General features: G+C 70.3%; 50 protein-coding genes and 1 pseudogene (1 of these 51 cut by a window edge). 21 read left to right on the top strand and 30 right to left on the bottom strand.

Annotated elements, in window-relative coordinates:
* On the bottom strand, positions 1-78 hold the 5' portion of the coding sequence (locus ACQKM2_RS09040) for an alpha/beta fold hydrolase (RefSeq protein WP_427707895.1). It extends 2,010 nt beyond the left edge of the window; the window shows 78 of its 2,088 coding nt (coding positions 1-78); the start codon lies at positions 76-78; the stop codon falls past the left edge of the window.
* Positions 79-160: 82 nt separating this feature from the next.
* On the opposite strand from ACQKM2_RS09040, the gene ACQKM2_RS09035 reads away from it, so the two are divergent.
* Positions 161-1,726 carry an MFS transporter gene (locus ACQKM2_RS09035; RefSeq protein WP_427707893.1) on the top strand — a complete coding sequence of 522 codons (1,566 nt, stop codon included), beginning with the start codon at positions 161-163 and terminating at the stop codon, positions 1,724-1,726.
* Positions 1,727-1,762: 36 nt separating this feature from the next.
* Complete coding sequence (locus ACQKM2_RS09030; RefSeq protein WP_427707891.1) at positions 1,763-2,335, top strand: hypothetical protein; 573 nt, start codon at positions 1,763-1,765, stop codon at positions 2,333-2,335.
* A gap of 12 nt (positions 2,336-2,347) precedes the next feature.
* Here the strand turns inward: ACQKM2_RS09030 and ACQKM2_RS09025 are convergent, their stop codons facing one another.
* On the bottom strand, positions 2,348-3,718 hold the full coding sequence (locus tag ACQKM2_RS09025; protein WP_427707889.1) for a cytochrome P450: 1,371 nt from the start codon (positions 3,716-3,718) through the stop codon (positions 2,348-2,350).
* Positions 3,719-3,966: 248 nt separating this feature from the next.
* On the opposite strand from ACQKM2_RS09025, the gene ACQKM2_RS09020 reads away from it, so the two are divergent.
* On the top strand, positions 3,967-4,884 hold the full coding sequence (locus tag ACQKM2_RS09020) for a tyrosine-protein phosphatase (RefSeq protein WP_427707887.1): 918 nt from the start codon (positions 3,967-3,969) through the stop codon (positions 4,882-4,884).
* Between the two features lie 100 nt (positions 4,885-4,984).
* Entirely contained in the window at positions 4,985-5,368 is a 384-nt protein-coding gene (locus tag ACQKM2_RS09015; protein WP_427707885.1) for a hypothetical protein, read from the top strand.
* A gap of 126 nt (positions 5,369-5,494) precedes the next feature.
* On the opposite strand, the gene ACQKM2_RS09010 is transcribed toward ACQKM2_RS09015, so the two are convergent.
* The 6 genes from ACQKM2_RS09010 to ACQKM2_RS08985 form a co-directional block, all read right to left on the bottom strand.
* The gene (locus ACQKM2_RS09010; RefSeq protein WP_427707883.1) at positions 5,495-5,716 is read right to left on the bottom strand and encodes a DUF6087 family protein; all 222 of its coding nucleotides are present in this window, start codon (positions 5,714-5,716) and stop codon (positions 5,495-5,497) included.
* 46 nt (positions 5,717-5,762) lie between these two features.
* Positions 5,763-6,854: a tetratricopeptide repeat protein gene (locus ACQKM2_RS09005; RefSeq protein WP_427707881.1), complete on the bottom strand. Its 1,092-nt coding sequence runs from the start codon at positions 6,852-6,854 to the stop codon at positions 5,763-5,765.
* Positions 6,855-6,865: 11 nt separating this feature from the next.
* Positions 6,866-7,786, bottom strand: a complete 921-nt coding sequence (locus tag ACQKM2_RS09000) for a hypothetical protein (RefSeq protein WP_427707878.1) — start codon at positions 7,784-7,786, stop codon at positions 6,866-6,868.
* A gap of 111 nt (positions 7,787-7,897) precedes the next feature.
* A complete protein-coding gene (locus tag ACQKM2_RS08995) occupies positions 7,898-8,056 on the bottom strand; it encodes a hypothetical protein (protein ID WP_427707876.1) in 159 nt (52 codons plus the stop codon).
* A 106-nt stretch (positions 8,057-8,162) separates the two neighbouring features.
* The gene (locus ACQKM2_RS08990) at positions 8,163-8,390 is read right to left on the bottom strand and encodes a hypothetical protein (RefSeq protein WP_361940286.1); all 228 of its coding nucleotides are present in this window, start codon (positions 8,388-8,390) and stop codon (positions 8,163-8,165) included.
* Positions 8,371-8,550 (bottom strand): hypothetical protein, encoded by a 180-nt coding sequence (locus ACQKM2_RS08985; RefSeq protein WP_427707873.1) that lies wholly within the window; start codon positions 8,548-8,550, stop codon positions 8,371-8,373. The genes ACQKM2_RS08990 and ACQKM2_RS08985 overlap by 20 nt, the downstream gene beginning before the upstream one ends.
* 307 nt (positions 8,551-8,857) lie before the next feature.
* Here ACQKM2_RS08985 and ACQKM2_RS08980 point away from each other — a divergent pair, with 307 nt between their 5' ends.
* Together ACQKM2_RS08980 and ACQKM2_RS08975 are read left to right on the top strand one after the other, a co-directional pair.
* The gene (locus ACQKM2_RS08980; protein ID WP_427707870.1) at positions 8,858-9,856 is read left to right on the top strand and encodes an XRE family transcriptional regulator; all 999 of its coding nucleotides are present in this window, start codon (positions 8,858-8,860) and stop codon (positions 9,854-9,856) included.
* A 16-nt stretch (positions 9,857-9,872) separates the two neighbouring features.
* Positions 9,873-10,454: an HD domain-containing protein gene (locus ACQKM2_RS08975; RefSeq protein WP_427707868.1), complete on the top strand. Its 582-nt coding sequence runs from the start codon at positions 9,873-9,875 to the stop codon at positions 10,452-10,454.
* 402 nt (positions 10,455-10,856) lie between these two features.
* Here the strand turns inward: ACQKM2_RS08975 and ACQKM2_RS08970 are convergent, their stop codons facing one another.
* From ACQKM2_RS08970 to ACQKM2_RS08930, 9 genes are all read right to left on the bottom strand, one after another.
* Positions 10,857-11,036, bottom strand: a complete 180-nt coding sequence (locus ACQKM2_RS08970; RefSeq protein ID WP_427707865.1) for a hypothetical protein — start codon at positions 11,034-11,036, stop codon at positions 10,857-10,859.
* 364 nt (positions 11,037-11,400) lie between these two features.
* Positions 11,401-11,793, bottom strand: a complete 393-nt coding sequence (locus ACQKM2_RS08965; RefSeq protein ID WP_427707862.1) for a hypothetical protein — start codon at positions 11,791-11,793, stop codon at positions 11,401-11,403.
* A gap of 96 nt (positions 11,794-11,889) precedes the next feature.
* Positions 11,890-12,366, bottom strand: a complete 477-nt coding sequence (locus tag ACQKM2_RS08960; RefSeq protein WP_427707861.1) for a hypothetical protein — start codon at positions 12,364-12,366, stop codon at positions 11,890-11,892.
* A gap of 417 nt (positions 12,367-12,783) precedes the next feature.
* Positions 12,784-13,260 carry a hypothetical protein gene (locus tag ACQKM2_RS08955; protein WP_427707858.1) on the bottom strand — a complete coding sequence of 159 codons (477 nt, stop codon included), beginning with the start codon at positions 13,258-13,260 and terminating at the stop codon, positions 12,784-12,786.
* A 195-nt stretch (positions 13,261-13,455) separates the two neighbouring features.
* Positions 13,456-14,421, bottom strand: coding sequence for a hypothetical protein (locus tag ACQKM2_RS08950; RefSeq protein ID WP_427707857.1), 966 nt, complete (start codon positions 14,419-14,421; stop codon positions 13,456-13,458).
* Positions 14,418-14,930: a hypothetical protein gene (locus tag ACQKM2_RS08945; RefSeq protein ID WP_427707855.1), complete on the bottom strand. Its 513-nt coding sequence runs from the start codon at positions 14,928-14,930 to the stop codon at positions 14,418-14,420. The genes ACQKM2_RS08950 and ACQKM2_RS08945 overlap by 4 nt, the downstream gene beginning before the upstream one ends.
* 1 nt (position 14,931) lies before the next feature.
* Positions 14,932-15,153, bottom strand: a complete 222-nt coding sequence (locus ACQKM2_RS08940; RefSeq protein WP_427707853.1) for a hypothetical protein — start codon at positions 15,151-15,153, stop codon at positions 14,932-14,934.
* Positions 15,143-16,066 carry a hypothetical protein gene (locus ACQKM2_RS08935; protein ID WP_427707851.1) on the bottom strand — a complete coding sequence of 308 codons (924 nt, stop codon included), beginning with the start codon at positions 16,064-16,066 and terminating at the stop codon, positions 15,143-15,145. Before ACQKM2_RS08935 ends, ACQKM2_RS08940 begins: the two co-directional genes overlap by 11 nt.
* A gap of 633 nt (positions 16,067-16,699) precedes the next feature.
* Positions 16,700-18,229, bottom strand: a complete 1,530-nt coding sequence (locus ACQKM2_RS08930; RefSeq protein ID WP_427707849.1) for a helix-turn-helix domain-containing protein — start codon at positions 18,227-18,229, stop codon at positions 16,700-16,702.
* Between the two features lie 494 nt (positions 18,230-18,723).
* Between ACQKM2_RS08930 and acnA the strand changes: the two genes are divergently transcribed.
* The 4 genes from acnA to ACQKM2_RS08910 all read left to right on the top strand — a co-directional run bounded on the left by acnA (position 18,724) and on the right by ACQKM2_RS08910 (position 25,112).
* Positions 18,724-21,438, top strand: coding sequence for an aconitate hydratase AcnA (acnA, locus tag ACQKM2_RS08925; protein WP_427707846.1), 2,715 nt, complete (start codon positions 18,724-18,726; stop codon positions 21,436-21,438).
* A gap of 321 nt (positions 21,439-21,759) precedes the next feature.
* Entirely contained in the window at positions 21,760-23,184 is a 1,425-nt protein-coding gene (ngcE, locus tag ACQKM2_RS08920) for an N-acetylglucosamine/diacetylchitobiose ABC transporter substrate-binding protein (protein WP_427707843.1), read from the top strand.
* A 37-nt stretch (positions 23,185-23,221) separates the two neighbouring features.
* Positions 23,222-24,169 (top strand): carbohydrate ABC transporter permease, encoded by a 948-nt coding sequence (locus ACQKM2_RS08915; RefSeq protein WP_427707841.1) that lies wholly within the window; start codon positions 23,222-23,224, stop codon positions 24,167-24,169.
* Between the two features lie 13 nt (positions 24,170-24,182).
* Positions 24,183-25,112, top strand: coding sequence for a carbohydrate ABC transporter permease (locus ACQKM2_RS08910; protein WP_427707839.1), 930 nt, complete (start codon positions 24,183-24,185; stop codon positions 25,110-25,112).
* On the opposite strand, the gene ACQKM2_RS08905 is transcribed toward ACQKM2_RS08910, so the two are convergent.
* The 3 genes from ACQKM2_RS08905 to mgtA are packed head-to-tail and all read right to left on the bottom strand — an operon-like array spanning position 25,090 to position 29,510.
* Positions 25,090-25,971 (bottom strand): hypothetical protein, encoded by an 882-nt coding sequence (locus tag ACQKM2_RS08905; protein ID WP_427707837.1) that lies wholly within the window; start codon positions 25,969-25,971, stop codon positions 25,090-25,092. The genes ACQKM2_RS08910 and ACQKM2_RS08905 overlap by 23 nt on opposite strands.
* A gap of 59 nt (positions 25,972-26,030) precedes the next feature.
* Positions 26,031-26,750 (bottom strand): MgtC/SapB family protein, encoded by a 720-nt coding sequence (locus ACQKM2_RS08900; protein ID WP_427707836.1) that lies wholly within the window; start codon positions 26,748-26,750, stop codon positions 26,031-26,033.
* A gap of 39 nt (positions 26,751-26,789) precedes the next feature.
* Entirely contained in the window at positions 26,790-29,510 is a 2,721-nt protein-coding gene (mgtA, locus tag ACQKM2_RS08895) for a magnesium-translocating P-type ATPase (RefSeq protein ID WP_427707833.1), read from the bottom strand.
* 611 nt (positions 29,511-30,121) lie between these two features.
* Here mgtA and ACQKM2_RS08890 point away from each other — a divergent pair.
* The 6 genes from ACQKM2_RS08890 to ACQKM2_RS08865 all read left to right on the top strand — a co-directional run bounded on the left by ACQKM2_RS08890 (position 30,122) and on the right by ACQKM2_RS08865 (position 38,604).
* Complete coding sequence (locus ACQKM2_RS08890) at positions 30,122-31,336, top strand: ROK family transcriptional regulator (RefSeq protein ID WP_427707831.1); 1,215 nt, start codon at positions 30,122-30,124, stop codon at positions 31,334-31,336.
* Between the two features lie 117 nt (positions 31,337-31,453).
* A complete protein-coding gene (locus ACQKM2_RS08885; RefSeq protein WP_427707829.1) occupies positions 31,454-32,569 on the top strand; it encodes a sugar ABC transporter substrate-binding protein in 1,116 nt (371 codons plus the stop codon).
* Positions 32,570-32,758: 189 nt separating this feature from the next.
* Positions 32,759-33,547, top strand: coding sequence for an ATP-binding cassette domain-containing protein (locus ACQKM2_RS08880; RefSeq protein ID WP_361596304.1), 789 nt, complete (start codon positions 32,759-32,761; stop codon positions 33,545-33,547).
* Positions 33,544-34,836 (top strand): sugar ABC transporter permease, encoded by a 1,293-nt coding sequence (locus tag ACQKM2_RS08875; RefSeq protein WP_427707826.1) that lies wholly within the window; start codon positions 33,544-33,546, stop codon positions 34,834-34,836. Before ACQKM2_RS08880 ends, ACQKM2_RS08875 begins: the two co-directional genes overlap by 4 nt.
* Before the next feature lie 252 nt (positions 34,837-35,088).
* Entirely contained in the window at positions 35,089-37,005 is a 1,917-nt protein-coding gene (gene dxs / locus ACQKM2_RS08870; protein WP_427707824.1) for a 1-deoxy-D-xylulose-5-phosphate synthase, read from the top strand.
* A gap of 102 nt (positions 37,006-37,107) precedes the next feature.
* Entirely contained in the window at positions 37,108-38,604 is a 1,497-nt protein-coding gene (locus ACQKM2_RS08865) for an amino acid permease (protein ID WP_427707822.1), read from the top strand.
* 30 nt (positions 38,605-38,634) lie between these two features.
* On the opposite strand, the gene ACQKM2_RS08860 is transcribed toward ACQKM2_RS08865, so the two are convergent.
* Positions 38,635-39,741: an LCP family protein gene (locus ACQKM2_RS08860; RefSeq protein WP_427707820.1), complete on the bottom strand. Its 1,107-nt coding sequence runs from the start codon at positions 39,739-39,741 to the stop codon at positions 38,635-38,637.
* Between the two features lie 234 nt (positions 39,742-39,975).
* On the opposite strand from ACQKM2_RS08860, the gene ACQKM2_RS08855 reads away from it, so the two are divergent.
* Positions 39,976-41,034: a hypothetical protein gene (locus ACQKM2_RS08855; protein ID WP_427707818.1), complete on the top strand. Its 1,059-nt coding sequence runs from the start codon at positions 39,976-39,978 to the stop codon at positions 41,032-41,034.
* Here ACQKM2_RS08855 and ACQKM2_RS08850 read toward each other — a convergent pair.
* The 4 genes and pseudogenes from ACQKM2_RS08850 to ACQKM2_RS08835 all read right to left on the bottom strand — a co-directional run bounded on the left by ACQKM2_RS08850 (position 41,008) and on the right by ACQKM2_RS08835 (position 45,057).
* Positions 41,008-42,072, bottom strand: coding sequence for a hypothetical protein (locus ACQKM2_RS08850; protein ID WP_427707816.1), 1,065 nt, complete (start codon positions 42,070-42,072; stop codon positions 41,008-41,010). The genes ACQKM2_RS08855 and ACQKM2_RS08850 overlap by 27 nt on opposite strands.
* Positions 42,069-42,986 (bottom strand): N-acetylneuraminate synthase family protein, encoded by a 918-nt coding sequence (locus tag ACQKM2_RS08845; RefSeq protein ID WP_427707813.1) that lies wholly within the window; start codon positions 42,984-42,986, stop codon positions 42,069-42,071. Before ACQKM2_RS08845 ends, ACQKM2_RS08850 begins: the two co-directional genes overlap by 4 nt.
* Before the next feature lie 60 nt (positions 42,987-43,046).
* Positions 43,047-43,742 (bottom strand): annotated as a pseudogene (locus ACQKM2_RS08840) (cytidylyltransferase domain-containing protein); the annotation flags it as partial.
* A gap of 37 nt (positions 43,743-43,779) precedes the next feature.
* Positions 43,780-45,057 (bottom strand): DUF6716 putative glycosyltransferase, encoded by a 1,278-nt coding sequence (locus ACQKM2_RS08835; protein ID WP_427707811.1) that lies wholly within the window; start codon positions 45,055-45,057, stop codon positions 43,780-43,782.
* A 288-nt stretch (positions 45,058-45,345) separates the two neighbouring features.
* Between ACQKM2_RS08835 and ACQKM2_RS08830 the strand changes: the two genes are divergently transcribed.
* Both ACQKM2_RS08830 and ACQKM2_RS08825 read left to right on the top strand, forming a co-directional pair.
* On the top strand, positions 45,346-46,320 hold the full coding sequence (locus ACQKM2_RS08830) for a glycosyltransferase family 2 protein (RefSeq protein WP_427707809.1): 975 nt from the start codon (positions 45,346-45,348) through the stop codon (positions 46,318-46,320).
* A complete protein-coding gene (locus ACQKM2_RS08825; RefSeq protein WP_427707807.1) occupies positions 46,317-48,056 on the top strand; it encodes a polysialyltransferase family glycosyltransferase in 1,740 nt (579 codons plus the stop codon). Before ACQKM2_RS08830 ends, ACQKM2_RS08825 begins: the two co-directional genes overlap by 4 nt.
* A gap of 66 nt (positions 48,057-48,122) precedes the next feature.
* Here ACQKM2_RS08825 and ACQKM2_RS08820 read toward each other — a convergent pair whose 3' ends face one another.
* Together ACQKM2_RS08820 and ACQKM2_RS08815 are read right to left on the bottom strand one after the other, a co-directional pair.
* On the bottom strand, positions 48,123-50,261 hold the full coding sequence (locus tag ACQKM2_RS08820; protein ID WP_427707804.1) for a 3-hydroxyacyl-CoA dehydrogenase NAD-binding domain-containing protein: 2,139 nt from the start codon (positions 50,259-50,261) through the stop codon (positions 48,123-48,125).
* A complete protein-coding gene (locus ACQKM2_RS08815; RefSeq protein WP_125814944.1) occupies positions 50,258-51,484 on the bottom strand; it encodes a thiolase family protein in 1,227 nt (408 codons plus the stop codon). The genes ACQKM2_RS08820 and ACQKM2_RS08815 overlap by 4 nt, the downstream gene beginning before the upstream one ends.
* Before the next feature lie 321 nt (positions 51,485-51,805).
* On the opposite strand from ACQKM2_RS08815, the gene ACQKM2_RS08810 reads away from it, so the two are divergent.
* Positions 51,806-52,972 (top strand): alpha/beta hydrolase, encoded by a 1,167-nt coding sequence (locus tag ACQKM2_RS08810; protein ID WP_427707802.1) that lies wholly within the window; start codon positions 51,806-51,808, stop codon positions 52,970-52,972.
* Positions 52,973-53,036: 64 nt separating this feature from the next.
* On the opposite strand, the gene ACQKM2_RS08805 is transcribed toward ACQKM2_RS08810, so the two are convergent.
* From ACQKM2_RS08805 to ACQKM2_RS08795, 3 genes are all read right to left on the bottom strand, one after another.
* On the bottom strand, positions 53,037-54,323 hold the full coding sequence (locus tag ACQKM2_RS08805; RefSeq protein ID WP_427707800.1) for an HRDC domain-containing protein: 1,287 nt from the start codon (positions 54,321-54,323) through the stop codon (positions 53,037-53,039).
* A gap of 124 nt (positions 54,324-54,447) precedes the next feature.
* Positions 54,448-55,110, bottom strand: a complete 663-nt coding sequence (locus tag ACQKM2_RS08800; RefSeq protein ID WP_007267191.1) for a helix-turn-helix transcriptional regulator — start codon at positions 55,108-55,110, stop codon at positions 54,448-54,450.
* A gap of 308 nt (positions 55,111-55,418) precedes the next feature.
* A complete protein-coding gene (locus ACQKM2_RS08795; RefSeq protein ID WP_427707794.1) occupies positions 55,419-56,075 on the bottom strand; it encodes a DUF3000 domain-containing protein in 657 nt (218 codons plus the stop codon).
* A 91-nt stretch (positions 56,076-56,166) separates the two neighbouring features.
* Here ACQKM2_RS08795 and hemE point away from each other — a divergent pair, with 91 nt between their 5' ends.
* Positions 56,167-57,231, top strand: coding sequence for a uroporphyrinogen decarboxylase (gene hemE, locus ACQKM2_RS08790; protein WP_427707792.1), 1,065 nt, complete (start codon positions 56,167-56,169; stop codon positions 57,229-57,231).
* Positions 57,232-57,367 lie beyond the last annotated feature (136 nt).

The raw sequence follows: 57,367 nt of genomic DNA, 5'->3' as shown, positions 1-57,367 counted from the left end.
GTCGCCGAACGAGAAGGCCCTGGGCGAGCCGTGGGTGAACCGGGCCGTGGCGGCGGAGAGCCTGAGGAATTCATCCATGATCGTATTGTGGCATGTGCAATATCACATAGCATAGGCCATTCGAGTGGTGGCCCATGGTCCACGGGCTTAGCGTCGACTAGTGGACCCGAACGCACTGCCGAACAACAACGGGACCGACGGCAAGGTCCGCGGGAGCGGAAACGGGCTGGCCCTGTTCGTGATTGCCTCCTGCCAGCTCATGGTCGTGCTCGACATCACCATCGTGAACATCGCGCTACCACACATCCAGACCGCCCTCAATTTCTCCACCGAGAGCCTGTCCTGGGTCGTCAACGCCTACACCCTGACCTTCGGCGGACTGCTCCTGCTGGGCGGCCGCACCGGCGACATCCTCGGCCGCAAGCGCGTCTTCATCTTCGGCGTCCTGCTCTTCGGCCTCGCCTCCCTGCTCGGCGGACTCGCCCAGAACGCGGGCCAGCTGATGGCCGCCCGGGCCCTCCAGGGCGTCGGCGGAGCCATCGCCTCACCGACCTCGCTCGCACTGATCACCACGACCTTCCGCGAAGGCCCGGCCCGCAACCGGGCCTTCGGCGTGTTCGCCGCCGTCTCCGCGGGCGGCGGTGCCATCGGGCTCCTCGCGGGCGGGGTGCTGGTCGAGTGGCTCAACTGGCGCTGGGTGCTCTTCGTCAACGTCCCGATCGCCCTGCTGATCGCCCTCCTGGCCGCCCGGGTCCTGCGCGAGTCCGAACGCCACCCCGGACACTTCGACCTGGTCGGCGCGCTGCTGGGTACCTGCGGCATGGTCGCCCTCGTCTACGGCTTCATCCGCGCCTCCCAGGACGGCTGGCGCGACGGGTTCACCCTCGCCTCCTTCGCCGCCGCCGTGGTCCTGCTGGTGCTGTTCGTCCTCAACGAGCGGCGCTCGCCGCAGCCGATCACCCCGCTGCACATGTTCGCCGACCGCAACCGCGCCGGAACCTACGGGATCATGCTCTTCCTCGCCTGCGCGATCTTCGGCATGTTCTTCTTCCTGACCCTGTTCGTGCAGAACGTCCTCGGCTTCAGCCCGCTCCGCGCCGGACTGGCCTTCCTCCCGGTCAGCGTGATGGTCGCGCTCGCCGCCGGGACCGCCTCCCAACTGCTGCCGAAGTACGGGCCCAAGCCCTTCATGGTCACCGGCGCGCTGTGCTGCGCCGCCGGACTGGGCTGGCTGACCCTCGTGGACGTCCACTCCACCTACCCCGGCAGCATCCTCGGCCCGCTCCTGGTGTTCGCCACCGGCATGGGGCTCCAGTTCGTCTCGCTGACCCTGATGGCCCTGTCCGACGTCCCCGACCGGGAGTCCGGAGCCGCCTCCGGACTGCTCAACTCGATGCAGCAGATCGGCGGGTCGCTCGGACTGTCCATCCTGGTCACCGTCTTCGGCACGGCCAGCCGCAACGAGGCAAAGGAGCAGGTGCCGGCCTTCCTCGGCTCGGCGAGCCCCGGACAGAAGGCCCTCTTCGCCCGCACCGGGCAGCTCCCCAAGCCCTGGTCCGACCAGGTGCTGACCTCGGGGGTCAGCGCGGCCTTCGTGGCGGCCTCGCTCTTCACCCTCGTCGGGGCGGCCATCGCGCTGTTCGCGATCCAGGTCCGGCCCTCCGACCTGGAACGACTCCAGGGGAACCACACCCCGGCGGCCGTCCCGGGCGAGGGAGCCGGGTAGGCTCTGCCGGTCATCGAAAACCGGGGGGAAACACCGATGTACCGATCCGCTCTGCGCGGCGCCGCCGCGGCAGCCCTGACCGTCACCCTGGCGGCACTCACCGTCTCCTGCGGGAACGACGCCGAGCCCAAGACCAAGGCCTCGCCGCCGGCCGCCTCCGCCTCGCCCACCTCCTCCGCGCCGGCCCCCGGCGCCGCGTCCCCGAGCGCCGCCACCGGCGGTACGGGCACGCCCGGTCCGGCCGCGACGCCCACGGCCAAGCCCACGGCCCAGGCCTCCGACGGCGGCCTGCCCACCACCTCGCCCGAACTCGTCCGCGACGCCTTCGCCGGACTCCAGGCGACCCTGAACGACTCCTGCACCCCGGGCAACTGCGCGTACTTCCTCGGCCGGGTGTACGACGAACTCCACCGCCTGGACCGCGCGATGAAGGCCGACCGGAAGGGCCCCGGCCACTTCCCCGAGCCGATCGCCCTCATCGTCAAGCTCGACAAGGAACTCGGCGGCGACCGCACCTTCGAGAACCTGAAGAAGCACCAGGACGCACTCATCGGCACCCGGGACCAGATCAACACCTGGATGCAGGACCACCCCGACGACTACCGCTGACGCGGGACGGGACTAGCCCTCCAGGCGGCGGATCCGGCAGCGCGCCGGACCCTCCGCCCGCAGGGTGATCCCGGCGCTCACCGGCACCTCCCGGTCCACGGCCTCGAACTCGTACGCCCGCAGCAGCATCGCCAGGGCGATCACGGACTCCAGCATCGAGAAGTGCTGCCCGATGCAGGCGCGCGGCCCGCCGCCGAACGGGAACCACGCGTACCGGTGCCGGCCCGCCTCGGCCTCCGGCGCGAAGCGGTCGGGGTCGAAGCGCTCGGGGTCGTTCCAGTACCGGGGGTGGCGGTGCGTGACCCAGGGGGCCACGATCACATCGGCCCCCGCCGGGACGGTGTGGCCCTCGATCTCGGTGGCGGCGACCGCCTTGCGCCCGATGACCGGGGCCGCCGGGTAGAGCCGCATCGCCTCCTTGAGCACCTGGGTGAGGTACGGGAGGCGCTCCAGGTCACCCGCCCCGGGCACCCGCTCGCCCAGCACGCTCCGCACCTCCTCGCGGGCCCGGGCCTGCTCCTCGGGGTGGCGGCCGAGCAGGTGCAGGGCGAAGGCCAGCGAGGTGGCGGTCGTCTCGTGCCCGGCGAGCAGGAAGACGAGCACCTGGTCGCGGAGCTCGGCGGGGTCGAACGTGGCGTCGTCCTCGCCCCGCGCACCGGCCAGCAGCGTCAGCAGGTCCTCGCCCTCCGCCAGCCCGCCCGGGGCCGTCCCGAGCCGCTGGGCGATGATCTTGTCGCAGACCCCGTACAGCTCGTCCAGCGCGGCGGCCGCCCGCCGGTTGCCGGGGGTCGGCCAGGTGCGCGGGAGGTTGGCGGGGGAGTAGCCCCGGCGCAGCACGTACTCCGTGATGACCGGAAAGCACCGGTCCACGACGTCTACGGTGGCGTCGACGTCGGCACCGAAGAGGATCCGGGAGACGGCGCGCAGGGCCAGGTGCATCATCTCGGTGGAGACGTCGACGATCCCGTCCCGGGCCTCGGCCCACGCCGCGAGCGTGCCCCCGGTCTCGGCGGCGACGGCTTCGGCGTAGCCGTCCACCCGCTTGCGGGTGAACAGCGGCTGGACCAGCCGGCGCTGGCGCATGTAGTCCGCGTCCTGGCTGGTCAGCAGACCGTTGCCGAAGGAGTCGCGGAGCTCCTGGTAGAAGGCGTTGTCCTTGCGGAAGTTCGCCGCGTCGGAGGCCAGCACCCGCTGGGCGCCCTCCGCGGAGAACACGCAGTACAGCTCCGCGCGCAGCCCGGGCGGGCCGGCGCTGATCCGTACGACGTCCCCGTGCCGCTGCCGGGCCCGCTCGTAGGTCCCGAGGGAGTCCGCCTTCAGGTCGAAGAGCGACCCGAGCAGCGGAACCCCTTCCAGTCCCGGAACCCGCACCCCGTCAGCCATTTCCCGCCCCTGCTCCTGGACACCGTCGGACAGGGGGATTCTGCCCGCAGGCCTCCACCCGGATCGACCCCTGACAAGCCATCCGGCCGAATTTCGCCGCTGCCTACCTGTCACTGCGAGCCGACCTGGCGCGGATTGCCATCCCCGCGATGCTGACTGTTCGTCAGTTGATCACCAGGGCAACATCTTCAGATCTGAGGATCCACGCGTTACCGTCCCCGCCTTCGCCCCAAGGAAGGACCACTCGCGTGAGATCCGTTTCCCGTGCCGTCGGCGCGTCCGCCGTCGCCCTGGCCCTCGCCGCCACGCTGGCTCCCGTGGCCGCCCACGCCGCGACCACCGCCCCCGCGCCGGCCGTCGCGTCCCTCTCCGGCGCACCCGGCCGCGTCCTGTCCGTACCCGGGCTCGTCAACGCCCGCGACCTCGGCGGGTACACCACCTACGACGGCAAGACCACCAAGTGGGGCACCGTCTACCGCACCGAGACCCTCTCCAAGCTCACCCCCGACGGCGTCAACGCCGTCGGCGCGCTCGGTCTCGGCAAGGTCGTCGACCTGCGCACCGCCCCGGAGATCTCCGCCGACGGCACCGACAAGCTCCCGGCCGGCGTGACCGCGGTGGCCCGCCCGGTCGACGACACCAGCCTCTTCGCGTTCATCGGCGGTGTGGTCCGCTCCAAGGACCCCGTCTACCAGCAGGCGCAGCTCGGCAACGGGGCGGCGGAAGCGCGCATGACCGCCCTCTACAAGGGCTTCGTGACCAATCCGGGCAACCGGGCCCAGCTCGGTGCCGCGATCAAGGACGTCGCCAACTCCACCAAGCCCATCGCGTTCCACTGCTCGGCGGGCAAGGACCGCACCGGCGTCCTCGCGGACACGATCCTGCGCGCCGTCGGCGTCCCCGCCTCGACCTCGGAGCAGGACTACCTCCTGTCCAACAGCCTGCGGGCCGCCTCGGACAAGGCCCTGCGCGACCAGGTGAAGGCGGCCGGGTACATGCAGAACCCGGACCTGCTGATCCCGCTCCAGGAAGTCCGCAGCGGCTACCTCACCGCGTTCCGCGAGCAGGCCGTGGCCGACTACGGCAGCTTCGGCGACTTCCTCACCCAGGGCCTCGGCCTGAGCCCGTCGGACTTGCTGAAGCTCCGCTCGCGCACCGTCTCCTGACGCGGCGGTCTAGTCTCGGGACGTGAACCCGCGCGACCCGTACCCGTCCGGCTTCCGGTAGCGCGCCCAGGAACGACCTGGGGCGCCGCTGGAGGTCTTCGTGTCCCGCACCGCCCACCACACCCCCGACGGCCGCACCCCGCACGGCCGTCAGCGCCGCGAGGAGTACGACCGGCTGCCCTGGCACCGGATCCGGCACTCCGGCCCGTGGCGCCGGGTCGACGTCCGCACCCTGCGGTACTCCGCCGCCGAACTCCGCACCGCCGAGAAGGAAGGCCGGCGCCCCCGGCCGCAGGAGGTCCGCCGGGCTTTCGACAGCTGGCGGTACTGCTGCGCCTTCGCCGGCTCCCTGTCCGAGGCGGCCAACATGCAGGAGCGCACCGCCAGGGCCCGGCTCCGCACCGCGGCACGGAAGGCGCTGTTCGACCCCGAGACGGTCATCGAGCCCCACCGCACCCGCTACCAGGCGCACTGGGACACCTGACGACACCGCCTCCGCCGCCGGCAGGGGCCCGCGAAGGGACATGACGAAGGCTCCGCCCGACCGGGAGAACTCCCGGGGCGGGGCCTTCGCGCCGGCGTCTGGAACGCGGGCTGACGCTGCCCCGTCTCACGGCTTCCGGTGGCGGCCGGGCCGCTTCTTCGGCACCGGCTGTTGCTCCTGCGGTTGAGGGGCGGGCATCGGGTTCATGTACCGGCGCGCCGAAGCGTAGTCGTCCACCGTCGTGAGGGGCTGCCAGGCGAAGCCGTCCCACTCCAGGATCAGGCGCGGGGCGTCGGGGGCGAGGTGGGCGGCACGCTGGGGCCCGGGAGCGAGCGTGATGGCCTTCAATTCACCCGGCTTCCGCAAGCGGCCCTCGCGGCGCGCTGCCCAGCGGTCAAGCGGTCAAGCGGTTCGTCCTCGGGGTCCAATGGCCTACCTCCCTGGAGCAAGGGCAGCACCCTACAGGCCCCGTGGAGGGTGGCGGCGTGGGCTGGACGAGAGACGGCAGGAGCCCAGAGGGCCAGTGGCCGAGCCGGAACGCGGCGGCGGAGGGGGCGTCTTCCCTTGGTCGAGCCGCCGTGCGGCAGGTGCTCGGTGGGGGCCAGGTAGCCCTCGCCCGGGGCGAGGCGTATCCGGAAGACGCGGACGGGACGACCGCGCCGGCGTCGCCGACCGGTGCGTTCCACTTGCCGTTGTGCAGGTAGCCCTCGGCGGCGAGGGTCTTCTCCGCCTCCTCCGTCATCGCAGAGATCAGCTCGACGGGGAACTGGCCTCGCAGGTGCTGGGGGTGCACGCGTTCGTGCTGGGTGAGCGTCTGCACGGCGTCCCGGATCGTGGCGAAGTCGTCGCTCCACCGGGCCGGGTTGTGGGTGGAGGTGTGGGCCTGGAGCCACCACGTCCACCGGCTGCTCCACTGGCTCGATTCCTCGGGCACGGGCGTGCCGGCGTCCGCCTGGCCCAGCAGCATCTCGACGCGGTCGACGGCAGCCTGGGTGGACTCGATCAGCTCGGTGTCGCCCTTGGCCTGCCTCAGGCGCAGCACTTCCCCCAGATAGGCGCGGGCCGCGTCGAGGTCGCCCCGTTCCATGAGGTGCTTGGCGTAGTGCTGGAGGGCGAAGTCGAGGAGGTCCGGCTGCTGGGCGCGGGCGGTGTCCAGAGCCGTGCGATAAAGCGTGTCCGCAGTCTGTGCCTCCCCGGCGTAGCGGTAGGCGTCTCCGAGGTTGAGCTGCGTGGCGACGACGGAGCGGGTGTTGCCGCTGGCGGTGGCGAGGTCGAGGGCCTGCCGTAGGAACGCGCGGGCACTCTGGTAGTCGCCCAGCGCGATCGAGGCGATACCGGTCCACCGGGCCAGCATGCGGCGCCTGTTCGCGTCCGTGGCCGGGGCCCGGAGTTCCTCGCGGAGCCCTGCGGCGGCGGATGTCAGCGCGTCCCGGTCGGTGGGGACCATCCGCAGGTTCGCGTCTTGGGTGATGAGGTGCTGGAGCATTCGCCCGTCCCCTACAGCTCGTCGGTCTGGTGGCGCAGGTCGGCCAGCAGCTCCAGGCCGTGGGCGGTGAAGTGCTCTGCCTGGAGTTCGAGCTGGGCCATCAGGTAGCGGACGGCCGGCATGCCCTCGTCGTAGGCGGCCTGGATATGCGTGCGCTCGTTGGGGGTCAGGTCGTCGCGGTCGAGTTCGGTCCGGCGGAACCGCAAGAGCTGGTTGTACACGCAGGTGGCGTGGAACGCCCGGTCGACCTCCCAGAACTGGTTCCGGGCCTCCCCCTGCGTCGCGCGCCACGCGATCTCGATCTTCGGGGAAGTCTTGGAGTCGTAGCCGTCGGCGAAGACCTGGTGCTGGAGGACGTGGAAGCTGACGGACTGGTGCACGCCCTCGTGCAGCAAGTTCTCCGCGAGGAAGAGGTGGGACGGCTCGTCGCTGACGGTGTTCGGCGGGATGTGGTGCCGCGCCTTCTCGGAGAAGACGATGACGTACGGGAGCGCCGGGTCGCTGGAGCTGGTCAGCGAGGAGGTGCGGACGCCCGGCTTGAGGCCCACCCACAGGAAGCCCCGAACGAACTCCCGGACGCGGGCGAAGCCCGCGGGGTGAACGGCGGCCAGGCGCTCCAGGGCCTGGGTGAGGGCCGCGTGGCGCTCGACGGTGTGCTCGACAATCTCGTAGTTGCTGAGGTTGATCTCGTCGGCGATCTGCGCGGGGAGGTCGGCGTCGAACCAGTCGAAGGCGGTTCCGGCGACGTGGACGAGGTCGCTGGCGAGGGTGCGGGCGTGCTCGGCGTAGGGGACGCCGGACTTCACGAGGCGTTCCATCAGGGCGAACGGCAGGGCCCTCTCTGCGCCGTCCTCGCGCAGGCGGATCAGCGCGGGGTCCTGGCGGCCGAGGTCGAAGAAGGAGCCGGGCTCTACGGTGGCGGTGATCTGCACGGCGGAATCTCCTTGGTCGGGGTGCGGGAAATGGCGGCGGGCCGGCCCGGCTGTCTGCTCCGAGTCGGCCCGCCATGCCGTCAGTCAGGCGGCATCAGGTTCGAGCTGGGGTCAGACGGCGGGCGTCTGCGGCTCGAACACCCCGTCCGGGACGGAGTGGTCCAGGCGCCGGGTCAGGGACTGGACGGCCACCTCCGGCTCGAACACGCCGTCCGGGACCGAGTGGTCCAGCCGACGCGTCAGGTTGCTGACCTGGATGCTTTCGGACATAGGAGGTACTTTCTTTCGCGAGAGAGCATCCCCTGCACCGCTGCGGTGCAGAGTGTGGTGCGGCCCGCCCCGGGCCGTAGGAGAGCGGGGCGGGAGTCTTTGGCGGTCAGCCCCGTTCGAGGCTGGACGGGTCCTTGATCACCCACTCCACCCCGCCGCCGGGCGGCCTGGCGAAGACGGCGTTGGCCATCACGACGCGGGTCTGGGGGTCTTCCCACTCGCCGATGAACTGGACGATGCCGTCCTTGCCCTCGATCGGGTCCTTGATCGCGGTCCCCTCGGACACCCAGCCGGGCACCGTCTGGCGCTGGCGCTCACGGGCGGGGCGGGACACGGTCACCACCCTCGAAGTCGGAGCGGCGCATGAACTTCTCCCAGCCGCCGGCCGCGCGGACGCGCAAGGCCCGGCTAGGCGCCCCGGGGGCGGATGCCTGTATGGCGAGGGTGCGTCCGCTGGCTCCGGGCTTCCGGCGCGGCAGGGAGGGGGTGCTCATGGCGTTGCTCCTCTCCGACGGGGGCGCAGCGGACCGCAGGACGGCGCGAGGATGAGGGCCCGCGGCCCGCTGCTTGGGGGACGTCAACGGCCTTTCCCCTTCTGGGTCCTGTCCGTTTCCGCGTCTTGAACGTACGGTCGCTGGGGACGCGATAGGACTGACTGGCAGTACGTGTTGGGGGACGGAGCGTCGTCGGGGGCTGGGCATGGCGGGTACACCGCCCGCACGGGGACGTGCGGCCACAGGAGCGATTGCGGGCTTTGTGCTGAGGTTGGCGCGGGAGAGCATCCCGCGCACGCAGGCGGCCATGGCGGAGGCGCTGGGCGTGGACCTGGGCACTTTGCAGGGCTGGGAGTCCGGTCGGCGACCACTGGCGAACATGAAGGCCGGGGCTCTGCTGAGTCTGCGGCGACGTCTTGGGGTCCTGGGTGCGGACGCGGGCGTGGTGGGGCTGCTCGATCCCGCGATGGACGCAGACCAGATCATCGGGGCCGCACTCGATCCGCCGGTGGAGATGGGGCTTCATCCGCTGGCGTCGTGGGTGCACACCAGGGACACCGCGCACATGCTGGCGTGGGCCTTGACCGGTACACCGCCGCCCGCTCTGGCGGGGCGGATCCCGGCTCCCCGCCGTGGCCCCTCCGCGTCGGCTCCACTGCTGGGTGCGGGAGAGCGCGGCCAGTTCTTCGAGCACCTGCGGGAGACGGCCGAGTCGGCCCGGCGCGGTGAGGGCGGGGTGCTGCTGCACCGCCAGGCCCTGTATCTGGCGTCGTACGACCGGGGGCCGGGGGCCGCATCGTGGACGGCGCACGCCTTGCACGCCCGGCGGGGAGTGCTGGGCCGCCGGGGATGGTCGGAACACTGGGCAGAAGCCCGGTCCACGGCAACGGCACTTGCCCGGCTGGGTGACCCGCAGCCGCTGCTCGACTTCATCGAGCGGTCGCTGGCCGGCGATGACACGGCGGAAGCCGCGAACCTGAACTACTGGGCGTACTGGCTCGGCGGCGTTCGCCTTCCACAGGCCGACGACGGGTTCATGCGCGACCGGGACCTGACGGGCTGGGATCCGGTGACGCTGCTGAGGGGGCTGACCTACGGGCTGCACTACGCGCCCGGATACGTGGACCTGTACGCCCACACGCTGTGGGCTCTGCTGACAGCGCACCCCTGGCTGCCCCGCGCCTCGGGGGTGCTGGTGCGGGACCTGGAGGAGCGTACCGAGCGGCTACTGGACGGGCGGGTGATCTCCGAAAGGTCGCGGCACGAACTGAGCGCGGTGCATTACGTTTTGCGTGATCGCACCTGAGAGCGGAGGTCAACACATGGCAGACGAGACGGCGAACGCGCAGGGAACGGCCGCGTTCATCTTCGAGATGGGCGTCATGAAGCAGGCCAAGCGGACCGGGTGGTGGTTCACCGGCAACAACAACCCCGAGTCGATCGCCGACCACTCGTTCCGCGTGGGCATCATCGGTGCCGTGCTGGCCATGATGGAAGGCGTGGACCCGGCGAAGGTCGCCCTGATGTGCCTCTTCCACGACACCCAGGAGACCCGGATCGGGGACATCCCGCACATCGGCCGCCGCTACATCGACGTCGTCGGCAATGTGGAGGTCACCGCGGATCAGGTGGCCCGCGTACACCCTGCCGTTCGCTCCGGTGTGCTGCGTGTGGTCGAGGCGTACGAGGCCAACGACACCCCCGAGGCGATCGTGGCCAAGGACGCGGACAAGTTGGAGTGCCTCGTGCAGGCGGTGGAGTACCGGGCGCAGGGCAACACGCTGGTTCAGGACTGGATCGACACATCGTTGGCCAGCCTCAAGACCGCGTCCGCGCAGGCCCTGGCCGAGGAGGCCCTGAACATGTCGCCGCTGGAGTGGCGGAAGAAGCACTTGGGCCAGTGACCCCGAGAATGCACGAAACCCCCGCAAGCCGGCGCGGTCAGAGCAGGGGCTTCGGGCTCCCTCAGACGGCCACCAAGAGGGAACGGCTGCTGCGCGATGACGCGGGGCTCAGTCCGGCATCGCCCAGTACGCGGCCCCCGTCCGGCACCGGGGACGCCGCAGCCCGAACTCCGGCTCCTCGCCCGTCCCGGCGGCGTGGGTCTCATGCGAGCCGCACCAGGGGCACCGGTCGAGGATCGTCCAGCGCCCGGACGGTTCAAGGCAGGCGACGGATGGAGCGGTGGGGATCTCGGGCACGAGCGGCCGGCGCGGGTAGGGCGGAGTGGGCATCGAGGGCCTTCCGGGACGCTGCGGATTGCTCCACGACGATATGCCGGGCCGGGTCCGGTTGCGCGGCCTCGGTCAGCGGCACTCGCTGTCGACCAGGTCGATCAGGGCGGCGGCTTCCTCCTTCGTCTTACCGGCCTTGATGAGGGCGAGGCCGTAGGCCAGCGCGCCGTTCTGCCGGTAGATCCGGCAGTTCTCTCCTTGCTCGGAAGGGGTCAGCTCCTCCCAGGCATGCCGTGCGAGGACCCTGTCCACGAAGCTGATCGAAACCGTCGGCTTCGGGGTGGGAGTGGTACCGGGGAGTCGGAGGGGGGTCGGGGGCGGGCTGTAAGAGTAGGAAGGGGCAGGTGTCGCGCTCGGAGAAGCAGTTGCCTCCGTTCCCGAGTCGGCAACAATCGCGGCGGTCAGCATGAGCCCGAGGATTCCGATGATCGAGCACACAACGACGGCGGGGGCTTTGGTGCGGGTCGAATTTTCCTCTTGCACACGTACCTCCGGGGAAGATGCCTGCGGGACCCGCGCACGATAGATCTTGAACACTGATCTATCCAGACCCGCGCCAGAAACGACGAAGCCCCCGCTGGCCGGCTCGGTGATGGGGCGGGGGCTGATTCCGGTGTCAGGGGGTGAAGTAGCGCACGACGCTGCGCTTGCCGTCGTCGATCTGCGGGACGGGCTGGTCGTACCAGCGCTCGTACGCTTCGTCGCCGGGTCCGAGCGGGTTCACCTCGATGGCCTTCTTCGACAGGATCCTCCCGTCGCGGTGCTGCTCGTAGGGGCCGTATATGCCGGTGATCTCGGCGATGGCACGGACCTTGCCGGTGTGCCAGAACAGGACGTGCGAGCACGCGGCACCGCGCTTGACACCGACGTCCCAGCACCAGCGGTTCAGCTCGATGATGTCCTCATCGGGAAGGCCAGGCTTCCAGCCGTTCGCGGGCCGCTGGGCGTAGTCGTCGTCCGGCACGCAGCCGGGGTAGTCCATGAGCTTGAGGACGAGTATCTCTGCCATGCGCTCCTCGCTTCGATTTCGTTCCGCGCGTCGCCGCCGCGGGCATGAGGAAGCCCCAATCGGCCAGAGTGGGGCTATCGACTTGATGGCTGCACGTCAGAGGGCGACGCTGGAGGCGATCTCAGGAGCCGTCTCGGAGCCCCCGATGAAGTACAGCGTCAGCTTCTTGATGTCCTTGCCGGTCTCGTACACGAGGTGCAGGTCAGTCGTCTTGCCCGCGCCCAGGTTCTTGTCCAGCGGCTCAGCGCTGTACGCGTTGTACTTGGGGTCGGCGGCACTCAGCATGAGCCACATGGGGGAGACGGGGGCGCAGTTCAGGTCGTCGTCCACGGCCGCGCTGAAGATGCGCTCGTCCAGCTTCTGAGGCTCGCCTGTCTTGTTGGTGACCGACAGGGCCAGCCCGACAGCGCGCTTACCGGCCTCTTCCTTGCCCTTGCGGGTGTACTCGTTGCCGATCGTGAAGGGGTCCGTGACCTCCTTCACCGTGATGTCGAACTTCTTCCCGCTGGCGGTGTCCCCCGGCTTGAGAACCCGGTAGTCCGCCGAGAGCGGAACCTTCGTGTAGGACGACATGCGACCGGCGCAGGAAAGGTCGACGGTTTGCGCGGTGGGCGACGGGGACGAGAGCGCCGACGTGTTCGGCGCCAGCGTGGGCGATACGTCCGCGGTGGGCTTGGCGCTGCCCTCGGTAGGGCCGCAGCCGGACAGCGCCAGGGCGGCGAGCGCAACAAGCGATATGGGGACGAACCTGGGGTTCAACACGGGTCCTTCGTTGTCGAAACGGGGAGGGCCGGACGGGTGTTGGCCCAGTGGGAGAAGGTGAGCGCCGCTCAGCTTAAACAGAATGTCAATCTGTGCCGGCGGTGCATATCGAGCCGTGATGTAAGTTCAGGCGATCCACCCGGAGTGGGTGGCGAACTGCACCGAAAACGACAAAGGCCCCCGCTGGCCAGCGGTATGCCGGGGCGGGGGCCGAATGTCTGCTGGACGTCACTTCACGAACTGGCCGATGACGGGGCCGGCCTTCCGCAGGTGCCGCTTCACCTCGCGCCATGCCAGATCCTGGTAGCGGACCGGTACATCCGCCTCCAGCATCAGGCCGAGCCGCTCCCACTCCTCCTGCGCCTTCTCCTTCTGGGAGCGCAGGTCACGTACGGCGCTCTCGGCCCGGCTCGCCTTCCAAGCGGTGCCCATGGCCTTGCCGAGCGCACCGAAGAGTTGTCGGGTGGAGGTGATCTGTGGCTGGGTCTCGGGATCGTCGGGGTCCGCTTCGGGATCGATTTGGAACTCTTCGCGGATCTCCTCCTGAAAGCGCTCCTCGCGCTGCTTGGCCTCTATCCGCTTGCGGTAGGCGTTGACGATTCGGTTGACGTCGCTGTCGAGGGCGGAGAGATCCTCGGGGTACCCCTCTCCGGCCGCAAGGGCGTCGCGCACGCCCTTGAGGGTGTTGGGCAGGGGCGTGGTCATCTCAGGATCCTCCATGGCGTTCGGGTTGGCCGGATCACGGTCAGGCGGCGATCAAGATACACAGTTTGTTGAACCGCCTATTGGTCGATAGCAGTGGTGAGACGGACATGAGAAGGGCCCTTCCGACAGGATCGGGAAAGCGGTACCTGCGGTATCCGGTACGCCCTGACCTGCGAGTACCACGTGTACCCGGGGTCAGGGGGTCTTCTGGGGGAGGGGCTCTTCCTCCCCCGTCTTCTGGGTCAGGTCGGGCACCAGGTGAACGGGAAGCTGGGGCAGTCGCTTGAGTGCTGCGGTCAGGTCCGTGTACTGGACGCCAAGGGCCTTGTCGCCGTTGACGCTGATCTTCTTCACGGGGATGTCGGCGGAGCGCAGGACGGCGGGGAACGCGTCGGGGGTCTTGTCCAGGAACAGGCCGGAACCCTGGAACCGTTGGAGGAGATCCACAGCGAGGACTCCCCCTTTGCGCTCCAGATGCGCGGCGGCCACCGCGTGCTCCACGAACACGCGCAGGGTCTGCCTCCAGGCTCCGAGGTCGTCGGTTGCGATCTCCTCCACCGGTTCCGCTTCGTCCTCCTCGGCGGCCTCCACGACCAGGCGCGCGGTTTCCGCCAGGACCTCGGCGGGGACGGGGCGGACGGACAGCTCGAACGGGGTATACCCCCGCGCGAAACAGGCAGTGACGCCCCCGAGCGTCGAGACCAGCAGCACCACCCCGTCCAGCAGCCACGAGCCCGCGGCGACCCCCGCGACGGGCATGGCCAGGGCGATGCAGCGCAAGACGGCGTGCTTCTTGCGGAGGTGCCCAACCTGCCCCGGGTCGACGTCGGAAATCTCGAAGTCGCCCAGGGCGGCAAGTGCAGCTTCGTGGCGCCGGGCCTCGTGTTCCGCGCCGGTGAGGTCGGACTGTGCGGCGGGGGCGAGTCCCCCGTCCTCAGCGGCGATCCGCTTGAGCTTGGTGGCCTTCTTGTGCGCGCGCCGGGCGTCGCGCTGGTGCTCTTCCACCGCTTCGGCGTGGGCTTCGGCGCGGGCTTTGATGACGCGGCGGAGAAGCTCCTCGCTGCTGATGGTGTGACCGCCGGCCCAGTGCGCGAGAAACACGGCGATGTGCCCGGCGCCGGCTGTGGTCCGGGTGATGAGGGGGCCCGGTTTGGCGCTCATCCGATGACCTGCTCTCCGAGCCAGGAGACGAGCGGGACGCCGATCATGGCGGCGGCCCCACCGAGGGAAGTCGCGATGCCCCAGGAAGCTCCGGAGAGGGCCAGAGCCCGCTCCCCCCACCCCTTCGCGAACCAGAGGAACAGGCACCAGACGACGACCGCGCACAGGGCGATCCACGATCCGGAGTAGCTGAGCACCTCGGTGACATGGATCTCGACCGCGCCCGCGCCTTCCTGGCCGATGGCCGTGCTGCCGACCTCGGCCCCGAGCTTGTTGCTGCTGCCGGTGAACCCGGCGGAGACCTTGCCCAGGTACCCGCCGGACACAGCGGAGGCGAGGACCATGACGGCGAAGGAGGACACCCAGGGGAGCCAGATGCGGCGCTTCTTCAGCGCCTTGACGGTGCGCCCGTTGCCGTAGAACACGGCCGCGGCGGTCACCACGAGAAGAAAGAAGCCGAACCCGGCGCTGGCTCGGGTGACGGCGTGCGTGAACTCGATCAGGTCCATCTCAGGCTCCCACAATCCAGATGGCGATCAGGTTGCGGGTCGGCTCGGCGAGGAGCGTTCCGCCTACGGCCGCGAAGAGCACCAGGGAGGAGATCCAGCGGCGGACCGTTCCCCCGGTCGCGAACCCGACCGCGCAGGCGAGGGAGGTGATGAACGCGGCGGCGAAGGCGGTGTGCACGGACCTCTCCTCGGCGAGGCGGAGGGCGACCTGCTCAGACCACACGACCGCCGGGAACAGGCCCACGCTCAGCACCGCGAGAGCGCGGAGCGGGCGCAGGCGCCGGACCGTGGCGCGTACGCGGTCCCAGTCGACGGAGTGGTGTGCGTCGCCCGATGCGACTGGAGACGATGGCGCCCACGCTGGTGGTGATCTTTTCCGGGAGTGGACGGCCGGCGACCACGTCGCGGATCTGCTCGGGACTCCACCCGGAAGCCAGCAGGCCATCGACCATGCGGCCCTGGTCCTGGAGCGTCTTGCCGGTCAGGCGGAAGGCGGGCAGCTCGTTGCCGAACGCGGTCAGCAGCAGCACCCCCTCGGTCGGGGCTACTGCGGCGCGGGGCGGAGCCTGCGGCGGCTTCTCCTCGGCGGCGGACTCATCCGTCCGTCCCTCCGTCTCGGCGTCGTTCGCGGGGACCCTCGCGGTACGGACGGACGGACGGGTCTTGGTCTTCTGCTGGTTGGTCTTCTTGGGGTTGTTCTTCTTAGTGGTCCGATTACCCGTCGCCGGATCATCCGTTGACGGAAAATCGTCCAACGGTTCCGACCTGCGGTTTTGTACGCGATCGAGCATGCCCGTCGCGTCGTCGCCGAGGAGGTCGAAGAGGTGGGCGGGGACGTCAGTGATGCGGTACCGCGCCTCGCCGAACGTGCCGTCGTCGTTGTGCTCCTGGCCGCGTTCGAGGTAGCCGAACTTCTCCAGTTCCTGGAGTCCGGTGGTGACCGCCGACTTGCCGTCGGTGCTCGACCTCACCAAGGCGGCCACGGTGACCGTGAAGCCGGCGCGGTGCGTGGAGATCAGACCGAAGATGCCCTTGGCCTTGAAGCTGATCCGGCGGTCCCGGAAGAGGGCGTTGGCGATCTGGGTGAAGTTGTCGGCCGCCATGGGGCCGCGCTGGATACCCGCGCCGTAGCTCATCGCGCCACCGCCGGAGCGGACGCGGGCCAGCAGGGCGCCGGGGTGACGAGTTCGGCCCCAGAAGTCGGGCTGTCTGGTGGCACGGCCGCATCAGGGCATGCCAAAATAGGCGTGTTCACGGGTTGCTCCGTGGAAAGCACCCGGAGCTGTTGACGCAGCGAAGGGCGCAAGGTGGAGGTCGCTCCACTGAAGAGGCCCGATCCACTTTGGACGGGACGGTTGCGAGCCGTCCCCGGTGGAGCGGGCCTCTTCTCGTTGTCGCGGCCCTGGGCGTCGTGAAGCAGCCCAGGTGACCCGTATGAGGGACCCACGCAGCTACGGACGTGAAGCTAACCGCCCACTCTGGGTAGCGTCAAACACTTCATCAGATCCCGGATGGCACCCATGGCCTGCGCATTTCTGGACAAACGAGTTCGAAATGACTGAGGCCCCGTCACCCTCTGTGAAGGGTTTCGGGGCCTCGTCGCAGTTGACGGTCCGCCATTGAATCGGCCACCCCTTGCACAGTTCTCGCACAAGGGGGCGGAAACCACTGGAAGACGTCGAGAGGTGTCGGAAGGTGTTTCCGCAGGTCAGCAGCCACTTTTGAGGAGGTGTCTGTAATGCCTGCTTGGTCACCTTATGTCGCGATCCCTAGATGTCCCGGAAGATCTCGATCTGCGCGCCCACCGAGTTGAGGCGCTCGGCGAGTTCCTCGTAGCCGCGGTTGATGACGTAGACGTTGCGCAGGACCGAGGTGCCCTCGGCCGCCATCATGGCCAGGAGGACGACCACCGCCGGGCGGAGGGCCGGCGGGCACATCATCTCGGCCGCGCGCCAGCGGGTGGGGCCCTCGACCAGGACGCGGTGCGGGTCCAGGAGCTGGAGGCGGCCGCCGAGGCGGTTGAGGTCGGTCAGGTAGATGGCCCGGTTGTCGTACACCCAGTCGTGGATCAGGGTCTTGCCCTGCGCGGACGCGGCGATGGCGGCGAAGAACGGGACGTTGTCGATGTTCAGCCCGGGGAAGGGCATCGGGTGGATCTTGTCGATCGGGGCTTCGAGCTTGGAGGGGCGGACCGTGAGGTCCACCAGGCGGGTGCGGCCGTTGTCGGCGACGTACTCCGCGGAGCGGTCGTGGTCGAGGCCCATCTCCTCCAGGACCGCGAGCTCGATCTCCATGAACTCGATCGGGACCCGGCGGATGGTGAGCTCGGACTCGGTGACGACCGCGGCGGCCAGGAGGCTCATCGCCTCGACCGGGTCCTCGGAGGGGGAGTAGTCCACGTCGGCGTCGATGACCGGGACGCCGTGCACGGTGAGGGTGGTCGTGCCGATGCCCTCGACCTTGACGCCCAGTGCCTCCAGGAAGAAGCAGAGGTCCTGGACCATGTAGTTCGAGGAGGCGTTGCGGATGACGGTGACGCCGTCGTGGCGGGCCGCGGCCAGCAGGGCGTTCTCGGTGACCGTGTCCCCGCGCTCGGTCAGGACGATCGGGCGGTCGGGGGAGACCCCCGCCTCGACCTTCGCGTGGTAGATGCCCTCGGTCGCGGTGATGTCCAGGCCGAAGCGGCGCAGGGCGATCATGTGGGGCTCGATGGTGCGGGTGCCGAGGTCGCAGCCGCCGGCGTACGGCAGGCGGAAGTGGTCCAGGCGGTGCAGCAGCGGGCCCAGGAACATGATGATGCTGCGGGTGCGGACGGCCGCGTCGGCGTCGATGGCGTCCATGTCGAGGCGGGCCGGCGGGACGATCTCCAGGTCCACGCCGTCGTTGATCCAGCGGGTGCGGACGCCGATGGAGTTCAGGACCTCCAGGAGGCGGTAGACCTCCTCGATGCGGGCGACCCGGCGCAGGACCGTGCGGCCCTTGTTGAGCAGGGAGGCGCACAGCAGTGCCACGCACGCGTTCTTGCTCGTCTTGACGTCGATGGAGCCGGACAGGCGGCGGCCGCCGACGACGCGCAGGTGCATCGGCCCGGCGTAGCCCAGGGAGACGATCTCGCTGTCGAGCGCTTCACCGATTCGGGCGATCATCTCAAGGCTGATGTTCTGATTGCCGCGCTCGATGCGGTTCACGGCGCTCTGGCTCGTGCCGAGGGCGTCCGCGAGCTGACTCTGCGTCCAGCCCCGGTGCTGCCGGGCGTCACGGATGAGCTTGCCGATGCGTACGAGGTAGTCGTCTGCCATGGGTGCACCGTATCTCAGATATGAGATGTGGATCGCCTGGGGTGTGGCGGACGGGTGTTATCGACCCGTCAGATTGCTCGTACGGCCCAACAGCGCTTGCGCCGCGCGGACTCCACCGGCGCCGGCGCCAACTCCCCTTTGTATCGGTATGCCGATCTTTTGGGGGGTGGAGTGCCAGTTGTTTCGGTTGTCGGATTTTGGGGTGTGATCGCGACAGCCGTGTCCGCGTCCGTGAGGTCCCGCCGGGCGGTGTCCGGGCATGCCGGAGCGGCCGCCCGGTGGACGGCTCCGGCGGGGCGCGAGGTGCGCACCTCGTGCCCGCCCCCCGACATGTACTAGAGTTATCTCGACATCGAGATATCTGCCGAAGGCGTACCGCAGCCGCCCCCGCTGGTAAGGGTTACCTAACTTAGCCTTACCTTAGCGGATTGGCCACAGGGCGTGGCGGCAGGATTGCGGTTATACGCGCGAGATCATGCATGAAGGAGACTGTCGTGTCGGCGAACAGCTTCGACGCCCGCAGCACGCTGCAGGTGGGCGACGAGTCGTACGAGATCTTCCGGCTGGACAAGGTTGAGGGCGCCGCCCGCCTTCCCTACAGCCTGAAGGTCCTGCTGGAGAACCTGCTCCGCACCGAGGACGGCGCGAACATCACCGCCGACCACATCCGGGCGCTCGGCGGCTGGGACTCCCAGGCGCAGCCCAGCCAGGAGATCCAGTTCACGCCGGCGCGCGTGATCATGCAGGACTTCACCGGCGTCCCCTGCGTCGTGGACCTCGCCACCATGCGTGAGGCCGTGAAGGAGCTCGGCGGCGACCCGTCCAAGGTCAACCCGCTCTCCCCGGCCGAGCTGGTCATCGACCACTCGGTCATCGCCGACAAGTTCGGCACCAAGGACGCGTTCTCCCAGAACGTGGAGCTGGAGTACGGCCGCAACAAGGAGCGCTACCAGTTCCTGCGCTGGGGCCAGACCGCCTTCGACGACTTCAAGGTCGTCCCCCCGGGCACCGGCATCGTCCACCAGGTCAACATCGAGCACCTGGCCCGCACGGTCATGGTCCGCAACGGCCAGGCGTACCCCGACACCCTCGTCGGCACCGACTCGCACACCACCATGGTCAACGGCCTCGGCGTGCTCGGCTGGGGCGTCGGCGGCATCGAGGCCGAGGCCGCGATGCTCGGCCAGCCGGTCTCCATGCTGATCCCGCGCGTCGTCGGCTTCAAGCTGACCGGCGAGCTGCCGACCGGCACCACCGCCACCGACCTGGTGCTCACGATCACCGAGATGCTGCGCAAGCACGGCGTCGTCGGCAAGTTCGTCGAGTTCTACGGTGAGGGCGTCGCCGCCACCTCCCTCGCGAACCGCGCCACCATCGGCAACATGTCGCCGGAGTTCGGCTCCACCGCCGCGATCTTCCCGATCGACGACGAGACGCTGAAGTACCTGCGCCTGACGGGCCGCGACGCCCAGCAGGTCGCGCTGGTCGAGGCGTACGCCAAGGAGCAGGGCCTGTGGCTGGACCCGGCCGCCGAGCCGGACTTCTCCGAGAAGCTGGAGCTCGACCTCTCCACGGTCGTCCCCTCCATCGCCGGCCCGAAGCGCCCGCAGGACCGCATCGTCCTGGCCAACGCCGCCCAGCAGTTCGCGGTGGACGTCCTGAACTACGTGGACGACGCCGACGAGGCGGGCAAGGAGTCCTTCCCGGCCTCCGACGCCCCGGCCGCCAGCAACGGCGTCCCGAGCCGCCCGACCCAGGTCACCCTGGCCGACGGCACCTCCTTCGAGATCGACCACGGCGCCGTCACCGTCGCCGCGATCACCTCCTGCACCAACACCTCGAACCCCTACGTCATGGTCGCCGCGGCGCTCGTGGCCAAGAAGGCGGTCGAGAAGGGCCTGACCCGCAAGCCGTGGGTCAAGACCACCCTGGCCCCGGGCTCGAAGGTCGTCACCGACTACTTCGACAAGGCCGGCCTGACCCCGTACCTCGACAAGATGGGCTTCAACCTCGTCGGGTACGGCTGCACCACCTGCATCGGCAACTCCGGTCCGCTGGACGAGGAGATCTCGAAGGCGATCAACGAGCACGACCTCGCGGTCACCTCGGTCCTCTCGGGCAACCGCAACTTCGAGGGCCGCATCAACCCCGACGTCAAGATGAACTACCTGGCCTCCCCGCCGCTGGTCGTCGCGTACGCCATCGCGGGCTCCATGAAGGTGGACATCACGTCGGAGGCCATCGGCACCGACACCGAGGGCAACCCGGTCTTCCTCAAGGACATCTGGCCCTCCGAGGCCGAGGTCAACGACGTCGTGGCCAACGCCATCGGCGAGGACATGTTCTCGAAGTCCTACCAGGACGTCTTCGCGGGTGACGCCCAGTGGCAGGCGCTGCCGATCCCGACCGGCAACACCTTCGAGTGGGACGCCGAGTCCACCTACGTCCGCAAGCCCCCTTACTTCGAGGGCATGACGATGGAGACCACCCCGGTCTCCGACATCGCCGGCGCCCGCGTGCTGGCGAAGCTGGGCGACTCGGTCACCACCGACCACATCTCCCCGGCCGGTGCGATCAAGGCCGACACCCCGGCCGGCAAGTACCTCACGGAGCACGGCGTCGAGCGCCGCGACTTCAACTCGTACGGTTCCCGCCGCGGCAACCACGAGGTCATGATCCGCGGTACCTTCGCCAACATCCGCCTGCGCAACCAGATCGCGCCGGGCACCGAGGGCGGCTTCACCCGCGACTTCACCGTCGAGGGCGCGCCGGTCGCCTTCATCTACGACGCCTCCCAGAACTACCAGGCCGCCGGCATCCCGCTGGTCATCCTGGCGGGCAAGGAGTACGGCTCCGGCTCGTCCCGCGACTGGGCGGCCAAGGGCACCGCGCTGCTCGGCGTCAAGGCCGTCATCGCCGAGTCCTACGAGCGCATCCACCGCTCGAACCTGATCGGCATGGGCGTCCTCCCGCTCCAGTTCCCCGAGGGCGCCACCGCGGCCTCCCTGGGCCTGACCGGCGAGGAGACCTTCTCCTTCACCGGTGTGGAGGAGCTGAACAACGGCACCACCCCGCGCACGGTCAAGGTCACCACCGACACCGGTGTCTCCTTCGACGCGGTCGTCCGCATCGACACGCCGGGTGAGGCGGACTACTACCGCAACGGCGGCATCATGCAGTACGTCCTGCGGAACCTCATCCGCGGCTAAGGGCGCGCCAGGCGGAGCGATCCGCCGTCAGTCGGCACCATAGGGCCGTACCCCCGTTAAGGGGGTGCGGCCCTTCCGCTTTTCGCGGCGGCGGTCCCAGGCAACGGACAGGTCTCAACTCGGAAAAGCCGGGAACGATCCTTGTGCACGATCTTGCTCAGCCGAGCGGAAGTGGACTATACCTGTGCCCGTCCGGGCCACCGCGCGACGAGCGGCCCCGGGCCGGGGGAAGCCGGGGGACCTGCGGTGATGCCCGCATGCACGGTAACTGCCGCTGTTTCCGGCCTCCTTCACACATCTGACGAAGGCGAGGACATGAGCATGGGATCCACTGGTGAGGGCCTCGGCCGCCGTGATCTGATCAAGCGTTCCGCAGCGCTCGGACTGATCAGCGTGCCGACGATGAGCTTCTTGTCCGCCTGCGCCTCCGGCGGTGAGGACACCACGAAGGGCCCCGACAAGGGGGCCGTTTCCAAGGAGAACCCCTTCGGCCTCGCCAAGGGCGGGAAGCTCGACGTGGTCATCTTCAAGGGCGGTTTCGGCGACGACTACGCGAAGGCCTGGGAGGCCGCGTTCGACAAGAAGTGGGGCACCACCAGCTCCCACCTGGCCACCCAGGAGATCGCGGCCAAGCTCCAGCCCCGGTTCAACGCCGGCAACCCGCCGGACGTCCTCAATGACTCCGGCGCGCAGATGATCAAGATCGACGTCCTGGCCAAGGGCGGCCAGCTCGCCGACCTGACCGCGCTCCTCGACTCCCCCTCGCTCGACGACCCGGCCAAGAAGGTCCGCGACACCCTGATCCCCGGCACGGTCGAACAGGGCTCCCAGGGCGGCAAGTTCGTCGCCCTCAACTACGTGTACACCGTTTTCGGCCTCTGGTACTCCGGCAAGCTCTTCAAGGAGAAGGGCTGGACCGAGCCCAAGACCTGGGACGAGTTCCTGGCCGTGTGCGCCAAGGCCAAGGAGGCCGGCATCGGCGGCCTGGCCCACCAGGGGAAGTACCCCTACTACATCAATGTCGTCATCATGGACCTGATCGCCAAGAAGGGCGGTCTGGAGGCCATGAAGGCCATCGACAACCTCGCCCCGAACGCCTTCGAGGGCAACCCGGCCGCCCTGGCCGCCGTCGAGGCGGTCTACGAGGTGGTCGAGAAGGGCTACCTCATGCCCGGCACGAACGGCCTGACCCACACCGAGTCCCAGACCGCCTGGAACCAGTACAAGGCCGCCTTCATCCCCTCCGGCTCCTGGCTGGAGAACGAGCAGCTCAAGCAGACCCCGGACGACTTCGACATGAAGTTCCTGCCGGTCCCCGTGCTCGCCGACAGCAAGCTGCCCTTCGCGGCCATCCGGGCCGGCGCCAACGAGGCCTTCGTCGTCCCCGAGAAGGCCGCCAACAAGGCCGGCGGCCTGGAGTTCCTGCGCTCCATGCTCTCCCGCGAGTGGTCCACCCTCTTCGCGCAGCAGGCCAACTCCCTCACCGTCGTCAAGGACGGCGTCGACCCGGGCGTCAAGCTCCGGCCGGGCACGCAGTCCGCCGTCGCCGCGGTCAAGGCCGCCGGGGCGGACACCTTCAACTACCTCTACCCCGACTGGTACAGCGAGATGGACTCCGAGATCCAGAACGCGTCCAATGAGCTGATGGCCCAGCGGATTCAGCCAAAGGAGTGGATCAAGCGGGCCCAGGCTGCGGTAGACAAGGCTGCCAAGGACCCCAACGCCAAGAACAACCACCGCAGCTGACCCCACGTCCACCGGCAGCTTCACAGGGACGGACACCATGAGCCAAGTAGCCCGGCGCAGGGGAAGGACCACCGGCTTCATCGCCGGCTTCCTCGTCCTGCCGCTCGCGCTGTACCTGACCTTCGTCATCTGGCCGTACGTTCAGACGTTCGGCTACTCCTTCACCAACTGGTCGGGCCAGTCGCCGACGTTCGACTTCGTCGGCCTGGAGAACTACTCCGCCCTGATGGACGACGAGGTCTTCCGCGGCGCCCTCTGGCACAACCTGCTGCTCCTGGTGTTCGTCCCCGTGATCACCATCCTGCTCGCCCTCTTCTTCGCCTTCATGGTGAACGCCGGAGGGCGCAGCGGGGCCGGCGGGGTGCGGGGCGTCCGCGGATCGGCCTTCTACAAGATCGTCTACTTCTTCCCCCAGGTCCTCTCCCTCGCGATCCTCGCCGTGCTCTTCGGCGCGGTGTACCGCAGCGACGAGGGCGGCCTGCTCAACGGCCTGCTCTCCCGGGTGGGCCTGGTCGACCCGGCCCACCCGGTCGAATGGCTCAACGACCCCGACCTCGTCCTGTGGTGCCTGCTCCTCGTGGTGGTCTGGCACGGCGTCGGCTTCTACCTCGTCCTCTTCTCCGCCGCCATGCAGTCCGTGCCCAAGGACATCTACGAGGCCGCCCTGCTCGACGGCGCCGGGCGCGCCCAGACCTTCTTCCGGGTGACGCTGCCCCTGCTGTGGGACTCTGTGCAGACCTCCGCGGTCTACCTGGGCATCGCCGCGATGGACATGTTCGTCCTGGTGTCGACCATGACCTCGGGCCAGTTCGGCGGCGGACCCGACCACCACAGCGAGGTCATGGCCACGGTGCTGATGCGCAACTTCCTCTACTTCGGCAAGAGCGGCTACGCCTGCGCCATGGGCGTGGTCATGCTCGTCCTGACCATGATCCTCTCCATCGTCACGCTGCGCGCCACCCGCCGCGAGCGCATCGAGTTCTGAGCGGGAGTCCACGATGACCACAGTGATCAAGGCACCGGGCGAGTCCTCCGCCGGACGCTCCGGCGGCGCCGGCCCGGGCGCCCAGGGCGGCGGGGGCCGCCGCTCCGACGGCCTGGTACTCAACGTCTTCTCGCACGGCTTCCTCGCCGTCTGGGCGGTACTGATCGTCCTGCCGCTCGTCTGGCTGGCCCTCGGTTCCTTCAAGACCGACACCCAGATCGGCGCCTCGGCCCTCAGCTGGCCCTCCAACTGGCACTTCGACGCCTTCGCCCGCGCCTGGGACAAGGGCATCGGCGGCTACTTCGGCCACACCCTGATCGTGATGGCCTTCTCGGTCCCGCTGACGATGCTGCTGGGCTCGATGGCCGCGTACGTCCTGGCCCGCTACCCCTTCCGGGGGAACCGGATCATCTACTACTTCTTCGTCAGCGGGGCGATGTTCCCCGTCTTCCTGGCGCTCGTACCGCTGTTCTTCATGGTCAGGCGCCTGGACATGCTCAACACCTACCAGGGTCTGATCCTGGTCTACGTCGCCTACTCGCTGCCCTTCACCGTCTTCTTCATGCACTCCTTCTTCCGCACCCTGCCGACGGCGGTGCACGAGGCGGCGGTGATCGACGGGGCCTCCGACACCCGGATCTTCTTCCAGGTGATGCTGCCGATGGCCAAGCCCGGCCTGATCAGCGTCGGGATATTCAACGTCCTGGGCCAGTGGAACCAGTACATCCTGCCCTCGGTGCTGATGCAGCCGCAGAGCGGGTCCGACCCCGAGCGGTACATGCTCACCCAGGGCCTGATCCAGCTCCAGTACCAGATGGGCTACGAGACGGACCTGCCGGTGCTGTTCGCCGGCGTGACCATCGCGATGATCCCGATGCTGGTGGTCTACCTGTCCTTCCAGCGCCAGATCCAGGCGGGCCTCACCTCGGCGACCCTGAAGTAGCCTTCCGCAGCTGGTACAGCCCCCCGGAACCGGGACCCCCGACCCTCTGGTGGATCCTGGGCTCCCGTGCGGTGCCGCCGACGCCCCACGCCGGCCAGTCGCACCCCGGCACGTCCAGGCGGACCCGCTGGGACCAGGGGTCCCGGCCGGGCTCGTACGACCAGGTGCCGGTGCCCGAGCAGCCCGGCGGGGTGCGGCCCGAGGTGTCGCCGGGGGAGTGCTCGGCGACACCGGAGGCGGTGACCCGGCCGTCCGCCGTGAAGGTCAGGGTGTTGCCGGTGTGGTCGGACCAGGTGCCGGCCAGGGCCGCCGGGCCGATCACCGGGGGCTCGTACGGGGGCAGCACTCCGGTGACGAGCCCGAGGGTGCCGAACAGGCCCGTCCCCGCCACCAGCGCCCCGCCCCACAGGGCCACCCGGCGCGTGAGTCCCCCGCCCCGGGGCCGGGCGGCCAGGGCCCCCGCCGAGAGCGAGGCCGTGGCCGCGGCCCAGAAGACCAGCGCGGGGCGGGTCGCCGCGTCGTTGTACCGGGCGAAGGCCCAGACGGGCGGCGCCAGCAGGGCGGCCACCAGCAGCGGTACGGAGCACCAGGCCGCGCGCCCGCCGAGCCGGCGGCCGAGCAGGTCGGACAGCGCGACCGCCGGCAGCACGAAGAGCAGCGACAGCAGGAACCCGATGACCCCGGTGAGGCCCGCGAGGGAGAAGAGGCCCGCTCCGACCCAGCCCCAGTCGGTCGGCGTGTCCGGTGGCGGCTGGGTCCGTACGTACAGCAGCGCCACCACGACGGTGAGCGCGACCTCCAGGTAGCCCACCAGGACCGAGACCGCCAAGACCCGCCCGTACGACCGTTTCTGACGCATGCCCGCCCCCTGCCGACCGTCCTGGACCCATACTGCCAGCCGGGCTGAACGTGTTCAATTCATTGCGCGGGGACGACCGACCAGCTGACCGCCGAGACCGACGGGTCGAGCGAGAGGCTGCTCACCGCCTCCTCCAGCGCCCGGCCCTTCTCGCCCTCCGCGGTCAGCAGCGCCGACACCGTCACCCGGCCGGGCAGCGGACCGTCCTGGCTGCGGATCTCCCGCAGCTGGTAGCCCGGCCGGGTGAGGGCGTCGACCAGCCGGTGGCGGATGTGGGCCTCCTCCGCCTCCAGGCACACGGCCTCGAAGTGGTAGTCGGCGGCCACCTCCGCCCCGCCGCCCGGCTCGCGGTCCAGGCGCCGGCCCAGCGGGCGCAGCAGGAGGTTGGCCCCCACCACGCCCGCCGTGCCGAAGGCGGCGAGGACGAACAGGCCCACCCCGGCCAGGCAGCCCACGGCCGCCGAGCACCACAGGGTGGCGGCCGTGTTCAGGCCCCGCACGCTCAGCCCGTCCCGCATGATCACCCCGGCGCCGAGGAAGCCGATCCCCGAGACGATCTGGGCGGCGACCCGCGAGCCGTCGTGGTTCACCTCGGAGACGGCGCTCAGGAAGCCGTACTGCGAGAGCAGGACGAACAGCGCCGCCCCGCCCGCCACCAGGGCGTTCGTCCGCAGTCCCGCCATCCGCGCGCGCCATTGGCGCTCCAGGCCGATGACCGAGCCGAAGCCGAGGGCCGCGGCGAGGTGTGCGGCCATCTGCCCTTGCGTGAGGAGGGTCATCGGCCTTCCTCCTTCCTTCCTTCCTGTCCTTCCGTGCGGCTAGAGCCAGGTGCCGAAGCGGCGGATGTACCAGGTCTTCACGAGCTGGGTGAGCGTGCAGTACGCGAGCAGCACGCCGACCAGCCACGGGAAGTACGCCGCCGGGAGGGCGACGAAGCCCAGCGAGGGGGCCAGCGGGGAGAAGGGCAGCCAGAGCCCGGTCAGTACCGCGAGGACGGTCATCGCCATCACCGGCCAGGAGGCGCGGGACTGGACGAAGGGGATCTTGCGGGTGCGGATCATGTGGACGATCAGGGTCTGCGAGAGCAGGCCCTCGATGAACCAGCCGGACTGGAAGAGCGACTGCTCGGCCGCCGTGTTCGCCGCGAAGACGTGCCACATGATCACGAACATCGCGATGTCGAAGATGGAGCTGATGGGGCCGATGGTGACCATGAAGCGGAAGATGCCCTTGGCGTCCCAGTTGCGCGGCTTGCGCAGGTACTCCTCGTCCATCCGGTCCCAGGGGGTGGCCAGCTGGGAGATGTCGTAGACCAGGTTCTGCACCAGCAGCATGATCGCGAGCATCGGCTGGAAGGGGATGAACGCGCTCGCCACCAGTACCGAGAAGACGTTGCCGAAGTTCGAGGAGGCCGTCATCTTGATGTACTTGATCGTGTTGCCGAAGGTGGTCCGGCCCTGGACCACGCCCCGTTCCAGGACGGTCAGGTCCTTCTCCAGCAGGATGATGTCCGCCGACTCCTTGGCGATGTCCACGGCGGTGTCGACCGAGATGCCGACGTCGGCGTCGCGCAGGGCGGCCGCGTCGTTGATGCCGTCGCCGAGGAAGCCGACGGTGTGCCCCTCGGCCTGGAGGGCCCGGACGATCCGGGCCTTCTGGACCGGATTGGCCTTGGCGAAGACGGTCGTACGGGCGGCCAGTGCGCGCAGCTCCGCGTCGTCGAGGGCGTCCACCTCGGAGCCCGAGACCACGTGGCCCACCTCGATGCCGACCTCGGCGCAGACCCGGGCGGCGACGAGCTCGTTGTCGCCGGTGACCACCTTCACCGCGATGCCCTTGTCCGCCAGGCCCTGCAGGGCGGCGGCCGCGGAGGCCTTCGGCGGGTCGAGGAAGGCGAGGAAGCCGACCAGGGTCAGCCCGTCCTCGTCCGCGACGGTGTAGGTGTCGCGGGGCTCGGCGACGGTGCGGGTGGCCACCGCCAGGACCCGCAGGCCCTGCCGGTTGTTCTCCTCGGCGATCCGGGTCGCGGCGAGGCGCAGTCCGTCGGTCAGCTCGACCTTCTCGCCGCGGTCGGTCATGTGGGTGCAGAGGGCGAGGACCTCCTCGACCGCACCCTTGGTGATCATGACGTGTTCGGGCCGGCCGACGGCCCCCGCCATGCCGTTGCGGTTGAGCACCACGGACATCCGGCGCCGGGCGAAGTCGAAGGGGATCTCGTCGACCATCGAGAACCGTGCGTCGACGACAACCTCCTCGGCCTCGTCGACGCGGTCGATGACCGCCTGGTCCAGCAGGTTCTTCAGGCCGGTCTGGAAGTGGGCGTTGAGGTACCCGTACTCCAGGACCTCGCCGTCCTCGGCGCCGTGCACGTCCAGGTAGCGGTCCAGGACGATCCGGTCCTCGGTGAGGGTGCCGGTCTTGTCCGTGCAGAGCACGTCCATCGCGCCCAGGTTCTGGATCGCGTTCAGCCGCTTGACGACGACCTTGCGCTTGGACATGGCGACCGCGCCGCGCGCCAGGTTGGCGGAGACGACCATCGGCAGCATCTCGGGGGTGAGGCCCACCGCGACGGCGATGCCGAACAGGAAGGCCTCGTTCCAGTCGCCCTTGGTGAGGCCGTTGACCATGAAGACGACGGGGACCATCACCAGCATGAAGCGGATCAGCAGGAAGCTGACCTTGCGCACGCCCGTGTCGAAGTTGGTCTGCGGGCGCTCGCCGACCAGGGTGCCGGCCATGGAACCGAAGTAGGTGTCGGCGCCGGTGGCGACGACCACGCCGGTGGCGGTGCCCGAGGTCACCGAAGTGCCCATCAGGCAGAGGTTGTCGGCCTCCACCGGGTCGGTGGTCGCGTCCTGGCCGAGGTCCTCCGCGCGAGTGTCGGCCTTGGCGACCGGCAACGACTCGCCGGACAGCGCCGCCTGGCCGACCATCAGGTCCTTGGAGGTGATCAGCCGCAGGTCGGCCGGGATCAGGTCGCCGGCGGCCAGTTTGACCAGGTCGCCCGGGACCACCCGGTCCATCGGCACCTCGAAGGTGGTGGGCGCCGATCCGCTGCCGGCCCGGCGCTGCACCGCGCAGGTGGTGGTGACGAGCTTCTTCAGGGCGTCGGCCGCCCGGCCCGAGCGGTACTCCTGCCAGAACCGCAGCAGCCCGCTGACCGCCACCATCACGGAGAGGATGACGACCCCGGGATCCGCCGGGTCCTGCCAGAACATGACGGCGGCCAGGAAGACCAGGACGCCGATGAAGGGGTTGCAGAAGGCCTTCGCGAGCTGCGTGATCCACAGCGGGGTGCGCTCCTGGGCGACGACGTTGGGGCCGTGCCGCTCCAGCCGCCGGGCCGCCTCGTCGTGGGTGAGGCCGCTCCGGGAGGTGTCGGTGTCCTGGAGGACCCGTACGGCCGGGCGGGCGCTGATCGCGGCCAGGCGCTCGCCGGCCAGGCGGGTGGCGGTTTCGAGCTCGGCGGCCCTGCGCTCGCGGCGGCCGCGGCCCGGCGGCGCGAGCTTCGCGGGGGTACGAGGGGTGAGCATGGTCATGGTGAATACCTCCCTCCACGGCGTCCGGGCAGCGCGGAGCCGCGCGGTGACGTGGAGTGATCGATGTGCGGCGCGGGGTGGCGCGGAGCGCCACGGGGTGCGCCGCGGACACGGATGACGTATGCCTGACAGGAGAGTCGGGGCATGCGAAAGGAGAGGGGAAGCGGGGTCCCGCAACGGGGCCGGCGCGGGCGCGGCACGGGAACGGCGCGGTGCCGTGGCCGTGGGCGTACGCGGAAGGTCAGCCGATCAGCGGGGCGAGGGCCCGGACGGTCGGCGGGTCAGCCGGCGCAGGCGCGGCGAGGACTTCGATCGGGACTCATCCCGAACACCTCCTCGCGTAGCGCTGTCACGGCATGGCGCGCGGTCCGGCCGGAAAGGCCGCAGAGGACCGGCGCCTCAGCGACCGTAACACGATCTCGGCAGCCCTTGTTCATACTTTCGGGCTATGTGTCCGGTTCGCTCTGTCTCAGGCTCTTGACGGCGGAGTGGGCAAAGGCTCGACTTAAGGTTCACAAGTTGGAGAGACGCCGGGGTCTCGGAGCACGCAGCCGCGATACCGGCCGGGGGGCGACGGATGGCCGTCGCTTATGGGCAGGAGTGGATGAGTCGTGCAGACTCCCGGATCGCAGTCCTCGCTGCATCGCGCGAACCTGGAGAGAGTCGTGCGGGCCGTGCGCCTCGCCGGTTCGCTGACCCAGGCGGAGATCGCCCGCACCACCGGACTGTCGGCGGCCACGGTCTCCAACATCGTCCGCGAACTGAAGGAGAGCGGCACCGTCGAGGTCACCGACACCTCGGCCGGCGGCCGCCGGGCCCGCAGCGTCTCGCTCAGCGGGGACGCGGGCATCGTCATCGGAGTGGACTTCGGCCACACCCACCTGCGGGTGGCCGTGGGCAACCTGGCGCACCAGGTGCTCGCCGAGGAGGCCGAGCCGCTGGATGTGGACGCCTCCTGGGTGGAGGGCTTCGACCGGGCGGAATCCCTGGTCGGACGGCTGGTCCAGGGCGTCGGGGTGGCCCGCGACAAGGTCATCGGCGTCGGGCTCGGCGTCCCCGGCCCGATCGACGTGGAGTCCGGAACCCTGGGCTCGACGGCGATCCTGCCGGGCTGGGCCGGGATCAACCCGCGCCAGGAGCTCTCGCAGCGCCTGGGCGTGCCCGTCTACGTGGACAACGACGCGAACCTCGGCGCACTGGGGGAACTCGTCTGGGGCAGCGGCCGGGGGGTCCGCGACCTGGCGTACATCAAGGTCGCGAGCGGTGTGGGCGCGGGCCTGGTGATCAACGGCCAGATCTACCGGGGGCCCGGCGGCACGGCCGGGGAGATCGGGCACATCACCCTGGACGAGTCGGGGCCCGTCTGCCGCTGCGGCAACCGCGGCTGCCTGGAGACCTTCGCGGCCGCGCGGTACGTGCTGCCGTTGCTCCAGGGCACGCACGGACCGGAACTGACGATGGAGAAGGTGGTCGAGCTGGCCCGCGGCGGGGACCCCGGCTGCCGCCGGGTCATCACCGACGTGGGCCGGCACATCGGCAGTGGCGTGGCCAGCCTGTGCAACCTCCTGAACCCGAGCCGGATCGTGCTGGGCGGCTCGCTGGCGGAGGCCGGCGAGCTGGTGCTCGCGCCGATCCGCGAGTCCGTGGGGCGGTACGCCATCCCGAGCGCCGCCCGCCAGCTGTCGGTCCTGACGGGGTCGTTGGGCAACCGCGCGGAAGTACTCGGCGCACTGGCCCTCGTACTCAGCGAGATGGGCGATTCGACGCTTTTGGCGGAAAATGGCATTGGGGTGCGAGCCCCCGCCGCCATGTCTTCAGGTAGATAACGGATGGCACCGTTGTCATCTCGTTAAGGATTCACTCCTTGACGGCAAACCGCGGCCGGGGTTGACTCACGTCCACCTCGGCCGCAGCGTTGCGGCCTCGTCAGGGAGGTTCAACGAATGAACACGCGTATGCGTAGAGCCGCCGTTGCCGTCGCCGCCGGCGCCATGGCCGTTTCGCTGGCCGCTTGTGGCAGCGCCAAGGAAGCGGGCGGCGAGAAGAAGCCCTCCGGCGCCGCCGCCACCGGTGACGCGATCAAGGTCGGTCTGCTCCTGCCGGAGAACCAGACCGCGCGCTACGAGAAGTTCGACAAGCCGCTGATCGAGAAGAAGATCGCCGATCTCACCGGCGGCAAGGCCGAGGTGGTCTACGCCAACGCCAAGCAGGACGCGACCACGCAGAACTCCCAGGTCGACACGATGATCACCAACAAGGTGAACGTCCTGATCGTCGACGCGGTCGACGCCAAGGCCATCGCCGGCTCGGTCAAGAAGGCCAAGGACGCCGGCATCCCGGTCGTCGCCTACGACCGCCTGGCGGAGGGCCCGATCGACGCCTACACCTCCTTCGACAACGAAGAGGTCGGCAAGGTCCAGGGCAAGGCCCTGCTGGAGGCCCTGGGCGACAAGGCCAAGGACGGCCAGATCGTCATGATGAACGGCTCCGTCACCGACCCGAACGCCGCGCTGTTCAAGAAGGGCGCCCACTCCGTCCTCGACGGCAAGGTGACCATCGGCAAGGAGTACGACACCAAGGAGTGGAAGCCGGAGAACGCCAACACCAACATGGCGGGCGCGCTGACCGCGCTCGGCAAGGACAAGGTGATCGGCGTCTACTCCGCCAACGACGGCATGGCCGGCGGCATCATCACCGCCCTCAAGGCCGCCGGACTGTCCCCCCTGCCCCCGGTCACCGGCCAGGACGCCGAACTCGCCGGTGTGCAGCGGATCGTGGCGGGCGAGCAGTTCATGAGCGTCTACAAGCCGTACGCCCCCGAGGCCGCGGCCGCCGCCGAGATGGCCGTCGCCCTCGCCAAGGGCGAGAAGATCGACGGCATCATCAACAACAAGGTCGACAGCCCGACCACCAAGGGCGTCCCGTCCGTGCTGATCCCGGTCGTCTCGCTCACCAAGAGCAACATCAAGGACACCGTCGTCAAGGACGGCGTCTACACGGTCGAAGAGATCTGCACCGACAAGTTCTCGGCCGCCTGCGCCACCATCGGCCTCAAGTAAGGCCCCGTCGCGGCACCTGCGCGACCTCCCTGCCCTGCCCGGCGCCCCGCCCCTCATACCCCGCCAACCGCGGGGCGCCGGGCAGAAACGATTCGCTACAGAGGCGACTCACCTTTCGCTCGTCGTATCCCCATCCGCCCCGCTCCTGCTCTTTTGCACGACATCCCCGCCGGTCAGGCGGCGAAGGAGATGGTTCATGTGTCCGCTGCGCCCGTGCTGGCGTTGCGAGGGGTCTCGAAGCGGTTCGGCGCCGTCCAGGCCCTGACCGACGTAGAACTCGAGATCCACTCCGGTGAGGTGGTCGCCCTGGTCGGCGACAACGGCGCCGGCAAGTCCACGCTGGTCAAGACGATCGCCGGCGTGCACCCCATCGATGACGGAGTCATCGAGTGGGAGGGCCGCCCGGTCTCCATCGGCAAGCCCCACGACGCCCAGAACCTCGGCATCGCGACCGTCTACCAGGACCTCGCGCTGTGCGACAACATCGACGTCGTCGGCAACCTCTTCCTCGGGCGCGAGCTCAAGCGCTTCGGCGTCCTCGACGAGGTGGAGATGGAGCGCCGCGCCCGCGAGCTCCTGACCACCCTGTCCATCCGGATCCCCAGCGTCCGGATCCCCATCGCCTCGCTCTCCGGCGGCCAGCGCCAGACGGTGGCGATCGCCCGCTCGATGCTGGGCGAGCCCAGGCTCGTCATCCTCGACGAGCCCACCGCGGCCCTCGGCGTCGAGCAGACCGCACAGGTGCTCGACCTGGTGGAGCGGCTGCGCGAGCGCGGCCACGCCGTCATCCTCATCAGCCACAACATGGCCGATGTGAAGGCCGTCGCCGACAAGGTGGCGGTGCTGCGGCTGGGCCGCAACAACGGTGTCTTCAACGTCGCCGACACCTCGCAGGAAGAGATCATCTCCGCCATCACCGGGGCCACGGACAACGCCGTGACCCGCCGGGCGGCCCGCACCGGGGAGGCCCGCAAGTGAGCACCGAACACCACACGCATGCGGAAGAGGTGGCCCAGCTCGCCAACCCCGCCGCACCGGCGGACGCCATCCCGGCGGTGGACCCCCGCCTGCTCGTCCGCGAGCAGGGCCTGTCCGGCTACCTGAGCGAGTTCGGCCGCAAGATGAAGGCCGGCGACCTGGGCTCGATCCCGGTCGTCCTCGGCCTGATCATCATCTGGAGCATCTTCCAGGGGCTGAACTCGAACTTCCTCTCCCCGGAGAACCTCTCCAACATCGCGATCACCATGGTCGCCACCGGCATGATGGCCGTCGGCATCATCTTCGTCCTGCTGCTCGGCGAGATCGACCTCTCGGTCGGCTCGGTCAGCGGCGTCTCGGGCGCGATCGTCGCCGTCCTCGCCGTCACCCACGGCGTCAACGAGTGGGTCGCGATCCTCGCCGCGGTCGGCGGCGGCGCCCTGATCGGCGCGATCCACGGCTTCTTCTTCGCCAGGATCGGCGCCCCGGCCTTCGCCGTCACCCTGTCCGGCCTGCTGTTCTGGTCCGGCGCCATGCTCCAGATCCTGGGCAGCAACGGCACCATCAACCTCGACTCCGAGGGCGTGGTCGGGCAGCTCACCACGTACTACTTCTCGGACGTGGCCGCCGGCTACGGCCTCGCGGCCGTCGCCACGGTGGCGTACTTCCTCGCCACCTACTCCGACAACCGCCGCCGGGAGGCCGCCGGGGTCCCCTCGCGGCCGCTCAGCGAGATCCTGCTGCGCACCGGCCTGCTGGCGGTCTTCACCTTCGGCCCCGCCGCCGTGTTCAACCAGTACAAGGGCCTGCCCCTGGCCCTGGTGATCTTCGTGGTGGCCCTGGTCGGCACGGACTTCGTCCTGCGCCGCACCACCTTCGGCCGCAACGTCTTCGCCCTCGGCGGCAGCGTCGAGGCCTCCCGCCGCGCGGGCATCAACGTCAACGGGATCCGGATCGCGGTCTTCGCGATCTCCGGTACCTTCGCGGCCATCGGCGGCCTCTTCTGGGCCTCCAAGATCGCGGCGGCCAACCAGAGCGCCGGCGCCGGCGACCTGCTGATGAACGTGATCGCGGCGGCCGTCATCGGCGGCACCAGCCTCTTCGGCGGCCGCGGCCGCACCTGGAACGCCCTCCTCGGTGTGATGGTCATCACCAGCATCCAGTACGGTCTGGCCCTGGAGGGGATCGCGACTCCGATCCAGTACATGATCACCGGTGCCGTGCTGCTGGCGACGGTGGTCATCGACTCGGTGACCCGCAAGACCCAGAAGTCGGCCGGCCGCGCCTGACCGCGCGACCTGGGCCGATCCCAGGCGGTAAGACCCGTCACAGTGCCCGGTGCCACTCCGTGTGGCACCGGGCACCCGTGCGTACGCATGTGCGTACGGGTGTGCAGGTATACGCCCGTTTGGGATGTGTGATTTCGCGACGAGGTGTACAGGTATGACAAAGGTGTGACCCGTCAGGTACCGCCCGATGACCGCCCTCGCGAGCGGAACATTAGACTCGACAGACCAGCAAGCAACTGCAAGGAGGCACGGGTGCTGCTGACCCGCATCAAGGGACCGCGCGATCTGGACCGGCTCAGCCAGGAGGAGCTCAACCAGCTCGCGGCAGAGATCAGGTCCTTCCTCGTCGACGCCGTCTCCAAGACCGGCGGGCACCTCGGCCCCAACCTCGGCGTGGTCGAACTGACGATCGCCCTGCACCGGGTCTTCGAATCGCCCAAGGACAAGGTCCTCTTCGACACCGGCCACCAGGCCTACGTCCACAAGCTGCTCACCGGCCGCCAGGACTTCTCGGACCTGCGCGCCAAGGGCGGCCTGTCCGGCTACCCCTCGCGCGCCGAGTCCGACCACGACGTGATCGAGAACTCGCACGCCTCCACGGTGCTGGGCTGGGCCGACGGCCTCGCCAAGGCCAACGAGGTGCTCGGCCGCGAGGACCACCACGTCGCCGCCGTCATCGGCGACGGCGCGCTCACCGGCGGCATGGCCTGGGAGGCGCTGAACAACATCGCCGCCGCCAAGGACCGCCCGCTCGTCATCGTCGTCAACGACAACGAGCGCTCGTACGGCCCCACCATCGGCGGCCTCGCGAACCACCTGGCCACCCTGCGCACCACGGACGGCTACGAGCGCTTCCTGGCCCGCGGCAAGGAGATCCTGGAGCGCACCCCCGTCGTCGGGAAGCCGCTCTTCGAGACCCTGCACGGCGCCAAGAAGGGCCTCAAGGACTTCATCGCCCCGCAGGGCATGTTCGAGGACCTGGGCCTCAAGTACATCGGCCCCATCGACGGCCACGACATCGAGGCCCTGGAGTCCGCGCTCCAGCGCGCCAAGCGCTTCAGCGGCCCGGTCATCGTGCACTGCCTCACCCAGAAGGGCCGCGGCTACACCCCGGCCCTGGAGCACGAGGCGGACCGCTTCCACGCGGTCGGCGTGATCCACCCCGACACCGGCCTCCCGGTCAAGACCGCCGCCGCCAGCTGGACCTCCGTCTTCGCCGACGAGATGGTCAAGCTCGGCCACGAGCGCGAGGACATCGTCGGCATCACCGCCGCCATGCTCCACCCGGTCGGCCTGAACAAGTTCGCCGAGGCCTTCCCGGACCGCATCTACGACGTCGGCATCGCCGAGCAGCACGGCGCCACCTCGGCCGCCGGCCTCGCCACCGGCGGCGTCCACCCCGTCTTCGCGGTCTACGCCACCTTCCTCAACCGCGCCTTCGACCAGGTCCTCATGGACGTGGCCCTGCACAAGTGCGGCGTCACCTTCGTCCTGGACCGCGCCGGCGTCACCGGCGACGACGGCGCCTCCCACAACGGCATGTGGGACATGTCCATCCTCCAGGTCGTCCCCGGCCTGCGCCTGGCGGCCCCGCGCGACGCCGAGCAGCTGCGCGCCCAGCTGCGCGAGGCCGTCGAGGTCAAGGACGCCCCGACCGTCGTGCGCTACTCCAAGGGCGTCGTCGGCCCGGCCGTCCCGGCCGTCGGCCGCATCGGCGGCATGGACCTGCTGCGCGCCCCGGCCCCCGAGGTCACCCGTCCGGACGTACTCCTCGTCTCCGTCGGCGCGCTCGCCCCGATGTGCCTGGAGATCGCCGACCTCCTCGACAAGCAGGGCATCTCCACCACCGTCGTCGACCCCCGCTGGGTCAAGCCGGTGGACGAGGCCCTCGCCCCGCTCGCCGAGGGCCACCGGGTGGTCGTCACCGTCGAGGACAACGGCCGCACCGGCGGTGTGGGCGCCGCCGTCTCGCAGGCCCTGCGCGACGCCGGCGTCGACGTACCGCTGCGTGACTTCGGCATCCCGCAGCGCTTCCTCGACCACGCGCAGCGCAAGGAGATCATGGCCGAGATCGGCCTGACCGCCCCGGACATCGCCCGCCAGGTCACCGGTCTGGTCGCCAAGCTGGACGGCCGCTTCGAGAGCGAGCCGGCCGCCACCGTCGACTAGCCGGACCAGGCCGGATCGCGCGGTTGCACGTCACGGGCCGGGAGATCACCCTTGAAGGGTGGGCCTCCCGGCCCGTTCGCGTACTTCTTGGGAGGTGCGTCGGTGAGCACGGATCCGAACAGCCCGTTCCGCACCAAGACGGTGGAACAGTCCATCCGTGACACGGAGGAGCCGGAGCACGCGCTCCGCAAATCGCTCTCCGCCTGGGACCTGACGGTCTTCGGTGTCGGCGTCATCATCGGTACCGGCATCTTCGTCCTCACGGGCATCGCGGCCCGCAACAACGCCGGCCCCGCCACCGCGCTCTCCTTCGTGGTGTCGGGCGTCGTCTGCGCCCTCGCGGCCCTCTGCTACGCCGAGTTCGCGTCCACCGTCCCGGTGGCCGGATCGGCGTACACGTTCGCGTACGCCTCGATCGGCGAGCTGCCGGCCTGGATCATCGGCTGGGACCTGGTCCTCGAATTCGCGCTCGGCACGGCCGTCGTGGCCGTCGGCTGGTCCGGATATGTACGCCACCTCATGCACACGAACCTCGGCTGGGACATGCCCGTCGCGCTGTCCGGGCCCGACGCGGGCGGCCACTTCGACCTGATGGCCTTCCTGCTGGTCCTCGTCCTGACCGCGATCCTCGTCGTCGGCACGAAGCTGTCGGCCCGGATCACGGCGGTCGTCGTCGCCATCAAGGTCTTCGTCGTGCTGCTGGTCATCGTCGCCGGCCTGTTCTTCATCAAGGCCGACAACTACTCGCCGTTCATCCCCCCGGCGAAGCCACAGGAGGGCGGGAGCGGCTGGACGGCACCACTGGTCCAGCTGCTGTTCGGGTACGAGCCCACCAACTTCGGTGTCATGGGCATCTTTACCGCGGCCTCCCTGGTCTTCTTCGCCTTCATCGGCTTCGACGTCGTGGCCACCGCGGCCGAGGAGACCAAGAACCCGCAACGGGACATGCCGCGCGGCATCCTCGGCTCGCTGCTCATCTGCACGCTCCTGTACGTCGCCGTGACCATCGTCGTCACCGGCATGCAGTACTACGCGGAGATGTCGCCGACAGCACCGCTCGCCGAGGCCTTCAAGTCCGTGAACCAGCCGTTCTTCTCCGGTGCCATCAGCCTCGGGGCGGCCGTCGGCCTGATCACGGTCAGCATGATCCTGCTGCTGGGCCAGACCCGCGTGTTCTTCGCGATGAGCCGTGACGGACTGCTGCCGCGCGTCTTCTCGGTCACCCACCCCAAGTACCGCACCCCCTACCGGGCCACGCTGCTCCTCGGCGGGATCATCGCGATCATCGCGGGGTTCACCAGCCTGGCGAAGCTCGCGGAACTGGTCAACATCGGCACCCTGTTCGCCTTCGTCATCGTGGCGCTCGGCGTCATCATCCTCCGCAAGACCCGCCCCGACCTGCACCGGTCCTTCCGCACCCCGTGGGTGCCGGTGATCCCGATCCTGTCGATGGCGGCCTCGCTCTGGCTGATGCTCAACCTGCCGGCCGAGACCTGGCTGCGCTTCGGGATCTGGATGGTGATCGGCATCGTCGTCTACTTCCTGTACGGCAAGCGCAAGAGCCGCCTCGCGCAGGTCGGCCAGGACGCGGAGTACTAGGAGCGGGAGCAGAAGGACGTCAGAACGACATCAGGAGGACGACGGGGACGGCCCGGGCGCGCGGGACTTGGCGCCCGGGCCGCCGCCCTTGGCGGGGGAGTCCTTCGCCGAGGCGGGCACCTTCCGGTCGTTGCGCAGGGCCTCCCACAGCTGGGAGGCCTGCTCCTGCGCGACCACGACCCGGTTCGGGTCCACCTTGTCGTAGGCCACCGGCAGCATGATGGTCTCCATGGTGGACGGGTCCACGCCCTGCAGGCTCCGCGCGAAGTCGGACAGCGCGGTGAGCGAGGCCAGGTCGGAGTCGGTCGTCAGCGACTTGGTGCCGGCGTCGGCGAGCTTGTAGAGCCGCGCCGGATTGCCGAGGGCGTCCTGCTTCTTGATCTCGGACAGCATCGCGAGCATGAACTGCTGCTGGAGCCCTATGCGTCCGAGGTCGCTGCCGTCCCCGTAGCCGTAGCGGGTGCGTACGAACTTCAGCGAGTCGGTGCCGTTCAGGCGGTGCGTCCCCGCGTCCAGCTTGAGGCCGCCCTTCGCGCCGGTCATCGGCTGGTCGAGGGTGACGGTGACCCCGCCCAGGGCGTCGACGAGGTCCTTGAAGCCGGCGAAGTCCACCTCGACGAAGTGGTCCACGCGGATCCCGGACAGCTGCTCCACCGTCTTGACCACACAGGCCGGACCGGCCAGCGAGTAGACGGAGTTGAACATCACCCGGCGGGCCTCGGGAACCGCGGCCCCGTCCTTGTCCTTGCACTCGGGCCGGGTGACCAGGGTGTCGCGCGGGATGCTCACCGCGGTGGCCCTGGAACGGCCTTCGGGTATGTGCACCAGCATCGCCGTGTCGGAGCGGGCCCCGCTGACGTCGCCGTGGTCGAGCTCGCCGTTGGCCCCGGCCCGCGAGTCGGAGCCGAGGACCAGGAGGTTCTGCGCGTTCTCGACGACCTTCGGCGGCCGGTTGTCCGTGCCGATGGCCTGGTCCAGGTCCACGCTGTCGATGTTCCCGCTGAGGTGGCCGTAGACCCACCAGCCGGATCCCGCCGCGCCCAGGACCACCACGGCCGCCGTCCAGGCGAGCCCCCGCCGGATCCGGGAGGCGCGCGAACGGGGCGGCTTCGTGGTGGCGGTGGAGTCTGAAGTCATGCCCGGGAACCGGTCCTTCCGAACGGGTGGCGGGAGATCCGGTGGGGATCTCGGGGGGATCTCGCGGGCTACAACATAGACGCAGGGGGCCGCCCGGGAGCCCCGGGGTATCCTGAATCTGTTCGAACGGCGAAGCGGAAGGGTTGCTGCGGTTCCATGGCGACGCGATCCCGGCGCGGTTCGGACAGATCCCCCGAGCAGCACTCCGGACCCGGCGGAGCCGCCGGAGCCCCCGTGCGCGACCGGAGCACCGCGGCGCTGGGCCCCCTGGCGGGCCGTTGGCTCCTCACCGGCAAGGACGGCCGGCTCACCGCCTACGCCCGCGCCGAGGGCGGCCTGCTCCGCTGGACAGAGGACGCCCCCGGCGGCCCCGGGTGGAGCGGCCCCGACCTCCTCCCCGCCGACGGCCTGACCGACCTCACGGTGGGTCAGGGCCCCGACGGGTACGCCCACTTCGCGGGCCGGCGCCGCACCGGGACCGGGGACTCAGCCACGGTCACCTACCACCACGCGGTGCAATACCAGAGCGGCCGCCCGATGGGCCCCTGGGAGTCCCTCGGCACCCTCTACCAGCGGGCCGGGACGGCGCACCGCGGCGGCCCGCCCGCCCTGGCGGTCGACGCCCAGGGCGCGCCCCACCTCTTCGTGCGCAACGCGGGCCGCGGAGTCCACGTCAGGCGCCAGGACAGCAAGGGCGACTGGCGGGACTGGGAGGACCTGCGGGGCAGCAAGGCCTTCGAGGGCATCACCGCCGACTCCACCGCCGACGGCCGGGTCTGGCTGGCCGCGCCCGGCGAGAAGGGCCTCTCCCGCTGGACCCAGAGCACGCCCGGCGGCCCGGTGGAGCGGGCCGAGGACGTCCCGTACCTCGCCCGGGACGGCTCGGTGCGCACCCTGGAGACGTCCCCGGGACGGGTCACCCACTTCTGGCACGCGGCCGACGGGAGCGGGGTGTTCGCCTGCCGGGAGGGTGCCGGGGTGCTGGCGCTCGGCGGCGGACCGGGCACCGGCGCGGTCGCGGCCGTCCGCGCACTGGTCGACGGCTACGACTGCACGGTGCTGGCCCACCGGGGCGTGAACGGGCGTACCGCCCTCGCCGCGTACCCCACGGAACACGAGGCGGCGGGGCTGTGGTGGACCGAGATAGGCGAGGAGGGGCCGGGCTCCCCAGCGCTCGCCCTCGACGCCCGGGGCCTGCTCGTCATCGCCTGCGTCAGCGCCCGGGGCGAGCTGCTGGTCAGCCGGCAGAAGGACAACTCCGGCCTGTCACTGGGCCGCTGGCAGCGCCTGTGACGGCTCGGGCCGCCGGCGCCCCTGCGGCGGGATCCTCGTCAGGTTGTGCCGGTCCACCGCCAGCGCCGATATCCGCCGCAGGAAGTCCACCGACCGCTCCGCGGTGTCCGGGGTGATCCAGGCGTCGTCGATGTCGCACAGCTCCACCCGCACGGGCGAGCCGGCCAGCACGATGGGCAGTGTGTAGGCGATGGTGGACGCGAAGGTCAGCAGGGACCGGCCGATGGGCTCGGTGAGCGCCGTCAGTTCGAGCGGCAGCTCGGGGTGCACGATCTCCATGCCGGTGAGTCCGGCGATCCGCTCCAGCTTGGGCCCGCTCTCCCTGCGGTGCGCGAAGTAGCGGCCGGCCGCCCGGTGGCGGGCGATCCAGCCGACCGCTTCGATGTACCGGTCCTCGTCGACGACCCCGGTCTCCACCAGGGAGCTGCCCGCCAGATCGGCCCCGGACCGCACCCGCACCGGGCCGAAGGTGGCGCGGCTCCAGGCGTAGTCGTTGGGCCGGACCTCGGTGCCGGGCGGCGCGGCGACCGGCATGCAGGTGAAGAAGACGGCGCGTTCCAGCTCCTGGCGGGCCAGCCAGCGGTTGACCGGGCCGCCCTTGGCGGAGGGCTTGAGCTCGCCCTGGTGCCAGCGGGTCAGCTGCCCGCCGTTGGTCAGCAGGCTGACCAGCTCGGTGGTGGCGGTGCCGTCGTCCACGACGACCACCTCGCGGGCCCTGGAGCGGGGCAGCAGCAGCTGGATCGTACGGGAGAACAGGTCGCCGATGACCAGGCGCCGGGCGGACGCGACCGCGCGGCCGAGGCGGACGAGCTCCCCGGCCCGCCCCAGGTAGCCGGCGCGGACCTCGTAGCGCCGCCAGACCACCTTGGACTGGGAGGCGAACCGGCACAGCCGGCGGACCTGCGCGCGCGAACGCGGGTCCACCGGCTGGAGGACGGCGATGGTGAGGGACGCTGCCTCGCCCGGGTGGACGTACGCCCACTCCAGGACGTTCAGTAGTTGAGCCGGGCTCTCCACCAGGGCGAGGGTGTCGCTCATGCCGAGGCCGTCACGCCCTCGGCGGGGAGGGTGCCCTGGACCCGGCGGAGCTTCTTCATCGGGCCGAGTTCGGAGGGGTAGACGCGCTTGACGCCGTCGCCGAGGGCGGTCTCGATGGTGCGGATGTCGCGGACCAGGCGGGCCAGGCCGCCCGGTTCGACGGAGGCGGCCTGGTCGGAGCCCCACATGGCGCGGTCCAGGGTGATGTGCCGCTCCACGGCGCAGGCGCCGAGGGCGACGGCGGCGACGGTGGTCTGCAGGCCCGTCTCGTGGCCGGAGTAGCCGATCGGGACGTTGGGGTACTCCTCCTGGAGCGTGTTGATCACGCGCAGGTTGAGCTCCTCGGCCTTCGCCGGGTACGTCGAGGTGGCGTGCAGCAGGACGACGTTCGCGCTGCCCAGCACCTCCACGGCGTGCCGGATCTGCTGCGGGGTGGACATGCCTGTGGACAGGATGACCGTCTTGCCGGTGGCGCGCAGGGCGAGCAGCAGCTCGTCGTCGGTCAGCGAGGCGGAGGCCACCTTGTGGGCCGGGACGCCGAACTTCTCCAGGAAGGTCACGGCCTCGGTGTCCCAGGGGGAGGCGAACCAGTCGATGCCGCGCTTCGCGCAGTGCTCGCCGATGGCGCGGTACTCGTCCTCGCCGAACTCGACGCGGTGGCGGTAGTCGATGTACGTCATCCGGCCCCAGGGGGTGTCCCGCTCGATGTCCCACTGGTCGCGGGGCGTGCATATCTCGGGGGTCCGCTTCTGGAACTTGACGGCGTCACAGCCCGCGTCGGCGGCAGCGTCGATCAGCGCGAGGGCGTTGGCGAGCTCACCGTTGTGGTTGATCCCGATCTCGCCGATCACGTAGGTGGGCCGGCCGGGGCCGACCTCCTTGTTCCCGATGCGGCGGATTCGGCTGCTGTGCACCACTGTTCAGAGTTCCTTTCCGGGGTACTGCGAGGGGTCGAGGGGGGATTCGAGGAGGGGGGAGTCGAAGAGGGGGGCCAGGGCCCGGGCCCGGGCGAGGTCGCCGGGCTCGTCGATCTCGACGGCCCGCTCGGGGGCGGTCGGGACCAGCTGGGTCCGGCCGAAGAAGCGGTGGCCGTGGCGGCGGAAGCCGTCGGCGCGCATGGCGTAGACGGCGCCCGACTCCAGGTACTCGGGGGTGCGGTCCTGGCGGCGCAGGCGGACGGAGCTGTCGTGGTTGACCCCGTGCGCGTGGTGGCCGGAGTCCGCCCCGGCGTTCCCGGTGCCCCAGAGGAAGCCGTGGAAGGGCACGGCGGTGAAGGCCGAGTCGGCGCCGTCGCGGACCACGGCCAGCACGGTCTCCTCGACCTCCTCCGGGGTGGTGAAGGGGCTCGTGCACTGGACGAAGACGAGGACGTCCACGGGATCGGAGTGACGTTCCTCCAGCACGTCCAGGGCGTGCAGCAGCGCGGACTCGCTGGACGCCCGGTCCGAGCCCAGTTCCTGCGGGCGGTCGACGACCTCCGCGCCCGCCGCGCGGGCGGCGCGGGCGATCGCCGCGTCGTCGGTGGAGACCACCACCCGGGTCACGTGGGCGGCGCCCCGGCAGGCGAGGACGGCCCGGGCGACGAGCGGTACCCCGCCGACCTCGGCGGTGTTCTTGCCGGGGATGCCCTTGGAGCCGCCCCGGGCGGGTATGACGGCGGTGACGTTCACGAGGCTTCCCCCTGGGGTGCCGGTACGACGGGGGCGGTCACACGCCGCCCCACTGCTGGATCTTCGGGGCCACGCGCTGGACCCCGAACTGGTAGGCGACCTTCAGCACGCGGCGGGAGGTGCGCCGCATGGGGCCGCTCGGGCGCCGGGCGGCGGCGGCCGCGCCGGGGGAGCCGTCCGGGTTCAGCCCCCGGCGGCGCAGCAGCGTACCCACGTATTCGGGGGCGCTGTCGGCCGTGTAGTACGGGGATATCGGCGGCAGCGGGCCGCCGCGCAACTGTGCGATCCGGTGGCGGAGTTCCCCGTACGGATCCACCGCGCGGATTCCCTGGTCGGCCGTCCAGGATTCGTCCGCGAGCGGGGCGTCGCCCTCGTCTATCGCGGTCCAGTCGGTGACGCAGCCGGAACCGGTGAAATAGTGGTTTCCGTGGACTTCCCGCACTCCGAGATCGCTGAGTATCGCGGTCGGCATTCCCCGGTGCATCGATTCCAGGGCGGCCGTGGAGCTGACCGTCACCAGCAGATCCGTGCGGTCGAGGGTGTCCGACATGTTCCCGTAGACGAAATGCAGATTCGGCGGCAGCGGTTCTTCCAGCTGTTCCGCGAGCACCTGGTAGTGGAAGGCCTCCACATGGGTGGTCGCCTCACCGGGCTTGCTGCGGAGTTTGACCAGTACGTCGCGCCCCGGGCGCAGCCGCGCGTGGGATATCGCGCGGCGCAGCATGTAAAGGCGGCCGTTGCGGTCGGCGGGCACCGACGGCTGGACGGCGAAGCACACCGTATAGGGGTGGGTGGCGTGCGTGCGGTTCGCGTCGTAAGGCCTCTGGTCGAGGAAGGGGAGCGCCGTCTGGACTATGCAGGAAACGGGAATTCCGAGCGGCTCGTAGACCTCGGTGAAACGGCGCCGGTCGAAAGGACTGTTGGCGAGGACGATGTCGGCGCCGGCCCGCAGCAGGAGCCCGTCGGCCATCTTCTCGTAGACGACGCCCACGTAACCCGTCATCAGCACCGGCCGCCGCGGCGCCCCGGCGAACCGGCGGGCGAGCGCGTGCAGGGCCGCGTGGGTGGCGCCGCCGACCGTGCCCAGGATGATCAGATCCGCTCCGTCGAGTTCCGGCGCCGCCGCGAAACCGGCGAGCGTGGCCTCGGTGATCGAGGCGGGGGTGATGCCGACCTCCGCCAGCTGGCGCGCCGTCGGCGTGCTGCGGCCGCGCAGCATGTGGGCGTGCACCTCGCTGCCCGGTGCCAGGCCCACCGCCAGCCCCGCGCCCCATTTCCAGCGGGTGTCGGAGTCTGCGAGCACGTGGATGCGCACTTGGTGGTTTCCCGGTCGGTCGGCGGAGCCCAACTGCCGTCGGCGTGCCCGCGGCCGGCGCGGGCGAGGGGCGGGACTGCCGCCGGGCCCCATAGACCCTACATGCTCACCTGAGCCTTATGTGTCACGGAAAGGCTTCGACGGCCCGGGGAGTTGTACGTCACACCCGGAGGATCCGGGGGCCTCTCCGGGCGCTCCTATCATGATGTCCGGTCATGATGTCCGGTCCGTCCGTGCGGCTCCGGCGGACGTGTGTGGGCAATGGGGAGAAGGTGAGTGGTTCCGGTGGTGACCCTTTCGGTAATCGTCGCGATGTGTGACGTCCGGGAGTTCTGCCGGACGGCGCTCAAGTCCTTGGCGCTCAATGCCCGGGAGGACTTCGAGTTCATCGTCGTCGACGACTGCTCCGCCGACGGCACGTCGGAGATCCTGCGGGAGATGGTCCCCGGGATTCCCGGTGCCGTACTGATCCGCAACGAGCGGAACCTGGGTATTTCGGCCACCCGCAACATCGGCCTCGCGGCCGCCCGCGGCCGGTTCTTCACCTTTCTCGACGGCGACGACTGGTACGCCCCCGGATATCTCGCGCAACTGGTCGGCTGGATGAGCGAGTCGGGCGTGGATTTCCTGCGCACCGGCCATGTCCGCGTGTACGGGAGGAAGCGGAGGATCGTCATGGCGCCCCTCGCGCCGAGGGCCCTCCCGCTCGATCCGGCCGACTACATAGGCCCCGTCGACGCCTCCACCTTCATGGACTACCCGCAGTCCTGGGCCGGCATCTACGACCGCGAACGGCTGCGGGAGGCCGACGCCCTGTTCTTCGACGAGAGCCTGCGCACCGCCGAGGACCGCCCCTGGTTCTACAAGCTGCACCTGCGGATGCGTTCCTTCGGAGTGGTCGACCTCCACGGCGTCTTCTACCGCCGCGACGTGTCCACTTCCCTCACCAAGGTCCCCGACGAACGGCAGCTGGACTTCCTGCCGGCCTTCCGGATGATTTTCGACGAGCTCTCCCACCACCCGCGCGGATATGAACTGTCGTTCAAGGCCATGCGGACCCTGTGCGCGCTCATCGTCATTCATCTGGGCCGCGAGGAGCAGTACGAGGAACTCACCCGGGACCTGCTGCGCGCACGCGGCGCGCAGATCCTCTTCGACCTCCCCCAGGACATCCTCGAAGGGACCCTGGCGGGAATGGACTCCGCACGCGTGACCAAGCTCAGGGAACTCATGTCGCAGCACCAGGGCGCCGCCGCCCGATGACCCGGATATTCGCCGCCTCCACCCTCTACGGCGCCATGACGGTGGCCGCCGCCATCGACGCCGGGCAGCTCGGCCGGGACGACCGCGAGCGGATCCTGCTCGTCTGCAACAACGTCGACATCCCCGAAGTCGCCACCCCGCTGCACCACATGCCCGGCGCCGCCGCCGTCCTCGAACGCTTCCACCGGGTCGTGTACTGGAACGACCTCATCTACCCCTTCCACCCGGCGGTCTGGGCGCCCCGCGACGAGGACGCCCCCCTCTGGCGCACCGTCATGGCGGAGAAGATGGCCATCCGGCCCGGCCCCCTGGAACTCGTCGTCGAGTCGATCCAGGTCAAGCCCGCCCAGACGCTCTGCAAGATCTTCTCCGACGCCACCCTCGCCGTGTACGCCGACGGCGTCATGAGCTACGGCCCCACCCGCAACGACCTGCCCCGCCCCCTCCACGGCCGGATCGGCCAGGTCCTCTACCTCGACCTGGTCCCCGCCCTGCTGCCCATGCTCCTCACCGAGTACGGGATCCCCTCCCGGCCCGTGCACACCGGCGCCGTCCTCGAACTGATGGCGGAGCTCACCGAGGAGTGCCGCCCCCTCCTCGACCGGGTGATCCCGCGGCAGCTCGCCGGCGGGGGCCCGGGGACCGCGCTCCTCCTCGGCCAGTACCTCTCCCCCCTCGGCATCCTCACCGAGGAGGAGGAAGAGGACCTGCACCGGCGCATGTTCGAGCACGCCGTGCGGCTCGGCCACACCTCCGTCGTCTTCAAACCCCACCCCAGCGCCCCCTCCGCCCTCTCCGACGCCCTCGCCGGGGCGGCCCGCGAGGCCGGCGTCCCCTTCCTCGTGCTGGACGTCCCGGTCCTCGCCGAGACCGTCTTCGCGTACCTGCGCCCCGGCCGGGTGATCGGCTGCTTCTCCACCGGCCTGTTCACCGCCCGCGCCCTGTACGGGATCCCCGTCGCCCAGACCGGCGCCCTGGAGGTCGTCCGGCGCATGCGGCCCTACGCCAACAGCAACCGGATCCCCGCCACCCTCACCCACGCCCTGGTCCCCGACCTGGAGGATCCCGAGGCCGCCCCCGCCGACCGGATCCTCGACGCCGAGCACGTCCGGACCGAGGTCACCCCGTACGTCCAGGCCGTCGGCTACTGCATGCAGCCCAAGCGGTTCGGCTTCCTGCGCCCGGTGGCCGAGGCGTACATCGCCGCGGCCGTCGAGGAGTGGGAGGACCGCCCCGAGCTGTCCATGCACTTCAACGAACGCACCCGCACCCGCCTGGAACTGCCCGGCCCGCGCACCTGGAAGTGGCGCCGCGGCCTGGGCTGGACCCTGCGCAGCACCGGGGAGCGCCGCGAGCCGGACGAGGCGCCCGTCACCGACGTCTCGATGAGCGGCTTCGCCTCGCTCGTCGAGGCCAAGGACGACCAGGGCGTCCTGGAGGTCGGCGCGCGCCTGCTCGCCGAGCAGGAGAACCTGGAACTGCTCCTCGGCATGGCCCAGGCCCACATCCGCCGCAAGGAGACCGACCGGGCCAGGCAGCTGATCGAGCGGGCCGCCGAGGTCTCCTCCGACAGCGGTCGCGCCATGGTGTGGCTGCGGATCGCGGAGACCGCCGCCAAGCTGGGCAAGCGCGGCGACGACCTGCGCCTCACGGCGGGGCGGCGGGCGCTCGGCATCAACCCGGACTCGCCGGCGGCCCAGCGCCTGGTCAAGACCGGCCGGCTCGGGCGCCGGTAGGAGCAACGACGACGACGGCCCGTCCGCACCAGGTGCGGACGGGCCGTCGTGGGTACTGCCTGGGTGTTACGCCGGGACGCTGGCGACACCCGGGGCGAGGAACTTCTTGCCGTTCACCCGCTCCGAGACGCCCTCACGGTCCAGGTACGGGGTGATGCCGCCCAGGTGGAAGGGCCAGCCCGCACCGGTGATGAGGCAGAGGTCGATGTCCTGGGCCTCGGCCACGACACCCTCCTCCAGCATCAGGCCGATCTCCTGCGCCACCGCGTCCAGGACGCGGTCGCGGACCTGCTCCTCGGTGAGGACGGAGTCGCCCTGCACCAGGAGCGCGGCGACCTCGGGGTCCAGCTCCGGCTTGAAGCCGTTCTCGGCGGAGTAGACGTAGAAGCCGCGCTTGCCGGCCTCGACCACGCGCTTGAGGTTCGGGGAGACGGTGAAGCGCTCCGGGAAGGAACGGTTCAGCGTCTCGGAGACGTGCAGGCCGATCGCCGGGCCGACGAGCTCCAGCAGCACCAGCGGGGACATCGGCAGGCCGAGCGGCTCGATGGCCTTCTCCGCCGTGGCGACCGGGGTGCCCTCGTCGATGACGTTCTGGATCTCGCCCATGAAGCGGGTCAGGATGCGGTTCACGACGAACGCCGGGGCGTCCTTCGTCAGGACCGCGGTCTTCTTCAGCTTCTTGGCGACACCGAAGGCCGTGGCCAGCGAGGCGTCGTCCGTCTGCTCACCGCGGACGATCTCCAGCAGCGGGAGGATCGCGACCGGGTTGAAGAAGTGGAAGCCGACCACGCGCTCCGGGTGCTGGAGCTTGGAGGCCATCTCCGACACCGACAGCGAGGAGGTGTTGGTGGCGAGGATCGCGTGCGCCGGGGCGACCGCCTCGACCTCCGCGAACACCTTCTGCTTGACGGACATCTCCTCGAACACGGCCTCGATGATGAAGTCCGCGTCCGCGAAGCCCTCGGCCTTGTCCAGGACACCGGTGACCAGGGCGGTCAGGCGGTTGGCCTTGTCCTGGTTGATCCGGCCCTTGCCGAGCAGCTTCTGGATCTCGGCGTGGACGTAGCCCACGCCCTTGTCCACGCGCTCCTGGTCGATGTCGGTGAGGACCACCGGCACCTCCAGGCGGCGCAGGAACAGCAGCGCCAGCTGCGAGGCCATCAGGCCCGCGCCGACGACGCCGACCTTGGTGACCGGGCGGGCCAGGGACTTGTCCGGGGCACCGGCCGGGCGCTTGCCGCGCTTCTGGACCAGGTTGAAGGCGTAGATGCCCGAGCGCAGCTCGCCGCCCATGATGAGGTCGGCCAGGGCCTTGTCCTCGGCGTCGAAGCCGGCCTGCAGGTCGCCGTCCTTGGCCGCGGCGATGATCTCCAGCGCGCGGTAGGCGGCCGGAGCGGCGCCGTGCACCTTGGAGTCCGCGATGGCGCGGCCCTTGGCGACGGCCGCGTCCCAGGCCTCGCCGCGCTCGACCTCGGCGCGTACGACCTCGGTGTCGCCCTTCAGGACCTTCGCGGTCCAGATCAGGGACTGCTCCAGGAAGTCGGCGCCCTCGAAGACCGCGTCGGCGATGCCGAGCTCGAAGACCTGCTTCCCCTTGAGCTGGCGGTTCTGGTTGAGCGAGTTCTCGATGATGACCGAGACCGCGCGCTCCGCGCCGATCAGGTTCGGGAGGATGGCGCAGCCGCCCCAGCCCGGAACCAGGCCGAGGAAGACCTCGGGCAGCGAGAAGGCCGGGATGGCCTTCGAGACGGTGCGGTACGAGCAGTGCAGACCGACCTCGACACCGCCGCCCATCGCCGCGCCGTTGTAGTACGCGAAGGTGGGGACGGCCAGCGCGGAGAGGCGCTTGAAGACGTCGTGGCCGCCCTTGCCGATGGCGAGCGCCTCGTCGTGCTTCTTCAGCAGCTCGACGCCCTTGAGGTCGGCGCCGACGGCGAAGATGAACGGCTTGCCGGTGATGCCCGCGCCGATGATGGAGCCGGCCGCGGCCTCCTGCTCGACCTGGTCGATCGCCGCGTTCAGGTTGGCGAGCGACTGCGGGCCGAAGGTGGTCGGCTTGGTGTGGTCGAAGCCGTTGTCCAGCGTGATGAGGGCGAAGCGCCCGGCGCCGAACGGCAGGTCCAGGTGGCGGACGTGCGCGGACGTGACGACCTCGTCCGGGAACAGCTCGGCCGCGCCCTTCAGGAGCTCAGCGGTGGTGCTCACTTGGAGTCTCCCTCGGCGTTGAAGTTGGGGTTCTCCCAGATGACCGTGGCGCCCATGCCGAAGCCGACGCACATGGTGGTCAGGCCGTAGCGGACGTGCGGCTGCTCCTCGAACTGGCGGGCCAGCTGCGTCATCAGGCGGACGCCGGAGGAGGCCAGCGGGTGACCGAAGGCGATGGCGCCGCCGTACTGGTTCACGCGGGCGTCGTCGTCGGCGATGCCGTAGTGCTCCAGGAACGCGAGGACCTGGACCGCGAAGGCCTCGTTGATCTCGAACAGGCCTATGTCGTCGATCGTCAGGCCGGCCTGGGCCAGGGCCTTCTCGGTCGCCGGGATCGGACCGTAGCCCATGACCTCCGGCTCGACACCCGCGAAGGAGTACGACACGAGGCGCATCTTGACCGGGAGGTTGTTCTCGCGGGCGAAGTCCTCGGACGCGATGATCGCGGCGGTGGCACCGTCGTTGAGACCGGCGGCGTTGCCCGCGGTGACCCGGCCGTGCGTACGGAACGGGGTCTTCAGGCCGGCCAGGTTCTCCAGCGTGGTGCCCGGGCGCATCGGCTCGTCGGTGGTGACCAGGCCCCAGCCCGTCTCGCCCGCGGCCTCGTTGGTGTTGCGGACCGAGATCGGGACCAGGTCCTGCTGGATCTTGCCGTCGGCGTACGCCTTGGCGGCCTTCTCCTGCGAGCGCACGGCGTACTCGTCGGCGCGGAGCTTGGTGATCGTCGGGTACCGGTCGTGCAGGTTCTCGGCGGTCATGCCCATGAACAGGGCGGACTCGTCGACCAGCTTCTCGGAGACGAAGCGCGGGTTCGGGTCGACGCCCTCGCCCATGGGGTGGCGTCCCATGTGCTCGACACCGCCGGCGAGGGCGACGTCGTACGCACCGAAGGCCACACCGCCCGCGACGGCGGTCACGGCGGTCAGCGCGCCGGCGCACATGCGGTCGATGGAGTAGCCCGGGACGGACTGCGGGAGGCCCGCGAGGATGCCGGCCGTGCGGCCCAGCGTCAGGCCCTGGTCGCCGATCTGCGTGGTCGCGGCGATGGCGACCTCGTCGATCTTCTTGGGGTCCAGGTCCGGGTTGCGGCGCAGCAGCTCCCGGATCGCCTTCACGACGAGGTCGTCGGCGCGGGTCTCGTGGTAGATGCCCTTCGGGCCCGCCTTGCCGAACGGGGTGCGGACGCCGTCGACGAAGACGACGTCCCTGACGGTACGAGGCACGTTGGCTCTCCTCCAGGTACGGGATGGCGCTGCTGCGCGGGGGCGGCCCGGCCGGTATGGCTGAGCGCCCGCTCACCCGGCCATGCTACTTGTCGGTAACCGACGTGCACACCCCCTCCCCGAACAGCGGCGAAGGTCACACTCCCGCGTCCGTGCGCCCTGTCCGCGCGCCCGGCCGATCGGACCGGCGGGACGCCCTGATGGGGTCGTCCGGGCGGTCCGCCCGGCCCGGCTCCGGGCCGGGGGCCGCGGCGGTCCCGATGCTTGGCTGCGCCCGGCGGCGCCCGCCTCCGGGCAGCCGCCGCCGGAAGGAAATCCCGTATGCCCGTCAAGACCACCGAACACGAGGTCCCGCACACGTCGACCGTCCCCGCCAACAAGGGCAAGCCCGTGAAGCTCCGCGTCCGCGAGCACGACGGGACCCCGCCGAACACCCCGCCCGACAAGCGCCGCGTGGTCCTGATGCTGCACGGCAGGACCGTGCCGGTGCTCGCCGTCTACGACATCGGCCTCGGCGACTACAGCTGGTCCAGGGTGCTGGCGCACGCCGGCTACGACGTGTTCCTGATGGACCTCCAGGGGATGGGGCGCTCGCCCCGCCCGAAGATGGACGACGCGTGCAACGCGAACCCGGAACACCACGTCCGCGTCACGTACCCCAACCTGCCGCTGACCTCCGACTGCTACCCCTCCTACCCCCACCAGCTGGGCAACTCGCAGAGCGACTGGGACGAGCTCCACGCGGTCGTCGAGTACATCAAGCACCACCACGGCGTGCAGCAGCTGGACATGATCGGCAACTCCGCCGCCGCGTTCGCGATGGGCCCGTACGCGATCCAGCACAAGGACAACGTCAGGAGCCTGATGTTCCAGGCGCCCGCGTTCACCTACAACGGCCAGGACAGCGCCCCCGGGACCGACTTCGGCGCCCCCTACCCGATGCCGCGCGACACCCCGCCGTACCCGATGGCCCTCGGTCTCAAGGACGGGCTGAGGCAGGCCTGGAAGAACGAGCTGAGCCCCGACTGCCCGGGCCAGCAGGCGCCGGACGCCGTGGACATGGTCTGGCAGGCGATCATGGAGAGTGACGACAAGGGCCGCACCTGGGGGAAGCCGCTGCCCGGGGGCGGGACGGAGGGCGTGAGCCGCCAGCGCCAGCCCTACACGTGGGGCTGGAACAAGAAGACCGCGCCGCTCCACGGCACGCTCGGAGGCCAGGTCCCGGTGTGCATCGTGTACGGCGACCTGGACAAGACGGTGACCACCGGGGTCGTGTCGGTCACCGAGCTCTACAAGGCCATCCCGGGCGCGAACAAGCTGATGTTCAGGGTCTCCTGCGCCAGCCACCAGATGGTGTGGGAGGGCCGGCGCACGACCCTGCACACGATGTCGAAGCAGTGGCTCAAGCACGGCAAGGTGTTCGGGAGGGAGAAGGGCAGCTTCCACGTGGACGACAACGACGACATCACGCCGCTGCCGGTCCCGTAGGACGCCAGGCCCCGCTACGGCGAAAGCCCCCGGCCGGGGGCCGGGGGCTTTCGCCGGGGCGTGCTCAGGCGGTCGCGGCCAGGGCCGTGACCAGTACCGGGGTCACCTGCTCGATCTGCCAGGGGCGGGCGCCGTGGCCGGCCAGGGCCTCGGCCACCGTGTCCGCGTCGAGCCGCTTGGGGGGCTCCCAGCACAGCCGGCGCACGGTGTCCGGAGTGATCAGGTTCTCCTGCGGCAGGTTCAGCCGCTCGGCCAGCGCGGAGACGCCCGTGCGGGCCGCCGCCAGCCGGGCCGCGGCGGCCGGGTCCTTGTCCGCCCAGGAACGCGGCGGGGGCGGGCCGGAGGGGGACGCCCCGGGCTGCGGCAGCTCGTTCTCGGGCAGGGCCTTCGCCCGGTCCACGGCGGCCATCCACTGGTCCAGCTGGCGCCGGCCCATCCGCTGCCCGTACCCGGGCAGGGACGACAGGGCGTGCACGTTCACGGGGAGGGCGAGGGCCGCCTCCACGATCGCGGCGTCGCCCAGCACCTTGCCGGGGGAGACGTCCCGGCGCTGCGCGATGCGGTCGCGGGACTCCCACAGCTCCCGGACGACCGCCATCTGCCGGCGGCGGCGCACCTTGTGCATGCCGGAGGTGCGGCGCCACGGGTCCTTGCGGGGCGGGGCGGGCGGGGCCGAGGCGATGGCGTCGAACTCCTGGCGGGCCCACTCCAGCTTGCCCTGCCGGTCCAGTTCCTTCTCCAGCGCGTCCCGCAGGTCCACCAGCAGCTCCACGTCGAGGGCGGCGTAGCGCAGCCAGGGCTCGGGGAGCGGGCGGGTGGACCAGTCGACGGCGGAGTGCCCCTTCTCCAGGGCGTAGCCGAGCACGCTCTCCACCATCGCGCCGAGTCCGACCCGGGGGAAGCCCGCCAGGCGGCCGGCCAGCTCGGTGTCGAAGAGCGAGGTGGGCACCATGCCTATTTCGCGCAGGCACGGCAGGTCCTGGGTGGCGGCGTGCAGGATCCATTCGGTGCCGGACAGCGCCTCGCCCAGCGCGGACAGGTCCGGACAGCCCACCGGGTCGATGAGCGCGGAGCCCGCGCCCTCGCGGCGCAGCTGTACGAGGTAGGCGCGCTGGCCGTACCGGTAGCCGGAGGCGCGCTCGGCGTCGACGGCCACGGGCCCGGTGCCGGCGGCGAAGGCCGCGACGACCCGGGCGAGGGCGTCGGCGTCGGCGACGACCGGCGGAATGCCCTCGCGGGGCTCCAGCAAGGGGATCGGCGTCGGCTGCCCATCGGACGGAACCTCGGCGTCCGGGGGGCCGCCCCCGGTGGTGGTGCGCAGGTGTGCTGCGGTCTCTTGGGCGTCGGTCACCGGTAAAGGGTATCCGTGTATGTGACGCGCCCGTCGCCGGAACGTTCCGTCGACGGGCGCGAGGGGGAGAACGGCGGCCGGTTCCCGGGGCCTCCAGGCGTTCGCCCGGGAGCCTCGGGAGGGATCAGTGGATGATCCCCGTCCGCAGTGCGACGGCGACCATCCCGGCCCGGTCGCCGGTGCCCAGCTTGCGGGCGATCCGGGCGAGGTGGGACTTGACGGTCAGGGCGGACAGGCCCATCGAGACGCCGATGGCCTTGTTGGACTGGCCCTCCGCGACGAGGCGCAGGACCTCGACCTCGCGGCCGGAGAGCTCTCGGTAGCCGCCCGGGTGGCTCGGGGCACCCGGGGGGCGGCGGTGCATGCGTGCGGCGGCGGCGCCGATGGGGGCGGCGCCGGGCCGGGTGGGGAGCCCGATGTTGGTCCGCGTACCCGTGACGACGTAGCCCTTCACCCCGCCCGCGAGGGCGTTGCGCACGGCACCGATGTCATCGGCGGCGGACAGGGCCAGGCCGTTCGGCCAGCCCGCGGCGCGGGTCTCGGAGAGCAGGGTGAGACCGGAGCCGTCGGGCAGGTGTACGTCGGCCACGCAGATGTCGCGCGGGCTGCCGACGCGGGGGCGGGCCTCCGCGATGGACGACGCCTCGATCACGTCACGGACTCCGAGGGCCCACAGATGGCGGGTCACCGTGGAACGGACGCGCGGGTCGGCCACGACGACCATGGCCGTCGGCTTGTTCGGGCGGTAGGCGACCAGGCTTGCGGGCTGCTCGAGAAGAACGGACACCTAGGCCTCCTGGGGGAGTGGCGGGACGGCCGGCTCGGGGAAGAGAAGCCGGTTCGCACCGTGCGGATGGTCACTGACTCCTTCGGCACGTCACCCACCCGGCTTTAGGGAATGATCACGATTTGGTGAGTAACAATTCGGGCAATTCGGACGCACGATCGATCAAGGGATGATCAGAAGGCCGCCCGGCACGCGCCGTTCTGACGCACCGTTATGACAACGACCGGTCGTCACGGGTGGGCACGCGGGCGGACGGAGGCGGACGGAGGCGGCCGGAGGGGGCCGTACGGCCCCCACGGGCCGCCCGGCTACGGGTGGTGCGGACCGCGCCGCTGTGGCAGGGACACCACGCCCGTGGCGTTGTCCGTCGGCCCCACCGGCGGCAGCCCCGCGATCTGGCACAGCAGCTCGCACCAGGCCGCCAGGTGCGCGGTCGTGTCCGGCACCCCGCCCGCCCCCTCGCGCGGCGTCCACGAGGCCCTGATCTCGATCTGCGTCGCCGGACGCCGCTCCGAGAGCCCGCCGAAGTAGTGCGAGGCCGCCATCGTGACGGTGCCGCTCGCCTCCCCGTACCCCAGCCCGCGAGCCTCCAGCGCACCCGTCAGCCAGGACCAGCACACCTCCGCCAGCAGCGGGTCCGCCGCCATCTCCGGCTCCAGCTCCGCACGCACCAGCGTCACCAGCCGGAACGTGCCCTGCCAGGCGTCGTGCCCGGCCGGATCGTGCAGCAGGATCAGCCGGCCGTCGGCCAGGTCGTCCTCCCCGTCCACGACCGCCGCCTCCAGCGCGTACGCGTACGGCGCCAGCCGCTGGGGCGGTTTCACCGGCTCGACCTCGATCCCGGGCCGCAGCCGCGCCTTGCGCAAGCCGTCGACCGCCCGCCGGAACGGGAGCGGGACCGAACTCTCCTTCGCGCTGTCCGTACCCTCGGCGCCATCTGAAAATCGTCCCTGAGCCGCAGCCATGCCGGGAAGACTAGGCGGAACGAGCGCCCGTACGGCGCAGGGACACCCGCGCCGGGCCGGGCACTTCTTCATACGTGCGAAGATTCGGGTCGTGAGCGCCAACGACCGCCCCCAGGGCCCGCCGAGCCAGACGTACGATTCCGCCTTCCTGAAGGCGTGCCGGCGGGAGCCGGTACCCCACACGCCGGTGTGGTTCATGAGGCAGGCCGGCCGCTCACTCCCCGAGTACCGCAAGGTGCGCGAGGGCACGGCCATGCTGGAGTCCTGCATGCGCCCCGACCTGGTCACCGAGATCACCATGCAGCCCGTGCGGCGGCACAACGTGGACGCGGCGATCTTCTTCTCCGACATCGTCGTGCCCCTCAAGGCCATCGGCGTCGACCTGGACATCAAGCCGGGCATCGGCCCGGTCGTCGCCCAGCCGATCCGCCGCCGCGAGGACCTCGCACAGCTGCGCGACCTCACCCCGGAGGACGTCACGTACGTCACCGAGGCGATCGGCATGCTCACGGGTGAACTGGGCGGCACGCCGTTGATCGGCTTCGCCGGCGCGCCCTTCACCCTCGCGAGCTACCTCGTCGAGGGCGGTCCGTCCAAGAACCACGAGCACACCAAGGCCCTGATGTACGGGGACCCGCAGCTGTGGGCCGACCTGCTCGACCGCCTCGCCGAGATCACCTCCGCCTTCCTCAAGGTCCAGATCGAGGCCGGCGCCTCCGCGGTCCAGCTCTTCGACTCCTGGGTCGGCGCCCTGGCCCCGGCGGACTACCGCCGCTCGGTCATGCCGGCCTCCGCGAAGGTCCTGGAGTCCGTCGCCTCGTACGGCGTCCCCCGGATCCACTTCGGCGTGGGCACGGGCGAGCTGCTCGGCCTGATGGGCGAGGCCGGCGCGGACGTCATGGGCGTCGACTACCGCGTCTCCCTGGACGAGGCCGTCCGCCGCGTCGGCCCCGGCAAGGCGCTCCAGGGCAACCTGGACCCGGCCGTCCTCTTCTCCACCCCGGAGGCCGTCGAGGCCAAGACGGACGAGGTCCTGGCGGCCGCGGCCGGCCTGGAGGGCCACGTCTTCAACCTCGGCCACGGCGTCCTGCCGACGACCGACCCGGACGCGCTGACCCGCCTGGTGGACTACGTCCACACCCGGACGCAGCGCTAGCCGTGGGGGCGGGGCGGGGGCGGTGCCTGCGGCGCTGCTCCCCGCCCCGCCCTTTCTCCGTTTCCTGGGGGCTCAGCCCCCAGCCCCCCGCGCCTCAAACGCCGGCGGGGGGCGACAGCGAGTTCCTCGGCGTCCA

The sequence above is a fragment of the Streptomyces sp. NPDC004126 genome, assembly GCF_050275515.1.
Lineage (GTDB): Bacteria > Actinomycetota > Actinomycetes > Streptomycetales > Streptomycetaceae > Streptomyces.
The sequence above is the reverse complement of the archived record's forward strand: the minus strand, read 5'-3'. Positions and strand labels throughout refer to the sequence as shown.

Bases quoted from the DNA above. Each gene is read 5' to 3' on its own strand.
- ACQKM2_RS09030 (WP_427707891.1), top strand. From the start codon at position 1,763: ATGTACCGATCCGCTCTGCGCGGCGCCGCCGCGGCAGCCCTGACCGTC.
- ACQKM2_RS09025 (WP_427707889.1), bottom strand. From the start codon at position 3,718: ATGGCTGACGGGGTGCGGGTTCCGGGACTGGAAGGGGTTCCGCTGCTC.
- ACQKM2_RS09005 (WP_427707881.1), bottom strand. From the start codon at position 6,854: ATGCTCCAGCACCTCATCACCCAAGACGCGAACCTGCGGATGGTCCCC.
- ACQKM2_RS08995 (WP_427707876.1), bottom strand. From the start codon at position 8,056: ATGTCCGAAAGCATCCAGGTCAGCAACCTGACGCGTCGGCTGGACCAC.
- ACQKM2_RS08985 (WP_427707873.1), bottom strand. From the start codon at position 8,550: ATGAGCACCCCCTCCCTGCCGCGCCGGAAGCCCGGAGCCAGCGGACGC.
- ACQKM2_RS08980 (WP_427707870.1), top strand. From the start codon at position 8,858: ATGGCGGAGGCGCTGGGCGTGGACCTGGGCACTTTGCAGGGCTGGGAG.
- ACQKM2_RS08975 (WP_427707868.1), top strand. From the start codon at position 9,873: ATGGCAGACGAGACGGCGAACGCGCAGGGAACGGCCGCGTTCATCTTC.
- ACQKM2_RS08965 (WP_427707862.1), bottom strand. From the start codon at position 11,793: ATGGCAGAGATACTCGTCCTCAAGCTCATGGACTACCCCGGCTGCGTG.
- ACQKM2_RS08960 (WP_427707861.1), bottom strand. From the start codon at position 12,366: ATGTCGTCCTACACGAAGGTTCCGCTCTCGGCGGACTACCGGGTTCTC.
- ACQKM2_RS08955 (WP_427707858.1), bottom strand. From the start codon at position 13,260: ATGACCACGCCCCTGCCCAACACCCTCAAGGGCGTGCGCGACGCCCTT.
- ACQKM2_RS08950 (WP_427707857.1), bottom strand. From the start codon at position 14,421: ATGAGCGCCAAACCGGGCCCCCTCATCACCCGGACCACAGCCGGCGCC.
- ACQKM2_RS08945 (WP_427707855.1), bottom strand. From the start codon at position 14,930: ATGGACCTGATCGAGTTCACGCACGCCGTCACCCGAGCCAGCGCCGGG.
- ACQKM2_RS08935 (WP_427707851.1), bottom strand. From the start codon at position 16,066: ATGAGCTACGGCGCGGGTATCCAGCGCGGCCCCATGGCGGCCGACAAC.
- ACQKM2_RS08930 (WP_427707849.1), bottom strand. From the start codon at position 18,229: ATGGCAGACGACTACCTCGTACGCATCGGCAAGCTCATCCGTGACGCC.
- ngcE (WP_427707843.1), top strand. From the start codon at position 21,760: ATGGGATCCACTGGTGAGGGCCTCGGCCGCCGTGATCTGATCAAGCGT.
- ACQKM2_RS08915 (WP_427707841.1), top strand. From the start codon at position 23,222: ATGAGCCAAGTAGCCCGGCGCAGGGGAAGGACCACCGGCTTCATCGCC.
- ACQKM2_RS08910 (WP_427707839.1), top strand. From the start codon at position 24,183: ATGACCACAGTGATCAAGGCACCGGGCGAGTCCTCCGCCGGACGCTCC.
- ACQKM2_RS08905 (WP_427707837.1), bottom strand. From the start codon at position 25,971: ATGCGTCAGAAACGGTCGTACGGGCGGGTCTTGGCGGTCTCGGTCCTG.
- ACQKM2_RS08900 (WP_427707836.1), bottom strand. From the start codon at position 26,750: ATGACCCTCCTCACGCAAGGGCAGATGGCCGCACACCTCGCCGCGGCC.
- mgtA (WP_427707833.1), bottom strand. From the start codon at position 29,510: ATGACCATGCTCACCCCTCGTACCCCCGCGAAGCTCGCGCCGCCGGGC.
- ACQKM2_RS08885 (WP_427707829.1), top strand. From the start codon at position 31,454: ATGAACACGCGTATGCGTAGAGCCGCCGTTGCCGTCGCCGCCGGCGCC.
- ACQKM2_RS08880 (WP_361596304.1), top strand. From the start codon at position 32,759: ATGGTTCATGTGTCCGCTGCGCCCGTGCTGGCGTTGCGAGGGGTCTCG.
- ACQKM2_RS08860 (WP_427707820.1), bottom strand. From the start codon at position 39,741: ATGACTTCAGACTCCACCGCCACCACGAAGCCGCCCCGTTCGCGCGCC.
- ACQKM2_RS08850 (WP_427707816.1), bottom strand. From the start codon at position 42,072: ATGAGCGACACCCTCGCCCTGGTGGAGAGCCCGGCTCAACTACTGAAC.
- ACQKM2_RS08825 (WP_427707807.1), top strand. From the start codon at position 46,317: ATGACCCGGATATTCGCCGCCTCCACCCTCTACGGCGCCATGACGGTG.
- ACQKM2_RS08810 (WP_427707802.1), top strand. From the start codon at position 51,806: ATGCCCGTCAAGACCACCGAACACGAGGTCCCGCACACGTCGACCGTC.
- ACQKM2_RS08795 (WP_427707794.1), bottom strand. From the start codon at position 56,075: ATGGCTGCGGCTCAGGGACGATTTTCAGATGGCGCCGAGGGTACGGAC.